Consider the following 57,671-nt stretch of genomic DNA (forward strand, 5'->3'; position numbering starts at 1 on the left):
CGCATCGTGCGCCGCGGATTTGCGATTGACCGACAGCAGGATGGACCGCGGATCGGTCGAGAGCGAAGTCACCGCCGTCACCGTCATGCCGTAATCGCTACCGGCGTGGTGTGTGGTGACGATGTGAACCGCGCTCGCCAAGCGGGCCATCGCTTCGAGGAAACTCTCCAGGGGCTGAGGCCCGGTGCGGTTCTCCGGGAGCGAGAAGCGCTTTTCGGGAGGCGCGTCGACAATCGCCGAGGGCCGGATGTGGAGTTCGCTCATGCAGGCGCCCCGTGAAAGGGTGGGAACGCAGGAGGGCGCCCGGCAGGTGCCGGTCGCCCTCCTGCGCCGTCGGTCAGGCGGCCAGCGCCGCGCTCGAATGGTAGTTCATCATCGCATCGTAGTTCGTGCGATAGAACATGTCCTTGATCTCTTCGTCGACGCCTTCGAGCGTGCTTTCGAATTTGCCGACCGGATCCTTCGTCCCTTCCGGGTGGGGGTAGTCGCTCGAGAACATGAAGAGCTCTGCGCCGCCATCGCGGATCATTTCGCCGACGTCCTCACCCGGGAACGGGGTGAACTTGACGGCGCGGCGAATGAACTCGGACGGAAGCATCTCGAGCTCCTGGACGTAGGGGTCCGTCCGCTTGAAGGACTTGTGCGCGTAGTCGAGGCGGCGAAGGAAGTCGGGGACCCAGCCTGCGCCGGATTCGATGACGCCGCCGCGCAAGCCCGGATGCCGCTGGAAGACACCGTCATAGATCATGGCCGTAAGAAACTCCTGAGGCGCGAAGCAAAGCGAGGTGAAATCGGCAAAACGCAGATTCTCGCCGCCGCCGTGGAGGTCGGGTGCGCGCTCACGGCCGTTGTTGTGGTATCCCTTGGGCTGCGTCTTGGTGCCGGTTCCGATGTGGACCATGAACGGGATCTTGCGATCCTCGAGCATTTTCCAGAACGGCGCGTGATCGGGATGGCCCGGGGACATGTCTCCGCAGGGCATCGGCGCAACACCTACCGCACCCGCGCCTGCGCCGATTGCACGCTCGGCTTCGGCAAATGCCATGGCAGGATTGTCGAGCGGGATGTAGGCCACGTTGACCAGCCGTTTGTCGCCATCGCAGAAGGCCTGCTGCGCCTTGTTGGCAGCCCGAACGATGGCGTATTTCTCTTCCTCGCTGTCGGCCTTGCCCATCGCGGCGAGACACGCCGTCGTAAAGACGAGCTGGCTGGTAAAACCATACTTGTCGAGCATGCGGGTCCGCTCGCTTGCGTCGAACGCACCGAACGCCATCCACCCCTTGTCACCCGCGATCGGATCTTCGGCCGCGGCTGCATCTGCTTCGGGATCGCCCGCGCGCGCCTTCGCCTTTTCGATCATGCCGACGACGCGGCCCGACTTATCGGCCTTGTAGAGGGTGCCGTACTTCTCCCGCAGTTCGTGGCTATCGAGAAACTCGTAGATCCAGTCGTCGGTTTCCATGGTGTGGCTGTCGGCGTCGTTGATGACGCGCCCATAGGCGTAGTTCATAGATCATCTCCCAATTTGAAACGCAGGCCCTTCAGAAAATCTGCCTCGCCGCGAACCTGGAGGGCGGTCATCCCAGTTGCGGCTGAAAAATGGAGCGGGCAGTCGCGGGACGGATGGGGTCCGCATTCGCCGCCCGCTCCAGTCGTCAATCACCAAGGCGGACTCGGAGAGTGAGGCCCGCCTGGCGCTCGCGGTAACGAGAGAGGTATTGGGCATAGCCGCCCGAAGTGTCGGCCGAGTTCGGCGTGATCAACGTGGCGTAATGCTTGTCGGTGATATTGCGGACGAAGCCGCGCAGCTCGAACATGCCATCGGCGAAAGAGAGCGCTGCCGAGGCGTTCCAGATCCCGTAGGCGGGCTGGATCGTCATGGGATCGCCCGTCGCCGAGAACTGCTCGTCGTCCTGCCAGGAGTAATCGGTGGCGAGCAGCAGGTCCATGTCGTCGGTCAGCGGCGTCTCGAAGTTCGCAGCGACGTTGAACTTGAACTTGGGCGAGTTGGCCAGCTGGTTGCCATGGACGTCGATTACGGGGCGCCCATTGACGAGGCGGCAGCCGTTGCTGAGCGTCGGCACGGTATAGGCGTAAGGGCATGAGAGGCCGTCCAGATCACGGTACTCCCCGTCGACGTACGCAGCGTTCGCCGACAGGTTCAGGCCCTGAACCGGCCGGACCGCGAGCTGCGCCTCGGCGCCTTTGGTCACGAGGCCGCCGGCGTTCGTGGTCCGGAAATCGGGCGGATTGGTGCTGGTGTCGTAGATCTGGGTCTGGAAGTCCTTGAACTTCTCGTAAAACACTGCCGCGTTGAAAGTCGCCGCTCCGCCGAGGAAGCGTGACTTCACGCCCAGATCGTAAGCCATGACAGTCTCGGGGCGGATCAGTGGGCTGACGTCCGGCTGGACGACGCCCGTCGAAGCTAGTCCGGGCCCTTTGTAGCCGCGGGCTACGTTGGCGTAGACCATGACATCCGGGGCAACGTCATATTCGCCCGTGATCTTCCACGAGAAGTTGGTCGACTCGCCGCGTTCCACCGTATCCCCTGCGACACTGCCGATAATCGCGGAGGAGCCGGGAAGGGCGCCGGGCAGATCGTAGGCGACACGGCGGGCGCGCAACTCGTCGTGGGTCAGACGCCCGCCCACCCGCACGCGGAGAGCGTCTGTTGCGTTCCAGGTGACCGAGCCGAATCCCGCGTAGCTCTTGCTGACGAAGTCGGTTTCGATGACGCCGACGACCAGCGGCGCCGGCGCCGGACCGAGCAGGCGCCCGCCGGCGCGGAAGAGAACATCGTTCTTGCCGCGGAAGTAATACAGACCGGCGAGCCATTCGATCGTCTGCCCCGGATCGGACGCAAGCCGCAATTCTTGGCTGAACTGCCGGTAACGATAGTCGCCCCCGTTGTAGTCGAAGCGGTCGAGCGGCGTCTGATCGCCATCGAAGTCGAGGATGTGGTGATTGTCGCGCACACCCGTGATCGAGGTCAGCGACATGCCGCCGAGATCGATGTCGACTTGCCCCGTAAAACCCTTGTAACGGCGGAGCGGCGCGCCGGGGTACGTGCCGGTTGGCATGCCAAAGACCACCGAGAGGTTGTCCGGCCCGGGTTCGATTCCGTACTGGCCCAAGTAGTTCGCGAGATTGGCGTTCTCGCCGAGCGTCAGCGCAGTCGAGAAGCAGCAGACCGATGTGTCCTTCGCGTAGTCGCCGGTCACCAGAATGCTTACGGCGTCGCTCGGCTCGAACAGGACCTTGCCGCGAAAGCCGTAGTTGCGTGTACCGTTGTAGTCTTCGCCCAGATACGGGTTGTGGATGAAGCCCTCGGTGCGGTTACGGAAGCCGACGAGGCGCACGGCCAACTGCTCGCCCATCGGCAAGTTGACGATCCCGCTGTTGCGAAACTCTCCGTCCGTTCCGACGGTGGCGGACATCTCGGCGGCGAACTGGCCGAGGCGCGGCGCGTTGGTGACAATGTTGACCAGCCCCGCCGACGCGTTCTTGCCGAACAGGAGACCCTGCGGCCCCTCCAGTACTTCCACGCGGTCGATGTCGATGAGAGATGCGGCTGATTGCGGCTGGCCGAGCACGACACCATCGACGACGGTCGAGACGCTTTGCTCGACGGTCGAGGAAAACGATGACGTCCCGATTCCGCGAACGGCAAAGGCGGACGACATCGGCATGGGGTTGTCGCGGAACGTCAGGGTAGGCGCAATCCGCGTGAGATCGCGCGAATCGACGATCTGCAAGGTTTCGAGAGCCTCACCACTAGCGACGGTTATTGACTCGGAAACGTCCTGGACGTCCTCGACCCGCTTGCGTGCGGTGACAAGGATGACGTCCCCCGACGCCGCCGTGCTGCGGGCTGAGTGCTCCTCTGCTTCCTGAGCAGCAAGCGGCGTCGCGCCGAGCATGCCCGCGGCCGCCACGGTCGCAAGCGCGCCTGCGTGCCCGAAAGCCTTCTTGTCCATCTCTCTCTCCCATTGCGAGCTCCTCGAGAAGCCCTTGAGAGCAACCTGTCATGTTATTTGAGTGTGTGTCAATACGTAAACAGGTGATGTATTATAGCATAGCGTACGTCATCGTCCCAATATGGAGTGCAGGTCAGTAAATCCGTCTTTCCAAGATTCAGCAGTCCTCTCCCACGCGCTTTGCCGTCCGAGGGAGCGCTCTCTTGGGGCAAAAGCGCCTACGCGTGAGGCGCTAGGGCGGGGCGTAGGATTGTTCGGATCTGCGTCTCGAAAGCGCGGCATCGATCCGAAAAGGCGAATCCTACGCACGATCCGCATTCTTGACGAGAACTCAAATAACAGGGGGTGTATATGATTCAGACGACAGCGAGAACCCCGATCTGGATCGTGGCATCGGAGAGAACCGCAACGATGACGCGAGGCGCAGGATCGCCCCATTGTGCGCCCGGCGCGGCTCACCTTTCCATTCCCGCTGCTCCACCCTATGGTCCGGTCCATGAGTGAACGCGTGCGCGAAGTGGACCTGCAGCCCCGCATGCGCGCACAGGATCGCGTTGCAATGATGGTGCTGGAGGCGGATCGCCAGATCAATTTGCGGCGATCGGCGCGAATTGCTCCCGCCGATATTGCGGCTGACCTGGGGACAAGCCGGTCGCTGTTCTATTCCTACTTTCCTGATCTCAATGCGTTGCTCATCGCTGTGCTCGACCGTCATGCGGACCTGCTGCTGAAGGCTGGGCTCGATCGAGCCGCAGATCGGCAGGACATGCTGGCGGCCGCGACCGATAGCGCCGGCGTCTATCTCGATCACATCGTCACCTACGGTTCGGCGATCGAGCTCTGTTTTCGCGAGCGGTGGCTCGTTCGCCACCTGCATGGCCGGATGAAAACGCTGGCCAATGGCGTCCTTCGGAAGCTGGCGCGCAAGATCCAGGGTGAGCTACGCTACGGTCCGCGCGAGGCGCTTGGGATTGTCCAGATCCTCCAGGCGATGCCCGAGGAGGGCGCGCGGCTTGTTCGCAGCGGCGATATCTCGCTGGAAATGGCGCATGATCTTTGCCGCCGGCATATCACGGTCTCGCTAGAGGAACTGCGACCCCAGCCGAGCGCCCGTACCTAGGCGGCGCGCTGGGCGTTGCTGCGGACGCAGCCCATCACCATCGGCAGGCACAAGCGGATGCCGGCCTCGATCGACAAGTCGCGATTGGCGATGAGCCTGCCCGTGCGCAGGCAAAGCGCAGTGACCAGTCGGTTGCTCCCGAGCGCCTCTTCCTTGCTCATCCCGTAAGTCATCGACATCGAGTTGATAATGGGATCGGTCAGCATCGCGCGCGTCGCCGCCCGTTCGCGTCGCAGGATCTCGCGCACGTCCGTCTCGAGCAGGATCGACTGGAGCAGAGAGCCCCGCCGTCCGGCTTCGTTCAGGTAGTTTACGGTGGACAAGACGATCTGTGTGATCCGGTCCTGTCCACGCAGTACGACCCCCTGCCTTGAGCGTTCGAACTCGCGAATTTCGCGCCGCGCCAGTTCTGCCAGCACATCGACCCGGCGCGGGAAGCAGTTGTGCGCCTGCGCCTGGGAGATCCCGGCCTCGCGGGCCAGGCGGTTGAGGCTGACTTCGTCAACGCCCTCCTGCTCGACAATGCGCGCTGCGATTTCGAGTAGCTGCGCTTGACGCTCCCTTATTGGCAGGCGGGTGCGTTTCATCTTGGGAGACACGGTCTTCGCCTTGCCGGTTGCGGGCTCATATGGAGGGAGGGGAGGACGAAGAGCAGTCCGCTCCTTCGCTGAGAGCCGCCAATAGCTGCGCTTTGGTCGCGGCACATCGAGCCGATCGCACATCTTCGCCAAGCCGCCCGGCGTGAGCCCAAAGGTATGGGAAATCTCCGTGAGCGGGGAGGACCACACCGCTTCGTACAATTCCGCCCGGTCCAGCATGGGCGCCTTGCGGCTCACCCGAGCCTCCAACCACAACTTGCCCAGCTCCGCAGCGGGGGAGTATCGAACTGGAGCACCTCGATCATGTGGAGACAGTGCCAACACCAGGAGAGGTGCGCAATAGCAACCGATCCGAACAGATTGCGCCGGGCGTGGGCCAGCATTGATCTATCTCGATCGGGACCAAGCTCGAATGGGACCGGTGCTCGCGCCCCGGCGTTCGCAGCGGTCGACGATACCTCCGCCCCGGATGTGGTCGATCCGTTTCGTGCGCCATTGCCGCAGCGCGAGGCGCCCGGCAGCCATTGATCCGACCGCCGAAAGTTCATACTGGTAACCGGTGTCATAATATGCCACACCAAGCGCAAATGACCGTTCCTGAGGTGCGGCAGAACTGGGAGAGGTGAGGATCGTGGACGCAGGTGCGTACAAGTCTTTTGGCCGGGAAGCGGTGCATTGAAGGTCAGCCGGCGTGCCTTCGTCGGCGGTGCGTTCGCCATGGGGCTGGCCGGATGTGGCGGGGGCGGTCGGTCGACCCTGTTCGGGACGGACACGCATCCTGCCGACTACCCGACCGTTCAGGCCTTTCGGTACTTCGGCGATCTCGTGGAGCGGCGGAGCGGGGGCAGACTGCGGGTGAAGATATTCCCCAGCGGTCAGCTCGGGGCTGAGCGCGATACGCTGGAGATCACGAGCTTCGGCGGCCTCGATTTCAACCGCGTCAATCTCGCGCCGCTCAATTCGATCGAGCCGCTGACCACGATCTTCTCGCTGCCGTTCCTGTTCGATAGCGAGGCCCATCTGCGCCGGGTTCTCGACGGGGAGCCGGGCGAGCGCGTACTCCGCTCGCTCGCGCCGCACGACATGATCGGCCTGTGTTTCTACGATTCCGGCGCGCGGTCCTTCTACAATACGCGCGGCCCGATCGAACGGCCTGCCGACATGCACGGCATGAAGATCAGGGTTCAGAATTCCGACCTCTACGTGGCGATGATCCAGGGTCTCGGCGCCGCCGCGACACCGATGGACCTAAGCGAAGTCTATCAGGGGCTCGTCCAGGGCGTGATCGATGGAGCGGAGAACAACTGGCCCTCCTACGAGAGCGGGCGTCATTACGAAGTCGCGCCTTACTACAGCCTCACGCGCCACGTCATGGCTCCAGAGGTGCTGCTGATGTCGAAGGTGAGCTGGGACAATCTGAATTCCGCAGACCGGGAGATCGTGATGGAGAGCGCGCGCGAATCGGTGCCCTACATGCGCCGCCTGTGGGATGCGCGCGTGGCAGCGGCGCAAGAGGCGCTGGTCGCCGACGGAGTCCGGGTGAACGAAGTCGACCCCAGGCCTTTCCGGCGACGAATGCATCCGGTCTGGGAGAGCTTCGTCACGACCGACGTGCAGAACGATATCATGCGCGCGGTGCTGGCGATGGGGGACGGCAATGCTTGATACCTTGAAACGCGTGAATCGAGCGGCGAGTGCTTGCCTGCTCCATGCCGGCGCGGCGGGACTCGTCGTCATGACGGCCGTCATCGGCTGGCAGGTGTTCGGCCGCTTCGTCCTGAACGACAGTCCGTCATGGGCGGAGCAGGCCGCGCTGGTTCTCATGATCTGGTACGTGTTCTTCGCCGCCGCGGCGGGCGTTCGCGAGGGGTTTCACATCCGCATCGTCGCCGTGCAGTCGGCGCTGCCGCCTTCCGTGCGCCGCGTGGTGCGCCTGGTCGCGCACGTGGTTGTCGGGCTGAGCGGCGTCGCACTTCTTGTGTGGGGAGGGGAACTGGTCGCGCGCACCTGGAGCCATGTCATCCCGACTCTCGGCCTGCCGCGCGGCGTTGCCTATCTGCCGCTGCCGCTGTCGGGCGTGCTGATGGCACTCTTCGCGACCGAGCTGATCCTGGAGGACAGCGCAGGCGAGGAAAGCGCGGACATGGAGATGGAGAGCGGTCAGTGGAGCTAGCGGTTCTCTTCCTCACTCTGCTGGTCCTGCTGCTGCTTGGCGTGCCGGTGGCGTTCGCCCTCCTGGGTGCGACAATCGCCGCCTTTCTCGCGATCGACCTCCCGCTGGTGGTCGTGTTCCAGCGAATGGCCGCGGGCATCAGCGTGTTCAGCCTGATGGCCATCCCGTTCTTCATCTTCGCCGGGGATCTGATGTACCGGGCGGGGATAGCAACCCGCCTGGTGCAGGTGGCCGAAGCCACTTTCGGCCGCACACGGGGCGGTCTGGGGCAGGTGAACGTCGGCGCATCCATGCTGTTCGGCGCCGTATCCGGCTCCGCCATTGCCTGCGCATCGGCCATGGGGTCCACCCTGGTCCCGCTGATGAAGGAAAAGGGGTACGATACCGACTACGCGGTGAACGTGACCGCGACCGGAGCAATCGTCGGACTGCTCATTCCGCCTTCCCACAACATGATCATCTACGCGGCGGCTTCGGGTACCGGCGTGTCGATCGGTGACCTGTTCCTGGCCGGCATCGTGCCCGGGGTCCTCACCGGGCTCCTGCTGATGATCGTCACTTATGTGGTGGCACGGCGGAAAGGCTATCCCCGCGGCATCTTCCCGGGCTGGCGACCTTTCCTGCGCGCGGCGCTCTATGCAGTGCCTGGGCTCCTCACGGCGATCATCATCATGGGAGGGATCCTGAGCGGCATCTTCACTGCAACGGAAAGCTCGGCGATTGCAGTCATCTACACGGTCCTGGTCGGCGCTCTCGTCTACCGGACGCTGGGGCCGAAGGAGTTCCTGGGAGCCGCGGTCCAGTCGGTGAAGACTACCGCCATGGTGCTCCTGATCATCGCCTCGGCCACGGGCTTCGGCTTTGCGCTCGCGATCCTCGAGGTCCCGGCCGAACTCGCGAACCTGATCGGGTTCATGACCGACAATCCGATCCTGATCCTCCTCCTCATCAATATCATCCTGCTCCTGCTTGGCACGTTCATGGACATGGCCCCGCTGATCGTGATCACGACGCCCATCTTTCTGCCCATCCTGATGCCGCTGGGGATCGATCCGGTGCATTTCGGGATCATCCTGATGCTCAACCTCGGCATCGGGCTCGTGACCCCGCCCGTGGGCTCGGTGCTGTTCGTCAGCTCGGCGATCGGCAAGATCCCGATCGAGCGGACGGTGAAGACGATCTGGCCGTTCTACGGCGCGCTTGTCGTTGCGCTGATGCTGATCACCTACATCCCCGAACTCTCCATGGCGCTGCCGAACTATTTCGACTGAGGAGAAAGCGATGTCTCGCGTCGGTTCGACCCTGCTTCTGTCCCTCCTCGCCGCCGCCTGCGCCGGCGAACCGGAATCGCCCTCCGATGCCACCGCGGTGAACACGTCGGGCAAGCGCGACGTACCGGTGGCCGAAGTGCCCGCCGAGGTTCTCGCGGCGGCGCGCGCGGAGCAGGGAGACTTCACGATTGACGAGGCCGAGATCGAGACACGCGACGGGCGCTCGTATTACGACGTCGGTGGTACGCTGGCCGACGGGACGGAGATCGAATTCGACGTCATGCAGGAAGAAGACGGGCAGTGGCGAGTGGTCGAGACCCAGCGCGACATTGCGCTTTCGGAAACGCCGCTGCCGGTGCGCGAGACCTTGACCGGGCACGATGGGGCCTTCTCACCGACCCGCATCATCGAGAGCGTGCAGGCCGACGGACTGGTCATCTACGAGCTCTACGGGCCCGACGGAAATGATCCGCAGGGGCGCAAGCTGGAGATCAGGTGGGATGGCGAGAGCGCCGACCTGCTGGCCCGCGAATGGGAGCACTAGGGTCCAGGCCCTAGCCGCCGTTCGGCGGTTTTGCGCCCGGGCAGCGGGTGCGCATTACTCCGGCTCGGCTTCGACCAGCCGGCATTCCACCGAGTAGCCGTTGAACTGCGCCTCGACCGTCTGGCCGGGCCGCGCGTCGTGGACACCCGTCACGGCGCCGGTGGAAATCCACTGCCCCGGGGCGAGTTCGATCCCGCGCTGCGCCAGGAGCTCGAACAGGAAGCGCGCCGAGCCCATCGCGCCATCCGGGAACGACGCCGCCCGCCCGCTCCCGACTTCCACACCGTCGATGAGCGTCCGGACGTCCCATTCCTCGAACCCGCTTTCACGCCAGTCCGGTATGGCATTCCCGATGACCAGACCGTTGTTGTTGCCGAAGTCGGAGATGACCGCCATCGGCCCGATGTCGTTGATCGCGCCCAGCGGCGAGCTGGCAATCTCGAGGCCGACGTGCACTGCATCGATCAGATCGGCCGCTTCCGCCAGCGTGAAAGCCTTCTTGCCGGACGGCGGCGCCGCTCCGACCCGCAGCAGAAACTCCGCCTCGCCCGCGGCGAAACCCTTGGCGAAGATCGGCATGTCCTCGCCGTTCTCGCGGCTCAGGAATATCGGGCCGGTGAGGCGATCCGCCTGAAAGCGAACGCTCAAGGGGGGCATGATCCGGCCCACCTTCCAGCCGATGATGGGGCGCTGCCACTCGGCGATGGCCCGGTCCTGGACCGCATAGGCCGCCGCGAGCGTGTCCGGAAGCATGCCGGGGTAATCGCTCAGCCCGTCCGCTGTTCGTCGCGCCGCCAGGAAGCGGCTGGCGATGGCCGCAGCATCTTCATTCACCAAAGTCACGTCAAACCCCTGAAGAACTTCATCCATTCAATATTGGAAACCGGTGTCATAAGCAACAGCGCTTCGCATTTTTCCTTGTTCGACGACGTACCCGGTGGGCCTGAAGGACGAGCGCTCAGAGCGTCACGCCACGCTTCCAGATCGCGATCTCCCGAGTGTCGTTCCTTTCGGACGCTGTCGGTTCGCCCGAAGCGTGCGCCAGGATCCGGTCGAGCAGCAATGCAGCGACCGCGCCCGGGCCCTCGGCCAGGACCGGCCCGGCATCGAAATCGATCCAGCGCGACTTGCGGGCCGCCAGTTCGGAGTTGGAGGCGATCTTGAGTGTCGGGGCCGGGAAGCCCAGCGGTGTGCCGCGCCCAGTCGTGAACAGGATCACCGTCGCACCCGCCGCCGCGAGCGCGGTCGAGGAAACCGCATCGTTGCCGGGCGCCTCGAGCAAGGTCAGGCCGGTGTGCCGCACCCGCTCGCCATAGCGAATGACATCGGCGAGTGGCGACTGGCCCGCCTTCTGAACCGCGCCGAGCGACTTCTCCTCCAGGGTCGTAATGCCTCCCGCGAGGTTTCCGGGAGACGGATTCTCCGAGACCGGCTGCCCGCTCTCCAGGAAGTAGCGCTTGAACTCGTTCACGAGCGCCACGGTGCGGTTGAACACGCCGGCGTCGCGGGCGCGGGCCATCAGCAGGTGCTCGGCGCCGAAAATCTCCGGAATCTCCGTCAGAACCGCTGACCCGCCCGCCCCCACGACCGCATCTGCCATGCGCCCGACCAGCGGGTTCGCGGTAAGGCCGCTGAACCCGTCCGATCCCCCGCACTTGAGGCCGAGGACGAGCTCCCCCAGAGACGCCGGCCGCCGCTCCGCGATCGAAGCAAGGCTGACGAGTTCGTCCACGAGCGCGAGCCCCTTCTCGATCTCGTCATCCACGCCTTGGGCCCGGAGCGTGCGCACGCGGCTCCGCAAGGCGTCCGGGATCTCCGCGACGAGGTCGTCCAGCTGGTTCGATTCGCAACCGAGCCCCAGCAACAGCACGCCGCCCGCGTTGGGATGGCAGGCGAGGGCGGCCAGGAGGGTCCTCGTGCTGTCGAGGTCGCTGCCGAGTTGCGAGCAGCCGTGCGGATGGGGGAAGGCATGAATGCCGTCGACCGCCTGTCCGTGGCGTGCTGCGGCGAGGCTGGCGATCCGCTCCGCCGTGCGGCCGACGCAACCGACGGTCGGCAGGATCCAGATCTCGTTGCGCGTGCCCACGCGACCGTCGGCCCGGTGATAGCCGAGGAACTCCGCATCGACCTGCGGCAGTGGTTCCGTCGGCGCGGGCTCGTACGAATAGCCCTCCAGGCCCTTCAGCCGGGTCTCGACGTTGTGGGTGTGGACGTGTGCGCCGGGGGCGATCTCCGCCGTCGCCCTCCCGATCGGCCAACCGAACTTGAACACGTCCGCACCCGCTCCGATGGGCGCGAGGGCGATCTTGTGCCCATGCGGCACAGGCCCGGCCGCAACCACTCTTCGCTCGCCCACGCGCAGCGCCTCGCCGGCGGCGACCGCGCGCAGCGCTACCGCGACGTTGTCGCGCGGGTGAAGGTGCAGGAGCGCCGGCATGTCTGCAGAAAGGGCGAAGGAAGCTTGCATCGTTGGAAACCGGTGTCAGTCTAGGCTTGCCTTCACGCCCTCGCAAGGGGCATGCCCTTGGCGGCGATGTGAGGAGTGGCTATGCGGACCGGAAAGAGAGGGCAGGGCGTTGGCGGAACAGGATAGATCATCGTCGTCCGCAAAACGCGCGGCGAAGCCGACCATCAACGACGTCGCGCGGCTGGCCGGCGTGTCGAAGAAGACGGTAAGCCGTGTCATCAACCGCTCCGCACTTCTCAACAGCGAGACGCGCGAACGCGTGGAGCGGGTGATCGACGAGTTGGGTTATGTGCCCAATCCGCAGGCGCGGGCGCTGGCGCTGCGCCGCAATTTCCTCATTGGCCTGATCCACGACAATCCCAACGCCCAGACCGTTCTGAACGTCCAGCAGGGCATCCTGGAGGCGTTGCAGGGGACCGAATTCGAACTGGTCGTGCGGCCGGTCGACCGCCGCTCCCCGCTCATGCTCGAAGATGTCCGCGCCTTCCTCAGCCGCCAGCGGTTGTTCGGCGTGATGCTGCTGCCGCCGATATCCGAGAACGACGTGCTCGCCGCCCTGTGCGACGAACTGGGCTGCCGTTACGTGCGCATGGGTTCGGCGGAGCTCGACGATCCGGATCATCTGGTTGCGTCGAACGATCGCGAGGCGGTTCGCGAGGCCACCACCTACCTCGTCGATCAGGGACACCGGCTGATCGGCCTCATCGAAGGCCCGCGCGGCTTCCGCTCGGCGTCCGAGCGCCGCGCAGGCTTCGAGCAGGCGATCGAGGCGGCGGGCATCGAATTGCCCAGGAACTTCATCGCCGAAGGAAACTACACGTTCGAATCGGGCATCCAGGCGGCCAACCGGCTGTTGGATCTTGCGCCGGCGCCGACCGCGATCTTCGCCTCCAACGACGAGATGGCTGCCGGGGTCGTGCACGCTGCCAACCAGCGCGGCCTGTCCGTGCCGGAAAACCTCTCGGTCATCGGTTTCGACGACACCGCCATAGCCGCGCACATCTGGCCGCCGCTTACGACCGTGCGCTGGCCCATCATTCCAATGGCGCGCTCGGCGGCGTTGAAGCTGGTCGGCAACCCCGCCGAGCGCAAGGGAGCAAGCGAACCGTCGCTGTTCCTCTCCAGCCTCGTACGACGAGCGTCGGTCGCCCCGCCGCGAGGCTGATACGCACCGTTCGGAAATTGCGCGGGGGCACCTTGCATCACCTCCTGACACCGGTTACCAACGGAACGAAGGCGGCGCTGATCGCCGCACGAGAAGGACAGGAATGACGCGGCCCCTCGATCTCGATCCCGATCGCCTCCTCCCGCCCGAACCGGGGGTGCGCGCAGTCGCGCGGGCGCTCTATGACGAGGTGCGGGGGCTGCCCATCGTCAGTCCCCATGGCCACACCGATCCCGCCTGGTTCGCGACCGACGCGGCCTGGACGAATCCGACCGAACTGCTGCTGGCGCCCGACCACTATCTGTATCGGATGCTCTACAGCCAGGGCGTATCCCTGGAGGCGCTGGGCGTTTCGAACAAGGCGGGCCCTTCGGCCGCGGATTCGCGCGAGGCCTGGCGGGCCTTCGCTTCCTGGTACCACCTCTTCCGCGGCACCCCGTCGCGCCTGTGGCTCGATCATGTGTTTGCGGACGTGTTCGGCATCGACGTGCGGCTCGAAGCGGCCACCGCCGATCACTACTACGACCGGATAATGGAGGCGCTTTCGACGCCGGCTTTCCGGCCGCGCGCCCTGTTCGACCGGTTCGGCATCGAGTGGCTGGCGACGACCGAGGGGCCGCACGACGATCTCGATCATCATGCCGCGATTCGCACTTCGGGCTGGAATGGGCAGGTGATCACGACCTACCGGCCGGACGCGGTCATCGACCCCGAGCATGAGGACTTCGTGCAAGCCCTCGCTCGCTTCGGTGACCTGACCGGCGAGAACGTCCATAGCTGGTCCGGCTATCTCGCCGCGCATCGCAAGCGGCGTGCCGATTTCCGGGCCGCCGGCGCAACGGCGACCGACCACGGCCATCCAACAGCGTCGACCGCCGACTTGCCTCGGGCGGAGAAGGAGGCGCTGTTTGCCCGCGTCGTCGGCGGCAGCTGGAGCACCGAAGATGCCGAGCTGTTCCGCGCGCAGATGCTGACCGAAATGGCCGAGATGAGCGTCGAGGACGGCATGGTCATGCAGATCCATCCCGGCGCGTTCCGCAATCATAACCGCTGGCTGCACGGGGCCTACGGCCGCGACAAGGGAGCGGATATTCCGTCGCGCACCGACTATGTCCGCGCGCTCAAGCCTTTGCTCGACCGGTTCGGCAACGAACGGCGCCTGTCGATCATCCTCTTCACGCTCGACGAGAGCAGTTACGCGCGCGAACTTGCCCCATTGGCCGGCCATTACCCGTGCCTCAAGCTCGGGCCGGCCTGGTGGTTCCACGACAGCCCGGAAGGGATGCGCCGCTTCCGCGAGATGACCACCGAGACGGCCGGCTTCTACAACACCGTCGGTTTCAACGACGATACCCGCGCATTCCTGTCGATTCCCGCGCGTCACGACGTCGCCCGTAGGGTCGACTGCGCCTTCCTCGCCCGCCTCGTCACCGAGCACCGGATCGAGGATTGGGAAGCGGCGGAACTCGCCCGTGAACTCAGCTACGACCTTGCCAAGCGCGCCTACCGGCTCGACGAGCCGCGCGCGCAAGCCGCCTGAACAGGAGAAGGATATGTTTGAAAGAACCTACTACGCCACGCACCCGGATATGATGGAGTGCGTCTCCAACGAGGAGCTGCGCGAGCGCTATCTGATCCAGAACCTGTTTACCGAGGGTGAGTGCGTGCTCAACTACACGCATGCGGACCGCTTCGTGATCGGCGGCGTGCTGGTGGGTTCGGGCACCGTGAAGCTGCCTGACCAAACGGAGCCGCCGTCCGCCGCCGGGCACCCGTTCCTCGAGCGGCGCGAGCTCGCGGTCGTCAACGTCGGCAAAGTCGAAGGCACCGTGACCGTGGACGGCGAGAGCTTCACCCTCGGCAACAAGGATTGCCTCTATGTCACCATGGGCGCGAAGGACGTGACGTTCTCCGGCCAGGGCGCGAAGTTCTATCTCGCCTCCTGCCCGGCGCACAAGGCGTTCCAGACCCGCAAGCTCTCGATCGCGGAGGCCAATGCACTGGACCGCGGGAGCCTCGAGGAATCGAACGAGCGGACCATCTACCAGCTCGTGATCCCGGGCGTGTGCGAAAGCGCGCAGCTCGTCATGGGGCTGACGGTGCTGAAGCCGGGCAGCGTGTGGAACACGATGCCGCCGCACATCCACGAGCGGCGTTCGGAGATCTACTTCTACTTTGAGCTCGACGATGTCGAAACCGACCGCGTCATGCACTTCATGGGCGAGGGCGAGGCGACCCGGCACATCGTGATGCAGAACGACGAAGCGGTGATCTCCCCGCCCTGGTCGATCCACATGGGCGCGGGCACGAAGGCCTACGCCTTCATCTGGGCCATGGCTGGTGAGAACCAGGACTACACCGACATGAACGTCCTCGACATCTGCCAGCTCCAGTGACCGCCATGTTCGACCTCAGCGGAAAAACCGCAGTAGTGACCGGCGCCAACACCGGCATCGGCCAGGGCATCGCCATAGCCCTGGCCGGGGCCGGGGCCGACGTGGCGCTGGTCGGCCGATCGAGCGCCGACGAGACGGCCGAGAAGATCCGCGCGCTGGGGCGCAGGGCCGCCCTGATCCGCGCCGATCTCTCGACCATCGAACCGGTGCAGGAGGTGGTGGACCGCACCCTGGCCGAACTCGGCGGACTCGACATCCTCGTCAACAACGCCGGCATTATCCGGCGCGCCGACGCGGTCGAGTTCACCGAGGAGGACTGGGACGCGGTCGTCGACACCAACCTCAAGTCGGTGTTCTTCCTCTGTCAGGCCGCCGGTCGGCACATGATCGGGCAGGGCAGGGGCAAGATCATCAACATCGCATCGATGCTCAGCTTCCAGGGCGGCATCCGGGTGCCGAGCTATACCGCCTCGAAGAGCGGCGTCGCGGGGCTCACGAAGCTGCTCGCCAACGAGTGGGCGGGCAAGGGCGTCAATGTGAACGCCATCGCGCCCGGCTATATCGCGACCAACAACACCGCGGCCCTGCAGGCGGACGAGGCCCGCAACCGGCAGATCCTCGAGCGCATCCCTTCGGGGCGCTGGGGCGATCCGTCCGATCTCGGCGGCGCGGCTGTGTTCCTCGCTTCCTCGGCGTCCGACTACGTGCAGGGCCACGTGCTCGCCGTCGACGGCGGCTGGCTGGCGCGCTGAGAGCGATGGGCCGCTTCGTCGCCTTCGGTGAGATCATGCTGCGCCTCTCGCCACCTGGGCGGGAGCTGCTGCTCCAGACGCCGAAGTTCGACGTCTGGACGGCAGGCGCGGAAGCCAACGTGGCAACCGCGCTCGCCTGCCTCGGCCACGACAGCGCGATGGTAAGCGCGGTGCCCCCGACCCCGCTCGGCGACGCGCCGGTGCGCGCGCTTCGCGGCTTCGGCGTCGACACCCGCGGCATCCAGCGCCGCGAGGGGCGCATGGGCCTCTACTTCGTGACGACGGGGGCCGGCCTGCGCGCGACGGACGTCATCTACGACCGCGCGGGCTCCGCCTTCGCTGAGACCCCGCCGGACGCCTGGGACTGGGATCGGCTGCTCGCGGGCGCCGACCGCCTGCACCTGTCGGGCATCACACCCGCGCTGGGGCAGAAAGGCACCGAGGCGGCCCTGAGCGCGGCCGAGGCTGCCCAGGCGCGGGGCGTGCCGATCTCGTTCGACGGCAATTACCGCGCGCGGCTGTGGGAGGCATGGGACAGCGATCCCAAGGCCACGCTGACCCGGCTGATCTCGAAGGCCGACATCCTGTTCGGCAATCACCGCGACATTTCGCTCCTGCTCAGCGAGAAGTTCGACGGCGACGGCCCCGACAGGCGGCGCGAGGCGGCAGAAGCAGCCTTCGAGGCCTTCCCGCAGCTCCAGCTCATCGCATCGACCGCGCGGCATCTCGACAATGTCGATCACCATCGCCTTTCGGCGCGCATCGACGCGCGGGACGGCGCGGCGCAGACCGACGAAGTGAGCGTGGCGGGAATCGTTGACCGGATCGGGGCGGGCGATGCCTTCACGGCGGGCGTGCTCCATGCCTTGCGCACGGGGCAGGACATCGCCGGCGCCGCCCGCACGGGTCTCGCGCTTACCTGCCTGAAACACAGCCTGCCGGGCGACGCGAGCGTGTTCGGCCAGAAGGATATCGACGCGTTCCTGGCGGGAGGGTTCGACGTCCGCCGATAACGCTGGGCCGACAATCGGGAGCCGCAAAAGCGGCCATTCGGGAGGGAAATGGATGCACCAGAAGGTGGCAGAAAAGAGCGGCTCCATCACCTTCGCGGTGCTGACCGCGACACTGGGCGGCCTGCTGTTCGGATATGACACGGCGGTCATTTCGGGCGCGGTCGAGGCGATCGAGGTCAACTTCATCGAGCCACGCGGCCTTCCGCCGAATGCCGGCGACAGTCTGGCCGGCTTCACCGTCGCGAGCGCGCTGATCGGCACGGTCATCGGCGCTGCCCTGGCAGGCATGCTGGCGACGCGGTTGGGCCGCCGCCGGTCGCTGATCCTCGCGGCCATATTGTTCTTCCTCTCGGCGGTGGGATCTGCATGGCCGGAGATCGGCTTCGGCGCGCCCGGATCGATGGGGCCGGACGCGCTCACCCTGTTCAACGTCTACCGCATCCTCGGCGGAATCGGAGTCGGGCTCGCCTCGATGATCTCGCCCATGTACATTGCCGAGATCGCGCCATCGGAACGGCGCGGGCATCTCGTCACCTGGCAGCAGCTCGCGATCATCGGCGGCATGCTGGTCGTCTATTTCGTCAACTGGGGCATTGCCCGCCAGGGCGACGAGCAATGGGTGCTGACGACGGGGTGGCGGCTGATGTTCGCGTCGGAATGCATTCCTGCCGTGCTGTTCTTCGGCATGCTCTTCTTCATTCCCGAAAGCCCGCGCTGGCTGGTCCAGAAGGGAGATGAGGAAGGCGCGGTGACAGTGCTCCATTTGCTCGGACTCCGCCGCCCCGGCCTTCTCGAGGAGATCCGCCAGTCGCTGGTGGTGCCGCGCCGGCCGCTGTTCTCCTACGGCGCGGCCCTGATCGCGGTCGGCTTGCTGCTGTCGATTTTCCAGCAGTTCGTCGGGATCAACGTGGTGCTCTACTACGCTCCGTTCATTTTCAAGAGCATGGGCGCGTCGACCGATACCGCCCTCTTGCAGACGGTCGCCGTCGGCGCGGTCAATCTCGGCTTCACGGTGATCGCCATGCTCACGGTCGACCGCTGGGGGCGCAAGCCGCTGATGATCACGGGCGCGGTGGTCATGGCGCTTTCGATGGGGACGCTCGGGACGCTGTTCTACGTCGACAGCCTTGGGCTCGGCGCGCTTCTCGCCATGCTCGTCTACATCGCCGGCTTTGCGCTGAGCTGGGGCCCGGTGGTCTGGGTGCTGCTGGCCGAGATCTTCCCGAACCCGGTGAAGGGGCAGGCGATGGCGCTCGCCGTTACCGCGCAGTGGATCTCCAACTTCCTCGTCTCGTGGTCGTTCAAGGTCCTCGACGGTGATCCCACGCTGGTGGCGATGTTCAACCACGGCTTCGCCTACTGGCTTTACGGCACGATGTCGGTGCTCGCCGCGATCTTCGTCTGGAAGATGCTGCCCGAGACCAAGGGCCGGACGCTCGAGGAGATGGGCGTGCTGTGGAAGGCGGAAGAGCGCCCCTGATGTACCTCGGGATCGACATTGGCACTTCGGCCGTGAAGGCCGTTCTCCTCGATGAGGAAGGGCGGCTACGCGGCGAAGGATCGGCGCCCATGTCGGTCTCCCGGCCCGGACCGCTGATGTCCGAGCAGGACCCGGACGACTGGTGGCGGGCGACCGAGGCCGCGGTCCTGTCGTTGCCGGCCGCGGACCGGCGCGCGGTCCGCGCAGTCGGTCTCGCGGGCCAGATGCACGGCGCCACTCTGCTTGATGACGCAGACCGGCCGCTCCGCCCCGCCATCCTGTGGAACGATGGCCGCTCCGGCGCCGAGTGCCGTTTGCTGGAGGAGGCGGAGCCCGGCACGCGCCGCATCACGGGCAATGCCGCCATGGCCGGCTTCACCGCGCCGAAGCTCCTCTGGGTGCGCGAGCACGAGCCCGACCTGTTCCAGCGGACCCGCACCGTGCTGCTGCCCAAGGATTACGTCCGCCTGCAGATGACCGGCGAGAAGGCCACCGACGTGTCGGATGCCAGCGGAACGCTGTGGCTCGATGTCGAGGCGCGGACATGGTCGCCGGCCATGCTCGCCGCCACCGGTCTCGGCGTGGACGCGATGCCCCGCCTGCACGAGGGGCCCGAGGCGACCGGCACGCTGCGGCGGACCGTCGCCGCCCGCTGGGGAATGGACGAAGTGCCCGTCGCGGCCGGCGGGGGCGACAATGCCGCCGCCGCGGTCGGACTCGGCGTCGTCGATCCCGGCGATTGCTTCCTATCGCTCGGCACCTCGGGCGTGTGCTTCGTCGCGACCGACCGGCTTCACGCTGCGCCCGACAATGGCCTGCACGCCTTCTGCCATGCCCTGCCCGGGCGCTGGCACCAGATGTCGGTCATGCTCAGCGCCGCCGCATGCCTGGACTGGGCGGCGGCGCTGCTCGGTCTGGACGACGTGCCGGCACTGCTCGCGGCCGCGGAACAGGCGCGCACGGATCGTTCGCTGCCGATCTTCCTGCCCTATCTCAGCGGCGAGCGGACGCCGCACGCCGATCCGCACGCGCAGGGCGTCTTCTTCGGCATGACCGCGACCACCGGCGCTCCGGAGCTTGCTCTTTCCGTGCTCGAAGGCGTCGCCATGGGGCTGCGCGACGGCCTGGACACGATCGCCGCGGCCGGTTCGTCGCCGGAGACGATCACCATGGCGGGCGGCGGCTCGCGGTCCTCGTTCTGGGGCGCGATCATTGCCGCCGCGCTCGATCGGCCGCTCGTGTTCAGGGAAGCGGGCGCGGTCGGACCGGCCTTCGGCGCCGCGCGCCTCGCCCGGCTCTGCGTGGAAGGGCATGCGGACGCCGTGATCCAGCCTCCCGCTGTCACCGGCATCGAAGAGCCCGACGCGGGCCGCGCCGCCCATTTCGCCGAACGCCAGCAGCGCTTCCGCGCGCTCTACCTCGCTCTTCAACCCCATTTTCGAGGCCGCCCATGACCGACCGGATTTTCGCAGACATCGCCCCGATCGCCTACGAAGGCGCGGACAGCGACAATATGCTCGCCTTCCGTCACTACGACCCGGACCGGCTGGTGCTCGGCAAGACGATGGCCGAGCACCTTAGGCTGGCGGTCTGCTACTGGCACAGCTTCGCCTGGCCCGGCGCCGACATTTTCGGGGCGGGCACGTTCGATCGGCCGTGGATGCCCGGCGAGATCTGCACCCCGGAGCGCGCTACGCTGAAGCTGGAGAACGCGTTCGACTTCTTCGAGCGTCTGGGCGCGCCGTTCTTCTGCTTCCATGATGTCGACGCCATGGCGACCGCCGCGACACCGGAAGAGCATCACCGCAACCTGTCCGAAATCGTCGAGCAGATGGTGCGCCGAATGGAAACGGGCGGGATGAAGCTGCTGTGGGGCACGGCCAATCTCTTCTCGCACCCGCGCTATGCGGCGGGCGGGGCGACCAGCCCCGATCCCGAGATCTTCGCCTGGGCAGCCTTCCAGGTGCGCGAGATGCTGGAGGCGACGCATCGCCTGGGCGGCGCGAACTACGTGCTCTGGGGCGGCCGGGAGGGCTATGACACGATCCTCAACACCGATCTCCGGCAGGAGATGGATCAACTCGGCCGCTTCCTGAACCTCGTGGTCGAGCACAAGCACAAAATCGGCTTTTCCGGCACGATCCTGATCGAGCCCAAGCCGCACGAGCCGACCAAGCATCAGTACGACCGCGACACGGCGACGGTGTACGGCTTCCTCGAACGCTACGGGCTCGTCGACGAGGTCCGGGTCAATATCGAGGCCAATCACGCGACGCTCGCCGGCAACAGCTTCGAACACGAGATCGCCACCGCGATGGCGCTCGGCATTTTCGGGTCGATCGACATCAATCGCGGCGATCCGCAGAACGGCTGGGATACCGACCAGTTTCCCAACGACGTGCCGGGGCTCACGCTGGCCCTGCTCGAGATCCTGAAAGGCGGCGGCTTCACCACCGGCGGCTTCAACTTCGACGCGAAAGTGCGCCGGCAGTCGATCGACCCGATCGACCTGTTCCACGGCCATATCGGCGGCATCGACGTGCTCGCGCGGGCACTGCTCAACGCGGCGGCGATCATCGAGGATGGGCGGCTCGGGCAGTTCGTCGAGGACCGCTATGCCGGCTGGCGGGGCGAGTTCGGGCGAAAGGCGCTGAACGAGCTGAGCCTCGAGGACCTCGCCGACCATGCGCTGCAGTCGAACGGCGACAGGCGACCTCCCTCCGGCCGGCAGGAATACCTCGAAAACCTGGTGAACAGGTTCGCATGATGGACAAGCTCGACCGCCGCCGTTTCCTGGGCAACTCGGCCCTGGCCGCCGCCGCGCTTTCGCTGCCGGCCGCTGCCTATGCCGCGCCGGGGCGGAGCAGCGTCGTCTCCACGACCAAGGGCCGCGTGCGCGGCACGGTGGAGGACGGGCTCCACGTGTTTCGCGGCCTGCGTTACGGACAGGACACGCGGCCGCACCGTTTCCAGGCGCCGCGCGCGCCGGAGCCGTGGAGCGGCATCGCCGATGCGACCGCCTTCGCGCCGTCCTGCCCGCAGCGGAGCGACCGCTACGCCTCGACCAGCGAGGATTGTCTGTTCCTCAACGTCTGGACGCCCGGGCCCGACCCGCGCGCGAAGCGGCCGGTGATGGTCTACATCCACGGCGGGGCCTATTCGTCGGGCAGCGTGGTCGATCCGCTGAACTATGGCCACCATCTCGCCTCGCGCGGGGACGTGGTGGTCGTCACGCTGAACCATCGCCTCAACGCCTTCGGGTATCTCTATCTCTCGCGGCTCGATCCGCGCTTCCCTGACAGCGGCAATGCCGGCCAGCTCGACCAGATTCTCGCACTACAGTGGATACGCGCCAATATCGCTAACTTCGGCGGCGATCCGGGGCGGGTCATGGTGTTCGGCCAGTCGGGTGGCGGCGCCAAGATCGCGACGATGATGGGCATGCCTGCGGCCAAGGGTCTGTTCCACAGCGCCGCGACGATGAGCGGGCAGCAGGTCACCGCCTCCGGCCCGCTGAACGCGACAGCGCGCACCCGCGCCTTCCTCGCCGACCTCGGCGTTCCGGAGAGGGACCTCGGCCGCCTGCTCGCCATGCCGACTGAGGCATTGGTCGAGGGGCTCGATGCGACCGATCCCGTCCTCGGCGGCGGCGTCTACTTCGGCCCGGTGCTCGACATGAAATGGCTGACCCGGCACCCGTTCTGGCCGGACGCCAATCCGCAATCGAACCACATCCCAATGATCCTCGGCAACACGCTCGACGAGACGCGCGCCTTCGTCGATCCGGACGGGCCGAAGGTCGCCGGCCTCGACTGGTCGAACATCGCCGAGCGCATGGCGCCCGAGCTGCGGATCGACATTCATCCCGAATGGGTCGTGGCGCAGTTCCGCGAACGCTATCCCGCATACACGCCCGAGCAGGTCTTCTACGCCGCCACGACGGCCGGGCGGAGCTGGCGCGGGCAGGTGATCGAGGCGGATGAGCGCGCACGAGCCGGCGCGCCCACCTGGGTCTATCGCGTGGACTATCAGTCGCCGGTCGAGCCGCGTCGTGGCGCACCGCACACGATCGACATCCCGCTCGTCTTCGGCACGCTCGACGCGGAAGGATCGATCACCGGCACCGGTCCGGACGCGCGGGCGTTGAGCGGCAAGATGATGGATTCCTTCGTCGCTCTCGCGCGCGATGGCAATCCGAACCATGGCGGCATACCGGAATGGCCGGTCCATACCTTGCCGGACCGCGAGACGATGCTGTTCGGCACAGAGGTCCGCGTGGCCAACGATCCGCGCCGGTGGGAGCGCGAGCTCTTCGGCCGGGTGCCCTATATCCAGCCGGGGACCTAGTCGGCCGCTCGCGCGGGCAGCGGGTAGGAAATGATCAGCTCCAGCGGCTCGGGTCCGACTTGCCGAATGCCGACTTCGGCATCGGCGTAGAGGTAGGCCGCCATTCCCGGACCAAGGCGCCGTGTCTTTCCGTCGCTCTCGAGCTCGCCTTCGCCCGAGAGCACGTAGTAGACTTCGTCGTGGTTGATCGGGTGGACGCCGATCGCGGCACCCGGATGGAGCACGCGCTTGCGGAACTCCATCGTCCGCCGCGGTGCGGCGTCGCTGATCCTGTAGGCGGTGCTCATACCGATCGCGCCGTGCGGCGGCGGCTCCTGGCGGACGACCTCCTGCTCGTCGATCACCACGCCTCGCGCGGCCGGCTGCGGCAGGCCGGCCGCCCAACGCAGGCCGGCGGCGAGATGCGCGAGGAACAGCGGCTCGGAATAGCTTTCGGGCGTGTGCCCCATCGCGGTGTAGAAGACGCGCCCGCCCTCGAAACGGTGCGCCCAGGCGACCGGCTTGGGATTGACCGCCGCTTCGCCGATCGACGCGGGATCGAACGTGGCGAGGAGGGTGACCGTCGGATCGAAGTCGTCGAACAGGTAATACTCGTCGGTGCGCCGGAAGCTCTCGGGCAGCACGAGGGCGGCCGGGTGATCGGCATCGGTGCGGTGGAGGTCGGCTGTCGGCGTCCCTTCCGGATGGCGGGCGAACTGCGCGCCGATCATCCGCCGATACCAGGGCCAGTGCGCGTGCGAATCGGCTGCCGCGTGGATGCCGACCACCCCGCCGCCGCCGCGAACGAATGCCTGCAACCCGGCGCGGCGCGGGCCGACGAGCCATTCGGACGCAGGATTCTTCCGGTCGGTGGTGGTGTTGAGCAAGATGATCGCGGCGAAGCCGTCCAGTCCGTCGCTCTCGAAAACCGCTGGGTCGTCCGAGGCGACCAGCGTGAACCCGTCCCGCTCGGCGAGACCGCGGATCGCGATAATGCCGGGCTCGATCGAGGCGTGACGATAGCTGGTGGTGTGGCTGAACAGCAGGACCTTCGGCGCGGCCCAGGCTGCCGCGGGACTGAAAGCAAGGGTGAGGATCAGCGCGAGCGCACCGACGATTCGCATCGTTACAGCCGCCATCATTCCGCCTCCTGCTGCCGCATCAGCCGGTCGCGCGTGCTCGTCGGCTGCTGCACGAAATCGTCCCTCTGGCCCGGATAGCGCCCGGATTTCGGCTCCATCGTATCGAGGTTCCACTCTTCCGCGACGAAGGGCGCCCGGGTGGGTTCGACCATCGGATAGCCGCCGACTTCCTCCTCGCTGTCGATAATCTCGCCGCGGCCTTCGGCGACATCGAATATCACGCGGATGTCGTGCGCATCGCGGTCCCACGGGCGGGCGCCGGCATATCGCAGGACATGCGTCTCCACCTGATTCACCGGGAGTACCTCGAGCCCTTCGGGCCAGACGGTCGGCTCATCGGTTTCGACGATCTTCGCGGGGCTGGTGGTGTAGCGGCCGAACATCGGCAGCGGCTCGCCCAATCGGCCGACGGCGACATTGTCGCGCCCATAGTAGCGCAGGTCGCCGACGCCGCCGATCGACAGGAAGGTGATGTCATCGCGGGTGGAGAAGCCCCCGCGCAGAACATTGCCGACAGCCGAGAGTTCGCCGGCCTGGTGCGGATGGTCGCCCCATTCGAGATCCATCAGGTTGTAATGGATCGCCTGTGCGCCCGGATTGAAGATGAAGTTGTTCACCACCGCCGCCTGAGCACCGCCCTTCAGCATCGGGTTGCGCTCGTAATTGTGGGCATAGAGGTTGCGGTAGATGAGGATGCCGGTCGCGTTGTCGTGGATAAGCGAGCCCTTGCTATGCTCTCCCTTCGGATGGCTGGCATGGGCGAGGCCTTCTGCGAGAATGTTGTACGAGAAGGTGATGTTCCGTGAGGTTCCCGTGCGCCATTCCTCCACCGTATCGCCGGTGAAGCGCGGGCCGGAGGCGGACAGGTTTTCGTCGACGGACCAGGTGATCGAGCAGTGATCCACGATTACGTTGCGCGCGGCGACGGTGGAGATGCCGTCGGCTTCCCAGTCGCTCCGCGCCGGCTGCCCCGAAACGCCGGAACGCACGCGGATATGGCGGACGATCACGTCGTGCGTGCGAATATCGAGTCCGCCGCGGATGATGGTGATTCCGGGCGACGGTGCCGTCTGGCCGGCTATCGTCAGATAGGGCTCGTCGATGCTTATCGTGCTCAGGCCGAGATCGATGACGCCGCCGACTTCGAAGACCACGATTCGCCGGCCGGATGTCTCCAGCGCCGCCTTGAGCGAACCTGGACCCTCGGCATCGAGATTGGTGACGCGTACGATGATGCCGCCGCGTCCTCCTTGCGTTTCGGCCGCCCAGCCTGCCGCGCCGGGGAATGCCTCTGCCCGTAGCGGAGAAGCCACAATCAGCAGCAGAAGGGCCAAAACAACGCGCATCATTATCTCTCTCCCCATCACCGGTCTTGACAGCGTCTCGCGCCGGGCGCAGTCTTATGACACCGGTTACTTAAGTCATGCAACCGGAATGATGACTGGGCGGACAAGCGCAGCATCGGTGGGAGAGAGTGGGGCCCTTCGTTGCCTGAACTCCGAACGTTGTTCTCCCGCCGGACTGTCGCCTCGCTTAGACACCGGTGTCATTTGAGTTTTCGCCGCGAAGGCGTGAGAACAAGGGAGAGAGGAATGCGCAAGGATCAGGACATCGCACCGCGGAAGCTCAGGCTCACGCGGCTCATGGGGGCGAGTTCGCTTTTCGTCCTGGCAGCCGCGGCCCTGCCTACGGTGGCCGCGGGACAGGAGACGGACACCTCGCCCAGCCCGGCGCAAGGCGGAGCGGATGAGGCGGTCGCTCAGGAGGCGATCGGAGAAGAGGACAACGTGATCGTCGTCAGTGGCTTTCGCGCATCCCTCGACGCGGCACTCGACATGAAGCGCGAATCGATTTCGGCGATCGATGTCATCGTTGCAGAAGACATCGCCAAGTTCCCCGACCAGAACCTCGCCGAATCGCTCCAGCGCATTCCCGGCGTCGCGATCGAGCGCGATGCGGGCGAAGGGCGCGCGATCACCGTCCGCGGCCTCGGCGCCCAGTTCACGCGCGTCCGCGTCAACGGCATGGAAACCATCGCGACCTCGACCGACGGGGCGTCAGCCAACCGCGATCGCGCGTTCGACTTCAACGTGTTCGCTTCGGAGCTTTTCAACTCGATCGTCGTCCACAAGACCGCATCGGCCTCGCTCGATGAAGGGTCGCTCGGTGCGGTGGTGGACCTCAACACCGGCAACCCGATCGGCTATGGCGCCGGTCTGACACTGACTGCGTCGGCACAGGCGCGGTACAACGACCTCAACGACGATGTCGGCCCGCGCCTTGCCGGACTGGTCGGCTGGACGAACGATGCCGAGACCTTCGGCATCTCCGCTTCGGTCGCCTACTCGCAATACAAGACATCGGAGCTCGGCAACAACTCGGTGCGCTGGGCACAGGCTCCGTTCCGCTCGGTCAACGGCGTTGCATGCGACCTCGACGATCCGACCGGCGAGTGCGCGGAGGTGGCCGATGCTTTCCACCCGCGCATCCCGCGCTACGGTCTCGTCGGCCACGATCGCGAACGGCTGGGCGCGACCGGATCGATCCAGTTCCAGCCGACCGATCGCACCAACATCTCGATCGATGGCCTCTATTCGAAGTTCACGGAAGATCGGGACGAGTTCTGGGGTGAGGTGCTGCTGCGCAGCGAAGAAGACACGATAGACATCTCCAACTACGTGATCGACGGCGACAACAACATCATCTCGGCCGAACTCGACAACGCCTACGTCCGCACCGAACGCTATCATCGCGAGAGCTCGACCGAGTTCTATCAGATCTCGGCCAATCTCGATCACGAGTTCAGCGACGTGTTCAGGGGCACTTTGCGGGGCGGCTTCTCGCGCTCCGATGCGGACATTCCGGTCGAGACCTCGCTGATGTTCGATGATCGATCGGACGGCTACACTTACGACTATTCCGACATGGAATCGCCGCTTTTGTCGTTCGGACCCGGAATCGACAATCCGGCGGCCTTCGAACTTGCTGAATTCCGCGATCGGCCTTCCTCGGTGACCAACAAGTTCCGCACCTTCGCTCTCGATCTCGAATGGGACGTGGCCGATGGGTTCCAGATGGCGGGCGGCGGCTTCTACCGGCGGTTCGATTTCGACACCGTGGGGTTCCGGCGCGACGGAGTGTATTGTCAGGCGTTCGACTGTGCGCCGGGTGCTTCGGGTGCGCCGGTAACCGACGATCTCGCCGATATCTTCGAGCTGGGCGACGCGGGTCAACCGGAAGGCAACACCAACCGGTGGGTCGTGCCGAACCTCGACGCCGCGACCGATTTTATCGATCTCTATAACCGCGAAGCCGTGCTGGATCAGGGAGGGCAGCGTTCGGTTACCGAGGAAGTGACCGGCGGCTGGCTGCAGGCGAATTACGAGACATCCCTGTTCGGCATGCGTGTCACCGGCAACGCGGGCATGCGCTACGCCAAGACCGACCAGACGTCCGAAGGGTTCCTGAGCGGCACTTACAGGACCATAGAGCGGACGTACGACGATTGGCTGCCGGCCATGAATGTCAACATCTTCCCGGCCGATAACCTGATCCTGCGTGGTGCCATTGCCAAGGTCATGACCCGGCCGAGCCTGGGCTCGCTGACACCTGGCGGGTCGGTCGATCAATTCAACTTCCGCATCTCGAGCGGCAATCCCTACATCGATCCCTATCGCGCGACCAACTACGACGTGGCGCTCGAGTGGTACTTCGCCCCCGGCGCGCTTGCGTCGGTGGCGCTCTTCGCCAAGGATATCGAGAGCTTCCCGCTCGGCACCTCAACCGAGGGTACATGGGCGGACAGCGGCTTGCCGACCTCCCTGCTGACTCCTGGCACGCCGGTCTACGATGCGATCGTCAACGGCACCGACCCTGACCGGGAGTTCGAGTTCAGGACCACGGGGAACGGGCCCGGGGCAAGCCTGAAGGGTGTCGAGTTCGGCCTCAACCTGCCCTTCTCGGCGTTTTCGACCGTGGGTCTGCTGCGCCATTTCGGCGTGCTCGGCAACGTGACGCTGATCGAAAGCGACGTCGATTACACGGTCGGGGGAGAGGTCTACACCCGGCCGCTCACGGGCTTGTCGAAGAAATCGGCGAACGGGACCGTCTACTACGACGACGGCAAGCTCTCGATCCGCGTTTCGGGCGCCTATCGCGGCGGCTATATCACCGGCACGAGCGGCAACAGCAACATCTTCGAAGGGTTCGGCAGTTCGTTCAATCTGGACGCGGCCATTCGCTATCAGCTGACCGACCAGATCGAATTGTCGCTCGACGGCACCAACCTGACGGACGACTATCGCTATCGCTGGACCGACGACTTTGCGCGCCGGAACTACGAAAACAATCACTTCGGTCGCGTGATCATGGCAGGCGTGCGCTTCAAGCTGTGATGCGCCTGACGCGGTAACTCCCCCCTGGGCCGGCTCGCGCGATTGCCGCGGCCGGCCATTTCTTTCTTGCAAGGAGACATCTCCAGCATGTTCGATCGAAGGACCGGCCTGAAAGCGGTCGCAGCCGCCGGCCTCCTCCAGCTTCTCCCGGCGCGGGCGCTTGCGCAGGGTTCGCGCTCCACTTCATCGCTCGATCCTTACGCGGACATGGTGTGGGGGCGGGGCTTCGAGGGGCAGCGCAAGGCGGACCTCGGCGACGGGCATTTCCTCAATCCGGTATTCGCCGGCGACCATCCGGACCCGACCATTCTGCGGGATGGCGAGGACTACTACCTCACCTTCTCCAGCTTCGACGCCTATCCGGGTCTCGTCATCTGGCACAGCCGCGATCTGGTGAACTGGCAGCCGGTAACGGCCGCGCTCACCAAGCCGATCGGCTCCGTCTGGGCGCCCGAGCTGGTCAAGCACGACGGCCGCTACTTCCTCTACATTCCGGCGCGGTTCCCCGATTACAAGTCGATCTACGTCATCCACGCGGAGCGGATCGAAGGGCCGTGGTCCGACCCGATCGACCTGAGACTCCCCGACCATATCGATCCGGGCCATGCCGTGGGCGAGGACGGCAGCCGCTGGCTGTTCCTTTCCGGCGGCGACCGCGTGCGCCTTGCGCCCGACGGCCTTTCGGTCGTGGGCGAGGTAGAGCATGTCTACGACCCCTGGCGCTATCCCGAGGAGTGGGTGGTCGAGACTTTCGCGCCCGAGGGTCCCAAGATCACCAAGCGCGGCGACTACTACTACATGACCACCGCCGTTGGCGGCACGGCGGGCCCGCCGACCGGCCACATGGTCATCATGGCGCGCTCGCGCTCGATCAACGGGCCCTGGGAGCATGCCTCCAACAACCCCCAGATCCGCACAAAGAGCGCGCGCGAGAAATGGTGGTCGCGCGGCCATGCGACGCTGTTCGAAGGACCGGGCGGCCAGTGGTGGATGATCTACCACGGCTACGAGAACGGCTACTGGACACTGGGCCGGCAGGCCTTGCTGGAGCCGGTCGAATGGACCGAGGATGGCTGGATAGAGCCGCTGGGCGGCGATCTGTCGGAACCGATCGAGAAGCCGCTCGACCTCGCCGACCAGCAGCACGGGATGCCGCTGAGCGACGATTTCACGGCGGACAAGTTCGGCGTCCAGTGGAGCTTCTACGATCCCGCGCCGGACGAGGTGCAGCGCCTCCGCCGGGCGAACGGCGTGCTCCACATGCGCGGCAAGGGAAGCACGCCGAGCGATTGCTCGCCCCTCTCGTTCGTCAACGGCGACCAGCGCTATCGCATCGAGGCGGATGTCGAGGTCGATGCAGGTGCGGAAGCGGGCCTTCTCCTGTTCTACAATCGGCGACTCTATGCCGGGCTCGGTTTCGGACAGAAGGGGCTGATGATGCACCGCTACGGCCTGCAGCGCCCTCGCGGCGCCATTCCGGGGCAGCGCGACAAGGGTGCTGCGCCGGTGAACAGGATGCGCATTCGCCTGACAAACGACCGCAATATCCTCACGATCCATACCAGCCAGGATGGCGGCCGGAGCTGGCAGAAATTCGACGTGCAGATGGAAGTCTCGGGCTATCACCACAACGTCGCCTACGACTTCCTCAGCCTCCGTCCGGCGCTCTACGTCGCCGGCAGCGGCGAAGGGCGCTTCTCCAATTTCACGTATGAGGCCCTGGCATGAAGTTCGATCGCAGAACGGCCTTGATGGGGGGCGTGGCGCTGGGCCTCGCATCGCGCGCGGCTGCCCAGACCGCGGCGCCGGCGACGCCCGCTTCCCCCCACCTGACGTTTCCCGACCCGGCGGAAACGATCGATCTGTGGCCGGCGGGCGCTCCGGGGGCGCCCGAGACGCTGCCGGTCGAGACGGTGAAGGAGCGGAGCACCGATCCGGCGTTCAACGACCGCTATGTCTTCGGCATCTCCCGGCCGCGTCTCGCCGTCTTCCGACCCGAGCGCCCGAACGGCGCCGCCGTCATGATCTCCCCTGGCGGCGGTTACAGCTGGGTGGTGATCGACAAGGAAGGCTACGAGATGGCGCGCTGGCTGAACGGGCGCGGCATTACGGTCTTCGTGCTGTTCTACAGGCTGCCGCATGAAGGCTGGGCCGCGGGGCCGGACGTGGCCTTGTCGGACGCGCAGCGCGCGATGCGCCTGATCCGGCATCGCGCCGATGCTTACGGCCTTGATCCGAAGCGGATCGCGGCCATGGGCTTTTCCGCCGGGGGCCACTTGTGCGCCGATCTGATGACCCGCTTCGACGCCAGGGTCTACGATCCGGTGGACGCTGCCGACCGCCTCTCGGCCCGTCCCGATGCCGCAGCGCCGATCTATCCGGTCATCTCCATGACCGCCCCCACGGCTCATGCCGGATCGCGCAAGAATCTGATCGGTGAAGCGGCTTCTCCGGCGCTCGAGCGGGCGCATACGCCCAGCTTCAACGTCCCGGCCGATGCGCCACCCGCTTTCCTTCTCCACGCAGAGGATGACGGCTCGGTGGCGGTCGAGAACACGCTGATGCTCCGTGCCGCGCTGCGCGAGCGGGGCATCGCCACCGAGACTCATCTCTACGCCGATGGCGGGCACGGCTTCGGTCTCCGGCTTGCGAAAGGAAAGACCGTCGAGGGCTGGGAGCATCTCTTCCACCGCTGGGGTCAGGGACAGGGACTGTGGGCATGATTCTTCGCCTGTTCTGCGCGATCGCGCTGATCCTGGTCACGGCGCCTCAAGCCCGGGCTCAGAGCCAGGAAGAGATCGAACAGACCATGAAGCGCGCTACACGCTTCATGGTCGAGGAGGTCTCGACCAACGGCGGCTACGTCTGGTCCTACCTGCCCGACATGTCCCGCCGCTGGGGCGAGATTGAGGCGAAGCCGAGCATGATCTGGGTGCAGCCGCCGGGCACCGCCACGATGGGCCATCTGTTCCTCGACGCCTATCACGCCACGGGCGACGAATATTATTATCAGGCGGCCGAGAAGGCCGCGGCGGCGCTCATCCGGGGCCAGCATCGCAGCGGCGGCTGGAACTACTTCATCGATTTCGCCGGGCCTGCCTCGACCCGTCACTGGTACGAAACGATCGGCAAGAACGCGTGGCGGATGGAGGAATTCCAGCACTACGCCGACAACGCGACGTTCGACGATGCCGGCACCTCGGAAGCGATGCAGTTCCTCCTGCGCCTCTACGTCGAGAAGCTGGACCCGAAATATCGCCCGGCACTGGACAAGGCGATCAAGTTCGTTCTGGAGAGCCAGTATCCGGTCGGCGGCTGGCCTCAACGCTGGCCCTACGACCCCGAGTACCCGGAGTATGCGCGCTATATAACCTTCAACGACGACGTTGCGGCCGAGAACATCAAGTTCCTGACCATGGTCTACCAGACGCTGGGCGATACTCGCGTCGTCGATCCGATCATCCGTGCGATGAACGCCTTCGTGGTGACTCAGCTCGGGCCCCCGCAGCCGGGGTGGGGTCTTCAGTATACGCTCGACCTCAAGCCAGCGGGCGCACGGACCTACGAGCCCAATGCGCTGCACACGGGCACGACGGCAGCGAACGTACGGCAGCTCATGGACTTCTACCGCATGACTGGCGAGACCAAGTTCCTCGCCCGCATCCCGGAGGCGCTGGACTGGCTTGAGTCGGTGCGCCTGCCGGAGGGGCAGGGAAGCGGCGATCGCCATTTCCCGACGTTCATCGAAATCGGCACCAACCGGCCGATCTATGTTCACCGCCGCGGCTCGAACGTCGTGAACGGTGAATATTACTGGGATTACAATCCCGAAGCGCCGCTGGGTCACTATTCCGCCTACCGCGCCATCGACGTTGCGGCGCTGCGGCGCGAGTACGAGGCACTGAAGGCCCTGCCGCCCGAAGAGGCTGTCCGCAGCTCGCCGCTCCATGCGACGGAGAGGACGCCGCTTCCGCGCTATTTCGTGGTGGATCTCGAGACCGGTTCCGATCTCAATGCCCGGGACGCCGCCGAGCCCGCAACGCTCGTACGCACGCTGAACGACGACGGCTGGTGGCCGACGCCGCTCTACGCAACCAGCAATCCCTATCGCGGCGACGGCCCGGCCGAGGCCGTGCCGGGTGATTACCGCTCGACCCATGTGGGGGACGCGAGCGATACTTCGCCCTATACGGCCGAAACGCCGGTGACCGGCATCTCGACCTCGGCTTACATCGCCAACATGAGCCGTCTCATCGCGGCGCTGATTGCCGAGCAATGATGCGGTCGAGCCCATTCCCCTCGCCCACGGAGGCTCTCCGGAACGAGCTCCTGCGGCGGTGACCGTGCGGTTGTCTCCGGCCACTCTCGGGCAGCTACCGCCGGACATCGAACGGCCTTCGTATGAACGGTCGACGGTCCGAAAGGGCGTGGTCCATCTCGGCATCGGCGCGTTCCATCGCGCCCACCAGGCGGTCGTCTTCGACGACCTGATCGGGCGGGGCGATCCGCGGTGGGGCGTTCGCGCGGCATCGCTCCGTTCGCCGGCGACGCGAGATGCGATGGCGCCCCAGGACGGGCTCTACAGCCTCGTCGTGCGCGATGGGGCCGAGGAGCGGACGCGGATCATAGGTTGCGTCACCGACGTCCTCGTGGCGCCGGAGAAGCCGGCCGCGCTCGTGGAAGCGCTCGCAGCGCCCGAGACTCACATCGTGACGCTGACGGTGACGGAAAAGGGCTACAAGCTCGATCCTGCGACCGGTTCGCTGATCGAGGCGGATCCTGACGTGACGTCCGACCTCGCCCGTCTCGATCGCCCCAGGACCGCACCGGGATTTCTCGTCGCTGCGCTTGCGCTGCGGCGGACACGAGGGCTTGCGCCATTCACCGCGATATCGTGCGACAACCTTCCCGAGAACGGGCGCCGGCTCGAAGCGGCAGTGCTGGCCATGGCGGAGCGTTGCGATCCTGCGCTGCACGACTGGATCGCGGACAAGGGCGCCTTTCCCCAAACTATGGTCGACCGCATCGTGCCGGCGACGGACGAGGCGGATGTCGAGCGGTTGGCGCGCCGGATCGGCGCCATGGACCGGGCGATGGTCAAGACCGAACCCTTCACGCAATGGGTCATAGAAGGTCGCTTCGCCGGTGAGCGGCCCGATTTCGGCGCGGCAGGGGTGCAGGTGACGGCCGATGTCGCACCCTGGGAGACGGCGAAGCTCCGGCTGCTCAATGGCGCTCATTCCGGCATAGCCTATCTGGGGGCGCAAGCGGGGATCGAGTTCGTCGACCAGTTCGTCTCGGACGATATCGGCGTGGCTCTCGTCGAGGCACTGTGGGACGAGGCGCAGGCGACGTTGGCGCCGCCGGACGAGCTCGACCTGGCCGTCTATCGTCGGGCATTGCTGGCGCGTTTCGCCAATCGTGCGCTGGGGCACCGAACCCGCCAGATCGCCATGGACGGTTCGCAGAAGCTGCCGCAGCGGCTGGTCGCACCGCTCCTCGCGCGGCAGGAGATGGGGCTGGCCTCGCCCATGATCGGCCTCGCGATCGCGGCCTGGATGCGTTGGCAGGCGGGACGCGACGATGCCGGCGAGCGCCACGTGGTCGACGATCCGCTTGCGGATCGCACCGCCGCCGCCTGGGCCGCTGCCGCCGATCCCGCGGACGCTGCGCATCGTCTGCTCGCCATCGATGCGATCTTCCCGCCGGCGCTTGCCGGGAGCCCGGCGGCGCAGCAGATCGCACGCTGGTTGGGCGAGCTGGTTCGCAAGGGCGCTGCCGCGACGCTCGCCGCGGCCGTCGGGGATCAGGGCCGGTAGCGTATCAGGCCAAGTCCGTCCGGATCGATCGGGGGGCTCTTGCCGTCGATAATGGCGGAGATCAGGCGGCCGGACCCGCACGCCATCGTCCAGCCGAGCGTGCCGTGGCCGGCATTGAGGAACAGGTTCGACAGCGGCGTCGCGCCGACGATCGGGGTGCTGTCGGGCGTCATCGGGCGCAATCCGCTCCAGAAGTTGGATGGCGCATCGTTCGCCGCGGCGCCCGGGAAGAGATCGCTTAGCGAATGCCGCAGGGTCGCCTCACGCCGGGCATGCAGCGTGGGGTCGAAGCCCGCCAGCTCGGCCATTCCGCCGACCCGGATGCGTTCGCCCAGGCGGGTGATCGCGATCTTGTAGCTTTCGTCGAGCAGTGTCGACACCGGCGCCCGCGCGGCATCGGCCACCGGCAGTGTGATCGAATATCCCTTCACCGGATAGATCGGCACGCGGAGCCCCAGTGGGTGCAGCAAGGCGGGCGAATAGCTGGCGAGCGCGACGAGGTATGCGTCGCCCCGCACGACGCCCCGGTCGGTCCGGATGCCGGTGACACGGTCTCCGTCGCGCTCCAGCGCATCGATGCGTGTCCCGAAACGCAGGTCCACACCCTTGCCGGGCAGCCGCTCGGCAAGCAGGCGGGTGAACACGTGGCAATCGCCTGTCTCGTCCCCCGGCAGACGCAGGCCTCCCATGAAGCGGTCACGCGAGGCGCTAAGGCCCGGTTCGGCGCGGATGCAGCCGTCGCGGTCGAGCAGCTCGTAGGCGACGCCGTACTGCTCCAGCACGGCGATGTCGCTCGCGCTCGCATCGAGCTGCTTCTGCGTGCGGAAGAGCTGGAGCGTGCCGAGCGAGCGCTGATCGTATTCCAGGCCGAGCTTGCCGCGCAGCGCGATCAGCTCGTCTCGGCTGAACTCGGCCAGGCGAACCATGCGGCTCTTGTTGAGCGCGTATCGCGAGGCGGTGCAATTGCGCAGCATCGCCAGAATCCAGCGCATCATGGCCATGTCGAGCCGCGGGCGCAGGATCAGCGGGGCATGCTTCATCAGCAGCCAGCGCAGCGCCTTAACCGGAATGCCGGGTGCCGCCCAGGGGGAGGCGTAGCCGGGCGAGATCTCGCCTGCATTGGCGAAGCTGGTTTCCAGCGCCGGCCCCTGCTGACGGTCGATCAGCACGACCTCGTGCCCCGCCTCGGCCAGGTAATAGGCCGACGTCACGCCGACCACGCCGGCGCCCAGAACGATCACTCTCATGGATAGCTCCCCGGCACCCGCACCTGCGCGGCGCCGCTTTCGTGATAGATGCGCGCATGCCGCGCACCCAATTGCGTCAGGATCTCGTAGGCGATCGTCCCTGCATCGCGCGCAACTTGATCGAGCGATTGCGAAGGGCCGATCAGCTCGACGAAGTCCCCCTCGCGCAATGCTTCCTCAGGCAGCGCGCTGATGTCGACGGTGGTGCTGTCCATCGATACGCGCCCGGCGACGGGAAGCCGTGCCCCGCCGCGCCATGCGGCGCCGACGCCGCCGAGACAGCGGGGCCAGCCGTCCGCATAACCGATGGCGATCGTCGCGAGCCGCTGCCGCGTCGTCGCCACGTGTTCGAGACCGTAGCCGACCCCGGTACCCGCCTCGATCGTGCGAATCTGGAGCACGCGCGCGTCGAGGCGGACGACAGGTCGCAGCCCCTCGGCAAGAGGACCTGGATCGACTCCGAACAAGGCAACACCGGGGCGCGCGACATCCCCGTGAAACTCACCGCCGAGGAATGTGCCGCCGCTGTTCGCGATCGAGCCGGGTACACCCGGGAAATGCGCGTGGAGCATACGGAACCGCGCAAGCTGCTCTACGTTGGCGGGGCGCGCCGGTTCGTCGGCGCAGGCGAGGTGGGTCATGAGCAGGCGAAGATCGACGTCGCGGGCGAATGCCGGATCATTCGCCAGAGCGATCGCGGCAGCGGAGGGCAGGCCGAGGCGTGACATGCCGCTGTCGACTTGCAGCGCTGCCGGAAGCGAACGGCCATGCGAGCGGGCCAGCGTGCGCCAGTGTTCGACCTGCGTCGCGGAATTCAGAACCGGTACGAAGCCGCGCTCGGCGCATAGCGCCTCGGTTCCCGGATCGATGCCGTTGAGGATGAAAATCTCTACATCCCCGCCGATGACTTGCTCCAGTGGGCCGGCCTCGCAAAGCTGGGCGACGAAGAAGGTGCGGCAGCCCTCTCGGTAAAGGGCCGGGCCGACCATCGTCGCGCCGAGACCATAGGCGTTCGCCTTGACGACGGCACCACAGCGCGCCGGTGCGACACGCCGCGAAATGGTGCGGTAATTCGCGCGAATGGCATCGAGATCGATACCGAGCCGGCTCGAGAATGCGTCGATGGCGATGTGTGATTGCATTCCCCGCTCCTTCGGCGGGAATACTGCACATCCTGCTCAACGTTTCGCCAATCTGGTGTATGAAACGCCAATGGATACGCTATGAGTGGCACAATCTGCAAAGCATTGGAATATTCTGCATGAAAGCTCTGGATGACGCCGATCGGCGGATCCTCAACCGCCTTCGTCTCGACGCGCGGATCACCAACAGCGCGCTTGCCGCGGAGGTCGGCCTGTCGCCATCCGCCTGCTTGCGGCGCGTGAAATTGCTGGAGGCGTCGGGCGTGATCCGGGGCTATACCGCGATCGTCTCCAGCGCCGGGCCGGACGAAGGGACCGTCGCTATCGTGCAGATCGCGCTCGAACGGCAGACCGAGGAATATCTCGCCCGTTTCGAGGCCGCTTTGCGCCGCTATCCCGAGATTCAGGAGTGGTATCTGATGACCGGCAGCGGCGACTACATCCTGCGCGTGCAGATCGCCGGGATCGACGACTATGGCGAGTTTCACCGGGACGTGTTGTCGCGGCTCCCCGGCGTTTCACGGATCACGTCGAGCTTCGCCATGCGCAGCCATCGCCGCCGGTAGCACGGCGGTCAGCCATGGAACGGGAGCGCGGGGCCGGCCGTTGGGCTCTTGCCGAAAAGGAGACCATCATGCCGGAGATCGGACGCAGGCGTTGGGCCATTGCCGAAGGTTACATCCCCAGCGAGAGCAGTTTCGATGACCCCGCGCTCGTCTCGCACGAGACTGCCTGTATCCTGAACGCCGGCGACCGGGAAGCGAGGGTCGAGATCACGCTCTATTTCGCCGACCGCGATTCCGCAGGGCCCTACCGGGTCAGGGTACCTCCCCGGCGAACGCTGCACCTGCGGTTCAACGACCTCGAGGATCCCGAGCCGGTCCCGCGCGACACCGACTACGCCTCGGTCATCGAAGCTGATGTACCGATCGTAGTGCAGCATTCGCGGCTGGATTCGCGGAAGAGCGAAGTCGCCTTGCTGACGACCATGGCCTATTCCGAGAGCTGACGTCTCACCCGGCGGTCAGCCGAGAATGGCCACACTGCGCAGGATCAGGCGGACAAGCTCCGTCTGCCGGCTCACACCGACCTTGGCGAAGATCCGCTTGGAATAGGAGCGCACGGTGCTTTCGGTCAGTCCCAGCTCCTCGGCCGCTTCGGTCAGCGAGAACCCTTGCGTAAGCAGGGCGGCGAGGCCCGCTTCGGAGGGCGAGAGATCGAACAGGGCGGCGATCAGCTGCTCGAACGTGGCGCCGGGCGCCGGGTCGGTCGCATAGACGATCGCCCCAGGGCTAGCGTCGATCGGCGCCGCACGCTCGCGCTCGATGGCGCGCACGAGAATGCCCAGGCCCTCGTTGGCCGGATCGGCACAGCGGAAGGCGCGGACGAGACCGGCGCCCGAGTTCTCGATCCGGCTCAGCAGCGCCTCCTTCACGATCCGCTCGAACTTGCGCGAATCGGTTCGTCCACCGACCGCGAGATGCCGGTCGACCAGTCGGAAGGTTTCTCCGCGGTCAACCTTCGCCTCGGCCGCCTTGTTCATCCGCAACACCCGGCCGCGGCCATCGAGAATGAAGGTCGCGATGGTGAGGCGGTCGAGGGTGGAGGTGAGCACGCCGATCTGGCTTTCGTCGCGCTGGATGCGCGAGAACAGCTCCAGCGCGATCTGCACGTGCGGCCGCAGCGCGGCCATCAGCGCCTTGTGCCGGGCTGTGAAGCGGAAGCTTTCGAAATGCGCGACCAGCCCGAGGTTGCACTCGATCCCGCCGGGCTCCGCGACATACATGCCGAGCGCCTGCGCGATGCCATAAGGCTTCATGATCTCCAGGTAGAACTCGTCGCGCTCCAGTCCTTCGCGGGGCGCGACTTCCTCGAGCAGGAGGATCTCGCCGGTGCGCTTCAGCGCGTTGCTCATCGGGTCGAGATCACCCAGTGCCGCCTGGCGCGAGTGGATCGTGCGCGCCACTTCGGGATCGACCGCCGGCGGCTCCGCCCACAGCGTGACCGAGGCGAGCCCCTTGCGGCTGAGCTGGAGCGAGATCGCCGCGTTGTCGCACCCAGCCGTTTTCGCCAGCGCACGCAGGAAGGCGCGCCAGGGTTCGAGCTCGATCGGGCCGCGATAGAGCGTCGCCAGCAGCTCGGGGTCGAGTGCCATTGTCTCGGTCTTCGCCCGCGCCGTCATCCGCCGCCATCCTGTGCGAGCGCGAGAAACGCCGGAATCTCGCCCCCGCCGTGCAGCTCGATCGCCGCGCCGGAGACGTAGGCGGCGTCGGGCGAGGCGAGCCAGGCCACGCAGGCGGCCACGTCGTGCCCGCGCGCCATGCGCTTCATCGGCAGCGTGGCGCCGAGCCGCGCGACGCCTTCCGCACCGCCGTAGTGTTCCACCTGATCGGCATTCTCCACCAGGCCGATCACGATCGCATTGACCCGAACGTCCGGCCCCCATTCCATCGCCAGGCCCTGCGTCGCGCTGATCAAGCCCGCTTTTGCCGCACCGTACGCAACGGTACCCGGTGCCGCGCGCAGGCCGGAGATGCTGGCGATATTGACCACCGAACCGCCCGCATCGCGCAAGGCGCCGTAGGCCGCGCGCGCGAGGATGAGCGGCGCGGTCAGATTGAGGGCGATCACTTTCTCGAGCAGTTCGGGCGAGGAGTCGGCGACCGCCGCCGCAGGTGTTCCCCCGGCATTGTTGACCAGCAGGTCGAGACGTCCGCAACGCTCGATGGCCGTGGCCACCAGCGCCTCGACAGCGGCGGGATCGCGCACGTCGGTCGGCAGGAACAGCGCCTCTCTCCCGCCAGCGGCTACCGGCTCAGCGGGCGCCCGGCGCGCGCAGACGGCGACCTGCCATCCGTCGGTGAGCAGCCGTTCGGCAATCGCGCGTCCGATGCCGCGCGTTCCCCCGCTGATCAATGCGACGCGTTCGCTCATGTCCGTACCGTGTCCTCTCTCGTCTCGTCTGGAGCCTATCCCCGGACACCGCAAGTCGCCGTCACCAAATGGGGGTATCGGCCGATCGCCCCCAGCCGCATCTCTCGGATCGGGAAGAGAGGATCGAACGACCGGCCATGCCGACGATTGACAAGACGATGGACGCCGCTGCGGTGGTTTCACGGTTGCGAAGCGGCATGACCCTGGGCATCGGCGGCTGGGGGCCGCGCCGCAAGCCGATGGCACTGGTGCGCGAGATCCTGCGTTCGGACCTCACGGATCTGACGCTGGTCTCTTACGGCGGCCCCGACGTCGGCATGCTGTGCGCGGCGGGCAAAGTGAAGAAGCTCGTCTTCGCCTTCGTTTCGCTCGACGAGATTCCGCTTGAGCCCTGGTTCCGCAAGAGCCGCGAGGCCGGCGTGATCGAGGTGCTCGAGCTCGACGAGGGCATGTTTCAGTGGGGCCTCAAGGCCGCGGCGTTCTCCGTGCCGTTCCTGCCGACGAGGGTCGGACTCGGAACCGATCTGCTCGAACTGGGCGGTCTGAAGACGGTCACCTCACCCTACGACGACGGCGAGGTCCTGGTCGCCATACCCGCGCTAAAGCTAGACGCCGCCCTGATCCACGTTCACCGGGCGGACCGGCGGGGCAATGTCCAGGCGCTCGGGCCGGACACGTACTACGACGAATGGTTCGCCAAGGCCGCGGCCGAATGCTTCGTCTCCTGCGAGGAACTGGTCGATGCGATGGAGGCTTCCTACCCGCAGGACGTCAGGGCCAACCTGTTCGAACGGTGCTTCGTGACCGGCGTCGCCAAGACGCCCGGCGGGGCACATCCGACGACCATGCCGCCCGCCTATGGTTGGGACATGGGGTGGCTGAAGAAATACGCCGCCGCGGCCAAGGATCCGGGGGGCTGGAACGCAGTCGCCGAATGGGCGGTGGGCGCGAGCGAGGCCGATTATCTCGCCTCGGTCGGCGGGCAAGAGGGAGTAGCGGCGCTTCCGCTGCCGGTGTTCTGATGAGCATTACGCTGGCAGAACTGTGCATCGTCGCCTGTGCGGAAGCGTTTCGCACGAGCCGCGAGATCATCGCCACCGGCATCGGACCGATCCCCCGCATCGGCGCGGGTCTGGCCAAGCTGACCCACTCGCCGGGCCTGATGATGACCGACGGCGAGGCGTTCCTGGTCGAGCAGCCGGTTCCGCTCGGCGCGACGGGTGACGAACGCCCCACGCCGGCCGGATACCTGCCTTTCTCGCGCTTCTTCGACAGCGCGGTGTGGAGCGGGCGGCGGCACGCGATGGTGACCCCGACTCAGATCGACCGGTTCGGGCAGACCAACCTTTCGGCGCTGGGCGGTACGCATACGCGGCCCAAGGTGCAGATGCTGGGCGCGCGGGGCTTCCCCGGCAACGGCATCTATCACCCGAACTCGATGTTCATTCCGGCGCACTCGCCGCGCGTGTTCGTCGGCGGCGAAGTCGATCGCGTCTCCAGCCCCGGGTACAATCCGGCGCGGCGCGTGCCGGGCGGGAACTACGGCGGCATCGACCTGCGGCGGATCGTCACCGACTTGTGCGTCATGGACTTCGGCGGCCCCGATCATGCGATCCGCGTCGTCTCGCTGCACCCCGGGGTGATCTTTGCGCAGGTGCAGGACGCGACCGGATTCGAACTGATCGACGCCGTCGAAGGCGAAACGCCGCTGCCGGGCGAGGAGCAGCTGGCGCTGATCGAACGGCTCGATCCGCGCGGCTTTCGCGCCCGGGTTCTCAAGGACAATCCTCCGGCAGAAAGGGGCGCATCATGACCGAGCCCGGCAACGACGGCCTCGAGCCGCCGACCCCCAGCGAGCACGTCTACGAGACCGACGAGCCGGTCCTCTACGAGGCTGCCGGCGGAATCGCGCGCGTGACGCTGAACCGGCCGCGCTATCACAACGTCCAGAACAGCCAGATGACTTACGCGCTGGATGACGCCTTCCGCCGCGCGGTAGACGACGATGCGGTCAAGGTGATCGTGCTTAAGTCCGACGCCAAGCACTTCAGCGCGGGGCACGACATCGGCTCGCCCGGGCGGGACTTCCATGCGAGCGTCGATCGGCGGCTCATGTGGTACGATCACGCCAACAAGGCCGGCGCCGAGAAAGCCTATATCCGCGAGCAGGAACAATACCTCGGCATGTGCAAGCGCTGGCGGGACATTCCCAAGCCGACGATCGCGCAGGTCCATGGCGGCTGCATCGCCGGCGGTCTGATGCTGGCCTGGGTCTGCGACCTGATCGTCGCCTCGGACGACGCGTTCTTCCAGGATCCGGTGCTGCAGATGGGCTTCCCGGGCCTCGAATATTTCGCCCATTGCCACGAGCTCAACGTGCGGATCGCCAAGGAATTCCTGTTCCTCGGCGAACGGATGAGCGCGCAGCGCGCCTACGAGATGGGCATGGTCAACCGCGTCGTGGCGCGGGCCGATCTGGAGGCCGAAGTGGCGCGCATCGCTAGCCGGATCGCGGAGCAGCCGCGGCTGGCGCTCCAGCTCGCCAAGCAGGCCTGCAACCACATGGAGACGCTTGCGGGCAAGAACGCCGGGATCGATGCGGCCTTCGGCTACCACCACTTCGCCCACGCCAACAACACGCTGGTCAAGGGCGACTACATCGCCGGGTTCGACGGCAAGAAAATGGCCGAGAAGAACAAGCGGCAGACGGGCGAGGACTGACGTTTGGCCGACCCGCTCGCCACTCCGCTGACCGTGCTGCTCGGGTGCCGCCTGCCGGTGGTGCAGACCGCGATGGGCTGGATCGCGACGCCGAGGCTCGTGGCGGCGAGCAGCAATGCGGGGGCGTTCGGGTTTCTCGCGGGCGCGGTGATGACGCCGGCCGAGCTGGCCGAGGCGATCGCGGAGACCGCACGGCTCACGCCGCACCGGTTCGGGGTCAACTTCCACAGCTTTCAGCCCGGCGCGCGCGAGATCGTCGAGGTGATCCTCGCCAACAGCGAGCGCGTCGGCGCGGTGAGTTTCGGGCGCGGGCCCGACGCCGGCATGATCGCGCGCTTCAGCGAGGCCGCGATCGTCTGCATGCCGACCGTGGGCGCGGTGAAGCACGCCGAGAAGATGGTCGCGCTGGGCTGCCGGGCGATCACCGTCCAAGGTGGTGAGGGCGGGGGGCACACCGGCTCGGTCGCGACCACCGTGCTGCTGCCGCAGGTGCTCGATGCGGTGAACGTACCGGTCGCGGCAGCCGGTGGGTTCGCCGACGGGCGCGGTCTGGCAGCGGCGCTTGCCTGGGGGGCGAGCGGCATCGCCATGGGCTCGCGTTTCATGATGACCGCCGACAGCCCGGTGCCCGATGCGGTCAAATCCGCCTATACGCGCGCGGGGACCGCCGACATCCTCGTCACCGACCGGATCGACGGCATTCCGCAGCGGATGATCCGCAATGCCATGCTCGACCGCATCGAGAGCGGTGGCACGCTCGGCAAGTGGAGCCGTGGTCTCACCGCCGCCGTCGCGATGAAGCGCGCGACGGGCGCGAGCTGGGGCGAACTGCTCGCCAGCGCCCGCGCGATGCGGAGCGAAGGCGGAAAGTCTCTGCCCGAGGCCATGCTCGCCGCCGCCGCGCCTGTCCTGCTGCAGAAGGCGGTCGTGGAGGGCGATGCAATCAATGGACTGATGGCGTCCGGCCAGGTCTCCGGCCGCCTCGGCGATCTGCCGACCTGCGCCGAGCTTCTCGCCCGGATCGAAACCGAAGCGCGCCAGCGGATCGCGGCGTTCACCGGCCGTCCGGCCGCAATCAAGGGAGCTGCGTGATGCCGATTGGCTGGTCCGTGGAAGATCGCATTGCCGAAATCGTGTTCGACGTGCCGCCGGTCAATGCGTTCGATTCCGCGACCTGGCTCAAGCTGCCGGGCATTATCGGTTCCCTGGCCGCGCGGCAGGACGTGCACTGCATCCTGATCCGCGCCGAGGGGCGGGGCTTCTGCGGGGGCGTCGACATCAAGGAGATGCAGGCGCATCCCGAGCGCATCACCGAGCTGAACCGAGGCAACTATCTCACCTTCAAGGTGATCCGCTCGGCCGAAGTCCCGGTGGTGAGCGCGGTGCACAGCTTCGTGATCGGCGGCGGGATAGGCATTTGCGGCGCCTCGGACACGGTCATCGCGGCCGAGGACGCCTATTTCTCACTGCCCGAGATCGACCGGGGCGCGATGGGCGGGGCGAGCCACCTGTCGCGAATGTTGCCGCTGCACAAGGTGCGCGCGGCGTTCTTCACCGGCGGCAAGATCCGGGCCGAGGAGGCTTGGCGGCTCGGCGCGATCGAGAAAGTCGTCCCGCGAGAGGCGCTTAGAGCCGAGGCGCGCGCCTTCTGCGCCACGATCGCGTCGAAGAGCCGCAAGGCGCTGACCATCGCCAAGGAAGCGTTGAACGGGCTGGAAGAGCGCGACGTCGATCGCGGCTACCGCTGGGAACAGGGCTTCACGCTCGAGATGTACATGCACGAGGACAGCCAGAAGTCGCGCGACGCGTTCGTCGAGACCGGCGGGGCGGCGAAGTTCTGATGGATCTCGCCTACACCACCAGGCAGCAGGCTTTCCGGCAGGAGGTGCGCGAGTGGCTTGCGGCGCATGTTCCGGCCGAGCGGCTGGTCACGCTTGAGCGGCAGGACGGCTTCGATCAGCACGTCGCGTGGGAGCGCGAGCTGGCGAGCGGCAACTGGGGCATGGTGACCTGGCCGAGCGAATATGGCGGGCGCGGGCTCGATCTGATCGAGTGGCTCATCTTCGAGGAAGAATACTGGGCCGCCGGCGCGCCGCTGCGGGCGAACCAGAACGGCATTTTCCTGCTGGGCCCGACGATCATGGAGTTCGGTTCGGACGAGCAGAAGGCGCGCTTCCTGCCGCCGATGGCGAAAGGCGAGGTGATCTGGGCGCAGGCCTGGTCCGAACCCGGCGCGGGCAGCGATATGGCCGCGATCAAGGCGACCGCGCGGCGTGAGGGCGATCACTATGTGATCAACGGGCAGAAGACCTGGTCGAGCCGGGCGAGCTTTGCCGACTGGGGCTTCGGCCTGTTCCGCACCGAGGAAGGCAGCCAGCGGCACAAGGGCCTCTCGTTCCTGCTGTTCGACCTGAACGCGCCCGGGATCACCCGCCGCCCGATCCGCCAGCTTCACGGCGATCCGGGCTTCGCCGAACTGTTCTTCGACGAGGTCCGCGTGCCCGTGGAGAACCGCATCGCGGGCGAAGGCGAGGGCTGGAAGGTGGCGATGGCGACTGCCGGCTTCGAACGCGGCCTGATGCTGCGCTCGCCCGGCCGCTTCCAGGCGACCGCCGCGCGGCTGATGGCCCTGCTGCGGGAGACGGCGGACCGCGCCTCCCCAGGGCTGCGCGAAGAGGTCGTGCGGCTGTGGATGGGCGCGCAGGCCTATGCCTACAACACCTACCAGGTCGCGGCGCGGATCATGGCCGGCGGCTCGATCGGCGCCGAGGCGAGCCTGAACAAGATCTTCTGGTCCGAACTCGACCGCGCGATGCACCGCGCGGCGATGCACCTGCTGGGGCCCGCCGCCGAATTGCAGACCCTGCCCGATGGCCGCGCGAACGAGTGGCTCGAGGGCTACATCTTCTCGCTCTCCGGCCCGATCTACGCCGGTTCGAACGAGATCCAGCGCAACATCACCGCCGAGCGCCTGCTCGGCCTGCCACGCGTGGGAGCGGGCTGATGGATTTCAGACTTCCACCGGAAAGCGTCGAACTGGCCGAGGCGGTGCGCGAGTACCTTGGCGGCACGCATGGGCCGGACGTGCTGCGGCAGCTCGATGCCGGCGGCAACCGCGATCTGCGGATATGGCAGGGACTCGTCGAGATGGGCCTGACCGGACTGCTCGTGCCCGAGAGCGAGGGCGGGCTGGGCATGACGCTGCTCGATGGCGCGCTGATCGCCCGCGAATGCGGCCGCGCCTGCTTGGCCGAGCCGCTGGTCGACACAGCGCTGGTCGCGGTTCCGTGGCTGATCGCGCGCGGCGAGACCGGCCATCTCGCCGCGATCGCGGCGGGCGAGAAGCTCGTCGCCCTGCCGCACGCGGTGAACCCGTGGGTTGCGGACGGGGAGGGGGAGGAGCTTGCGAGCGTCGATCCCCTGCGCAACCTCGTGGCCGCGCCCGAGGGCGCCGGCGACGATCCCCTGCTGCTCGATCTCGGTGCGCTGATGAGCGCGGCGCAGCTTGTCGGCCTGGCCGAGGCCATGCTCGACCAGGCGGTCGCCTATGCCAAGGTGCGCGAACAGTTCGGTCATCCGATCGGCGGGTTCCAGGCGATCAAGCATAAGCTGGCCGATGTCGCCGTCGTGCTCGAGTTCGTGCGCCCGGTCCTCTGGCGTGCGGCGCAGGCGATGGACGACGGGCTGCCGAGCGCGCCGCTGCACGTCAGCCACGCCAAATACGCCGCGACCGATGCCGCCTATCTCGCCGCGGAAAGCGCGATCCAGGTCCACGGCGCGATGGGCTATACCTACGAAGTCGATCTCCACTTCTGGATGAAGCGCGCATGGGCGCTCTCCGGCGCCTGGGGCGACCGCAATTTCCACTATCACCGGATCGAGGACGCCGCGCTCGGCGGCGCGCACCCCCTCGGCCCGCAGCACACGTTCGCCTGAGGAGCCGATGGCCGAAGCCTATATCATCGACGCGGTCCGTACCCCGATCGGGCGCAAGAAGGGTTCGCTCGCCCAGGTGCATCCGGCCGATCTCGCCGCGCACCCGCTGCGCGTGCTGATCGAGCGGACAGGCATCGACGCGAACGCGGTCGACGACTGCGTGTGGGGCTGCTGCGACACGATCGGTCCACAGGCGGGCGACATCGGGCGCACGGCATGGCTTGTCGCCGGCCTGCCGCAGCACGTGCCCGGCACGACGGTCGATCGCCAGTGTGGCTCCAGCCAGCAGGCGGTGCATTTCGCTGCGCAGGGCGTCATGAGCGGCACGCAGGATCTCGTCGTCGCGGGTGGCAGCCAGGCGATGAACGCGATCCCGATCTCCGCCGCGATGTTCGCCGGCCAGCCGTACGGCTTCGACAATCCGTTCAACACCGCGCGCGGGTGGGTCGAGCGCTATGGCGGCGGCGTTCTCAACCAGATCAACTCGGCCGAGATGATCGCCGAGAAGTGGAACATCTCGCGCGAGGCGATGGAGCGGTTCGCGCTCGCCAGCCACGAGCGTGCGCAGGCGGCGTGGGACAACGGCTGGTTCGATGCGGAAGTGGCGCCGCTGGCGGGGCTCGAACGCGACGAGACGATCCGCCCGAACACGACGCTCGAAGGGCTCGCCGCGCTCAATCCGGTGCAGGAAGGCGGGCGCGTCACCGCGGGGGTCGCGAGCCAGAACTGCGACGGCGCGGCCGCGCTGCTGATCGCGTCCGAGCAGGCGGTGAAGGACCACGGCCTCACGCCGCGCGCGCGCATCCACCACATCTCGGTGCGGGCGGACGATCCGGTGTGGATGCTCACCGCGCCGATCCCGGCGACCAGGCATGCGCTGGAGAAGGCGGGCATGACGGTCGCGGACATCGACCTGTTCGAATGCAACGAGGCCTTCGCCAGCATCCCGATGGCCTGGATGCAGGAACTCGGCATTCCGCACGAGAAGATCAACGTCCAGGGCGGAGCGATCGCGCTCGGCCATCCGCTGGGCGGCACGGGCGCGCGGCTGATGACCACGCTGCTCGGCGCGCTGGAGCGCACCGGCGGCCGCTACGGTCTGCAGACCATGTGCGAGGGCGGCGGCCAGGCCAACGTGACGATTATCGAGAGGCTTTGACGAATGGGGATCTGCGAAGGCAGGACTGTGATCATTACCGGCGCGGCGCGCGGGCTGGGCCGCGCCTATGCGCTGGCCTTCGCCGCCGAGGGCGCCAACGTCGTCGTCAACGACATCGGCGCCTCGCTGGGCGGCGAAGGGCGCGACACGTCGGCCGCCGACGCCGTGGTCGAGGAAATCCGTGTGGCCGGCGGGAAAGCCGTCGCCAATTACGACGATGTGACCGATTGGGATGCCGCCAGGCGGATCGTCGAGGCTGCGGTGAGCGAATTCGGCGACCTCCACGTGGTGGTCAACAACGCCGGGATCGTGCGCGACCGGATGTTCGTCTCCGCCACGCTCGACGAATGGGACGCGACGATGCACGTGCATCTGCGCGGGCACTTTTGCGTCAGCCGACATGCCGTCGACTACTGGAGAGCCAAGGCGAAGGTGGGCGAAGCGCCTGACGCGCGGATCATCAACACGACCAGCGGCGCGGGGCTGCAAGGCTCCATCGCGCAGGCCGCCTACTCGACGGCCAAGGGCGGGATCGCCACGCTCACGCTGGTCCAGGCGGCCGAGCTCGGCCGCTACGGCATTACCGCCAATGCGCTCGCCCCGGCCGCGCGCACCCGCATGACCGAGCAGGCCTTCGCGGAGAAGATGGCGACCGAGGGCGATGCCTTCGACACCATGGACCCCGCCAATGTGGCGCCTGCGGTCGTCTGGCTCGGCAGCGCGCATAGCGCCAAGGTGACCGGCTGCGTGTTCGAGCTCGAGGGCGGCAAGATCATGCTCGAAGACGGCTGGCGCGAAGGGCCGTTCGTCGACAAAGGCGCGCGGTGGGCGCCGGGCGAGGTGGGCGAAGCAGTGGACCGACTGCTCGCCGAACGCGTGCCGCCCCGCAAGGTCTGGGGCACCTGAGATGGCATTCGCGCTCGACGAGCAGCAGCAGATGATCGCCGAGACGGCGGCGGCGTTCTTCGCAGAGAACGCAGGGGGCGAGCGCACGCGGGCCGCGATGGCCAGCGGCATCGATCGCGACCTCTGGCGCGCCTATTGCCGCGAACTCGGCTTCGGCGGCCTGACCGTGCCCGAGGATCTCGGCGGCGCCGGGCTCGGCCATGTGGAACTGGCGGTCGTTGCCGAGCAGGCGGGCCGCACGCTGGCGGCGATCCCGCTGCTGGGGCACGCGATGGCGACGGCCGCCCTGCTCGCGAGCGACGATCGGGCGGCGATCGATGCGCACCTTCCCGCGATGATGGCGGGGGACCGGAGCGTCGCGGCGGGCGAGCGAGGGGGTGAAGGTTTGCTCGTGCCGCACGCGGCGCAGTGCGATCTGCTGCTCCTGCTTGGCGAAGGCGGTGCGCACCTGATCGATGCGAGCGCGGCGACGGTCGAGCCGCTGAAGTCGCTCGACGAGACCCGGCCCCTCGCGCGGGTTCACGCGTCCGCCGGCGATCCGCTCCCCGGCGGAGCGGCGCCGTGCGAGGCGGCCCGCGCGGCCGGCGTCCTGTGCCTCGCGGCCGAAGCGCTCGGCGGCGCGCAGGAGGCGCTCGATCGCACCGTCGCCTTTGCCAAGGAGCGCGAGCAGTTCGGCCGTCCAGTGGGCTCGTTCCAGGCCTACAAGCATCGCCTTGCGAACCGCACGGTCGAGATCGAGCAGGCGCGCTCCGCCGTATGGTGGGCGGCCTGCGCGTTGGACGAAGGGCACGAGACCCGCGCGCTTGCGCTCCATGCCGCCAAGAGCTTCTGCGCGGATACTTATCTGCGGGTCGCGGGCGACATGATCCAGCTCCACGGCGGCATCGGCTTCACCTGGGAGCACGACGCGCACCTGTTCTTCAAGCGCGCGCGCGCCATCGCGAACATGCTCGGCGACGGGCCGCATCACCGCGAGCGCGTCGCGCGGATCATGCTGGACGACGCGGCATGAAGCTGGGGTTCTCCGACATGGAAGAGGCGTTCCGCCGCGAATGCGCGAGCTGGCTCGACGAGCAGATGGCCGGCGAGTTCGCCGACATCCGCGGGATCGCCAATCTCGTCGACAAACCCGAGCGCCGCAAGGCGTGGGAGCGGCGGCTGGCCGAGCATCGCTATTCGTGCATCGGCTGGCCGATCGCGTGGGGCGGCCGCGACGCGACGCTCAACGAGCAGGTGATTTTCGCTGAGGAATATGCGCGCGCCGGGGCGCCTAACCGGCTCAACCACATGGGAGTCGAGCTGCTCGGGCCGACGCTGCTCGCGCTCGGCAGTTCGGAGCAGAAGGCGCGGTTCCTGCCGGCGATCGCCGAGGGCACGGCGATCTGGTGCCAGGGCTATTCCGAACCCGGCGCCGGCTCCGACCTTGCCGCCATCCGCACCCGTGCGCGGCGCGACGGTGACGAATGGGTGATCGAGGGGCAGAAGATCTGGACCAGCCTCGCCCAATTCGCCGACATGATTTTCGTGCTCGCACGGACCGAAGACGGAACCCGCGGCCGCGAGGGGCTGAGCTTCCTGCTCGTCGATCTCGATCAGCCCGGTATCGAAATCCGCCCGATCCGCCAGATCAACGGCGAGGCTGAATTCAACGAGGTGTTCTTCGACGGCGCGCGCTGCCCGGTCGAGAATATGGTCGGCGCCGAGGGGGAGGGGTGGACGGTTTCGACCACGCTGCTCTCGTTCGAACGGGGCATCTCGACCCTCGGCCAGCAGATGCAGTTCCGCAACGAGCTCGACGCGGTGATCGCCGCGGCCAAGCACAACGGCAAGGCGGCGGACCCGGTGTTCCGGCAGAGGCTCGCCGAGGCCGAGATCGGCCTGCGGCTGATGCGCTACGGCGCGCTTCGCATGCTGGCCGGCGGCAAGGGCGGCGCGCTCGCGGGCGCGGCGCTGACGTACAAGATCCAGTGGGCGAGCTGGCGCCGGGCGCTGGGCGAGCTGGCGATGGACGTGCTCGGGCAGGAAGGCGAGGTCGCGCCCGCTGATGCCGAGGGCTGGCCGCTGCTCGCCAATCTCTATCTCTATTCGCGCGCCGACACGATCTACGGCGGCACCAATCAGATCCAGCGCAACCTGATCGCCGAGCGCGGGCTCGGCCTGCCGCGCGAGCCGAGAGGAAACGCATGAGCCTGACGCCGACCTATCCGCCCGGGCGCGATCTGCTTGCCGGCAAGACCGTGCTCGTCACGGCCGCCGCTGGCACGGGCATCGGCTATGCGGTGGCGAAGCGCGCGGTCGAGGAAGGCGCGCGGGTGATGATCAGCGACTGGCACGAGCGGCGCCTCGGCGAAGCGGCGGGGCGGATTGCCGATGAGACGGGAAGCGAGCCGCCGGCGACGTTCGTGTGCGACGTGACCGATCAGGCGCAAGTCGACGCGCTGCGCGATGCTGCGGGAGCCGAGCTCGGCGCGGTCGACGTGCTGATCAACAATGCCGGGCTCGGCGGGGAGACCGTCGTCATCGACATGACGGATGACGAGTGGCACCGCGTACTCGACGTCACGCTCAATTCCGTCTTCCGCATGACGCGCGCATTCCTCCCCGGAATGTACGCGCGCAAGGGAGGGGCGATCGTCAACAACGCCTCGGTCCTCGGCTGGCGGGCGCAGAAGGGGCAGGCGCATTACGCGGCGGCAAAGGCCGGGGTCATGGCCTTCACCCGCTGCTCCGCACTCGAGGCGGCCGAGCACGGCGTGCGGATCAACGCCGTCGCGCCCTCGATCGCGATGCACGCCTTCCTCGCCAAAGTGACGAGCGAGGAATTGCTCGCCGAACTGTCTGCGCGCGAAGCCTTCGGGCGCCCGGCCGAGGTGTGGGAAGTCGCCAACGTCATGCTGTTCCTCGCCTCCGACCTCGCCAGCTACATGACCGGCGAGGTCGTCCCGGTGTCGAGCCAGCGCGCATGAGCGGGCCGCGCGTATTCGACCGCCCTGCCGATCTGCTTGGCAACGAGGGCGTTTCGCTCGGCCCGACCGCATGGCTCGCGATCGAGCAGGACCGGGTGGACGGGTTCGCCGAGGTCACCGGCGACCACCAGTGGATCCACGTCGACGTCGAGCGCGCGAAAGGCGGGCCGTTCGGCGGCACGATCGCGCATGGCTATCTCACGCTGGCGCTCGTGAACCATTTCCTGCCCGAGCTGATCGAAGTGCGCGGCTTCGCCCATGCGGTGAACGTCGGGGCGGACCGGCTGCGCTTCCTCGCGCCGGTGCCGGTCGGCAGCCGCATCCGCGCGGCGGGCGAGATCGTGAAGGTCGAGGAGATCAAGGGCGCGGTCCAGCCGACCGTGCGCGTCACAGTGGAGATCGAGGGCGGAGACCGGCCCGCCTGCACGATCGACACGATCAGCCGCTACTATCCGGAAGAAGGGGGCGTCGGATGATCGATCCACTGCCTCCGACCGTGCCGCATCTCGTTGCCGCGGCCGCCCGGACCTGGGGCTCGCGCACTGCGCTCGTCGAAGGGGAGGTGCGCTGGTCCTTCGCAGACCTCGAGCGGGAATGCCGCGCCGCTGCCTCCGCCATGCTCGCAATCGGCGTGGGCGAGGGGGACCGGGTCGCGATCTGGGCGCCCAACGGCCGCAACTGGATCGTCGCCGCGGTTGGAGCCATGACGACCGGCGCGGCGATCGTGCCGCTCAACACCCGCCTCAAGGGCCGCGAGGCGGGGGAGATGCTGCGGCGTACCTCGGCCAAAGTGCTCGTCACTTACGGCGACTTCCTCGGCACCGACTATCCGGCGCTGCTGGCGGGCGAGGACCTTCCCGGGCTGGAGCGGACGGTGCTGCTCGATTCCGACTGGCAGGCGTTCGTCGCTGAGGGGAAAAGCGCGGAGGATCCGTCGATCGACGAGGCATTGGGCCGCCTGACCGCAGCACACGTCTCCGATATCATGTTCACCAGCGGCACGACGGGGGCGCCGAAGGGTGTGGTCTCGACCCACGACCGGATCGTGCCGATGTTCGCGGACTGGGGCCGGCAGATGGGGCTGACCAGCGACGACCGCTACCTCATCATCAATCCCTTCTTCCATAGCTTCGGCTTCAAGGCGGGCTGGGTTGCGGCGCTGATCGCCGGCGCACCGATCTATCCGCTGGCGACGTTCGACATCCCGCAAGTGATCGCGCTGATCGAGCGGGAGCGCATCTCGTTCCTCCCGGGGCCGCCGACGATCTACCAGGCGCTCCTCGCGGCGAAGGCGGAGGGGGATTTCGACACCTCCTCGCTGCGCGGCGCAGCGACCGGCGCGGCCAGCGTGCCGCCGGAGCTGGTCCGCCGCATGCGCAGCGAGCTCGGTCTGGTCGACACCGTCACCGCCTACGGCATGACCGAGTGCGCCACGATCACCTCGTGCCGCCGCGGCGACGATGCGGCGCTGATCGCCGAAAGCTGCGGCCGCCCGCTTCCAGGGCTCGAACTGCGCATCGTCGACGACGAGGGGAGCCCGGTCGCGCAGGGAGAAGCCGGCGAGGTCCAGGTGCGCGGCTACGGCGTCATGCTCGGCTATCTCGACGATCCACAGGCGACCGCCGAGGCGATCGCTCCGGACGGCTGGCTCTCCACCGGCGACATCGGCTGGCTCGGCCCGGAAGGGTATCTGCGGATCACCGACCGCAAGAAGGACATGTTCATCTCGGGCGGGTTCAACGTCTACCCGGCCGAAGTGGAGCGCCTGCTCGCCGAACATCCGGCGATCGCGCAGGCCGCGGTGATCGGCGTGCTCGACGAGCGCATGGGCGAGGTCGGCAAGGCCTTCGTCGTGCTTCGCCCTGGGCGGGCACTGGCCGAGAGCGAACTGGCCGAATGGGCGCGCGCGCGCATGGCGAACTACAAGGTGCCGCGCGCCTTCGCGTTCGTCGAGGGCCTGCCGCACAACGCTGCCGGCAAAGTGACGAAGGAGGCGCTGCGCGATGGCTAGCCTTCTTCCGCTCTCGCCGGTCCCGGCATTCGCCACCTTCAAGGACAGTGTGGCCACGCTGTCCGGCTTATCGATTGCGTGTGGCCGACTATCGTCATCGACAAAAGCTGTGCGCGAATGCGTGCACGACAAGGGAGAGGTTTTCATGAAACGCACGAAGACGGCGCTGATGCTCGCGGCATCGGCATTCGCATGCTTACCCGCGCTCGCGGCGGCCCAGGACACGGCGGCCGCGCCGGAGGAAGCGGAAACCGCCAGCGCGCCTGCAGCCGGCGGCGACGAGATCGTGGTCACCGCGCAGCGCCGCGAGGAGCGGCTGGTCGACGTTCCGATCTCGGTCAGCGCCGTCAACCAGGCCGCGCTCGACCGCGCCCAGGTCCGCACGGTCAGCGACATCGCCACGGTCGTGCCGAACATCCAGATCAACGAGACGATCGGCAACACCTACGGCCCGCTGATCACGATCCGCGGGCTGTCCCCCTCGGCAGACACCAGCCTCGCGCGCGACCAACCCGTGGGCCTCTACATCGACGGCGTGCCGATCGGGAAATCGACCGGCGCCGCATTCGATATCGTCGATCTGGAACGGGTCGAAGTCCTGCGTGGCCCGCAGGGAACGCTTTACGGCAAGAACACCATCGGCGGCGCGGTGAACCTCATCACCCAGAAGCCGAGCGGCGAGTTCGGCGGACAGGTGTCGGCCAGCTACGGAACCTACGACAATTTCGTGGGCAAGATGGTGGTCGACCTTCCCGAGGTCGCCGGTTTCAGCATCAAGCTGAGCGGCGTGACCAAGCAGTACGGCGGGTACTACCGTAACTCCGCCACGGGCGAGAATTTTGGCGAGCAGGATCTGTGGGCCGGGCGGGTCGACCTGCAGTGGCAGCCGGTTGACCGCTTCAGCGCGCTCTACAGCTACGACATCTCCAACAGCAAAGGCACGCCGAGCCAGCTTGCCCTGCTGGCGGTGACGGGCGCCGGGCCCGTTGCCTTCATCAATGGCCTCTTGGCGCCGTACGTGGTTAATGGGCGAACCCGCACGACCGGCTCCAACAGCGCCCTGCAGAGCGACTTCGAGACCACTGGCCACGCGCTCACGCTCCAGTGGGAGCCGGGTCTGGGCGATCTCACGCTGAAGTCGATCACGGCGCGGCGGACGGCGAGGACCCGCTCGATGAGCGACTTTGACGGCTCGCCGATCGACCTGCTGCGCTTCACGCTCAACAACGACTACGAGCAGTTCACGCAGGAAGTGCAGGCGCTCGGGACCGTCGGCGACTTCAAGTACACGCTCGGGTTCTTCTATCTCGACGACAACTACGACGTGTACAACCCGCGCTGGAACTTCCAGTTCGGCGGCAACGAGGTGTTCGACATTTCCGAGCGGGGCGGCGAGAGCAAGTCCTACGCCGGCTACGGGCAGCTTGCGTGGACGCCGTCGGCGCTCGACGGCCGCCTGACTCTGTCGGCCGGCGCGCGCTATAGCCACGAGGAGAAATCGGCTTACGAACTGCTGCTGGCGAACTCGGCCTACGCGGCCAATCCGGCGAGCCCGAGCTCGGGTGTCTTCGTGCGCGACGAAAACGGCAATCCGGTCACCCGCAGCGGCCAGCCTGCGGCAGGCGCACGGCCGGGGGCCGGAGGCATCGGCTACACCGACCTCATTCCGCTGACCAACAGCGGAACGTGGAAGAAGTTCACGCCTGAATTCAACATCCTGTACAAGATACAGCCGAGCTTCTCGGTCTATGCGCGCTATGCCACGGGCTTCAAGAGCGGCGGCATCAACGACACCGCGGCGACCAATGCGGCGTTCCTGACGCCGTACGATCCGGAGAACCTGACCTCGTACGAAGCCGGTCTCAAGTACGCCGGGTGGAACGGGGGCGTGCAGATCAACGCGGCGGTCTATCACTCGATCTACAAGGACTTCCAGGCCGGCGTGTTCGTGCCGACGCTGGTCACCACGAACATCATCAACGCAGGCGAGGCCCAGTTCACGGGCTTCGAGATCGACGGTGCGCTGCGCCCGGTCGACTCGCTGACGATCAACTTCGGCGGTGGCTATGTCGATGCGCGCTACACCGACTTCGTTCTGCCGGACGGGACCGACGTGACTGACGAATACGTGCTGTCGCGGGTGCCCGAGTGGAACTGGCAGCTCGGCGCGGTTCATCAGGCCGACGTCGGCTTCGCAACGCTGGAGACGAGCGCGAACTACTCGTGGCGCTCGTCGCAGTATGCCAGCATCGTCGCCGACCCCTTGTCGAAGATGCCTTCGTACGGGCTGCTGAATGCGCGGATCGCGCTGACCGACATCGAACTCGGCAACGGCTCGACGCTGGAAGTGGCGGCTTGGGGCAAGAACCTGACGGACAAGGAATATCTCGTCAGCGCCATCAACCTGTCGGTCCTGACCGTCGGACAGTTCGGCGAGCCGCTGTCGGCCGGCGTCGAAGCGCGCGTCAAGTTCTGATCCGGCAAAGGAGCTGACGTTGGAAGACGTGCCGTTCACACGTGGGCGGCACGTCTTCGCTTTTCTCGGCGTCGTCACTTTCCTGACGGCGATCGGCAATATCGGGCTGGTCTCCGTCATGCCGACGATCGGGCGGGCGGTGGGCATGCCCGACTATCTCGTCGCGAGCGTGTTCTCGCTGTCGGCGCTGACCTGGGCGGTCAGTTCGCCGTTCTGGACCCGCCATGTCGCAGACGCGGGGCCGAACCGCTACATCCGTGCGGGGCTGGTCGGCTTTCTGCTGTCGATGGCGGGCTGCGGCGGTGCGGTCGCGTTCGGGCTGGCCGGACTGATCACGCCGTTCGCATGCTTTCTTGGCTTCTTCGTCCTGCGCGCGGTGTTCGGCTTTCTCGGCTCCGCCTCGTCGATCGCGACCCAGTCGCTGATAGCGCATGCGACCGCGGGGGAGCAGCGCACGCGCGTGCTCACCGGGCTTGCGGGGGCGCTGAGCCTCGGCACGATCGTCGGGCCTGCGGTGGCGCCGTTTGCGATCGTCGAGCCCTTCGGGCTCACCGGGCCGATGGTGCTGTTCGCTGTGCTTGGGGCCCTGGCGCTCGCGGGGACCTACGTCTTCCTGCCGCGCGGAGCGGATGCCGCGGCCCCTTCGCAGGCGCGCACGGGTTCGGACAACTCGATCCTCGCTGTCTGGCGCGGACGCGGGAGCGGGCCTGCGCTCAGCTTCGGGCTGCTGCTTTGCAGCGCGCAGGCGATCAACCTCTATACGATCGGCTTCGTCATGCTCGACCGGGTGCAAGCGGGTCCGCTCGTGGCGCAAGACCGGATCGGCGTGACGATGACCTTAGGCGCGGCAATGGCGCTGGTGGCGCAATGGGGCCTGCCGCGGATCATGCGGCCGGTGCCGATGCGGATGATGCTGATCGGAACGGCATTGTCGCTCGTGGGCAACCTGATCGCGCTTCTCGATCCCGGCGAGCTGGCCGCTTCGGCCGGATTCGTCGTCGCCTGCTTCGGCTACGGTCAGGCGCGGCCGGGGTTCAGCGCCGCAGCATCGCTGGGCGGCACCGACGCGGAGCAAGTGGCGATCGCCTCGGCAACGTCGTTCATCGCCGGAGCTTCGATCATGCTCCCGCCAGTGGTCGCAGCGGCAGCCTACGAAAGCTGGGCGGGGGCGCCGTTCGCCCTTGCGATCGGCTTGCTGATGCTCGGCGTCGGTGCGCTGGCAGCAGGGCCTATTGTCTTTCGCGAGCGATAAACAGTTTGCTGCGGGGCGCTTTATCGCTGGCCGGGCGCGGCTTTATCCTCTGGCTCTGATTTCGAACGATGAATGCGCGCGCCTGCCAAAGCGCGGCACGGATTGTGGAGAAGGATCAATGGATCGCTATCTGGTAATTTCCTCCGACGGACATGTGGGCCTGCCGCCGGAACGCTATCGCGAGTACCTCGACAGCAAGTATCACGAGCTGTTCGACGAGACCGTGCAGAAGGAGATCAAGGCGCGCGAGGAGCACGAGAAGCGCTTCCTGATCGACGACTTC

General features: G+C 66.8%; 50 protein-coding genes (2 of these 50 only partly in view). 38 read left to right on the forward strand and 12 right to left on the reverse strand.

What is annotated here, in order from left to right; genetic code table 11:
* The 3 genes from ETX26_RS00910 to ETX26_RS00920 form a co-directional block, all read right to left on the reverse strand.
* Window positions 1-264 carry the 5' end (the start) of a flavin reductase family protein gene (locus tag ETX26_RS00910; RefSeq protein WP_129522843.1) on the reverse strand. 315 nt of this gene lie to the left of the window's left edge, so the window shows 264 of its 579 coding nt (coding positions 1-264); its start codon is at window positions 262-264; its stop codon lies beyond the left edge, outside the window.
* A gap of 73 nt (window positions 265-337) precedes the next feature.
* Window positions 338-1,510: an amidohydrolase family protein gene (locus tag ETX26_RS00915; protein WP_129522844.1), complete on the reverse strand. Its 1,173-nt coding sequence runs from the start codon at window positions 1,508-1,510 to the stop codon at window positions 338-340.
* Between the two features lie 145 nt (window positions 1,511-1,655).
* Window positions 1,656-3,977 carry a TonB-dependent receptor gene (locus ETX26_RS00920; protein ID WP_129522845.1) on the reverse strand — a complete coding sequence of 774 codons (2,322 nt, stop codon included), beginning with the start codon at window positions 3,975-3,977 and terminating at the stop codon, window positions 1,656-1,658.
* A gap of 496 nt (window positions 3,978-4,473) precedes the next feature.
* On the opposite strand from ETX26_RS00920, the gene ETX26_RS00925 reads away from it, so the two are divergent.
* A complete protein-coding gene (locus ETX26_RS00925) occupies window positions 4,474-5,097 on the forward strand; it encodes a TetR/AcrR family transcriptional regulator (RefSeq protein ID WP_129522846.1) in 624 nt (207 codons plus the stop codon).
* Here ETX26_RS00925 and ETX26_RS00930 read toward each other — a convergent pair.
* Window positions 5,094-5,933 carry a TetR/AcrR family transcriptional regulator gene (locus ETX26_RS00930; RefSeq protein ID WP_129522847.1) on the reverse strand — a complete coding sequence of 280 codons (840 nt, stop codon included), beginning with the start codon at window positions 5,931-5,933 and terminating at the stop codon, window positions 5,094-5,096. The two genes, ETX26_RS00925 and ETX26_RS00930, sit on opposite strands and share 4 nt — an antisense overlap.
* A gap of 438 nt (window positions 5,934-6,371) precedes the next feature.
* Between ETX26_RS00930 and ETX26_RS00935 the strand changes: the two genes are divergently transcribed.
* The 4 genes from ETX26_RS00935 to ETX26_RS00950 all read left to right on the forward strand — a co-directional run bounded on the left by ETX26_RS00935 (window position 6,372) and on the right by ETX26_RS00950 (window position 9,684).
* Entirely contained in the window at window positions 6,372-7,361 is a 990-nt protein-coding gene (locus ETX26_RS00935) for a TRAP transporter substrate-binding protein (protein ID WP_225425442.1), read from the forward strand.
* 70 nt (window positions 7,362-7,431) lie between these two features.
* Window positions 7,432-7,869, forward strand: coding sequence for a TRAP transporter small permease (locus tag ETX26_RS00940; protein ID WP_225425443.1), 438 nt, complete (start codon window positions 7,432-7,434; stop codon window positions 7,867-7,869).
* Window positions 7,860-9,140 carry a TRAP transporter large permease gene (locus ETX26_RS00945; RefSeq protein ID WP_129522849.1) on the forward strand — a complete coding sequence of 427 codons (1,281 nt, stop codon included), beginning with the start codon at window positions 7,860-7,862 and terminating at the stop codon, window positions 9,138-9,140. The genes ETX26_RS00940 and ETX26_RS00945 overlap by 10 nt, the downstream gene beginning before the upstream one ends.
* A gap of 10 nt (window positions 9,141-9,150) precedes the next feature.
* The gene (locus ETX26_RS00950; RefSeq protein WP_129522850.1) at window positions 9,151-9,684 is read left to right on the forward strand and encodes a PepSY domain-containing protein; all 534 of its coding nucleotides are present in this window, start codon (window positions 9,151-9,153) and stop codon (window positions 9,682-9,684) included.
* A 54-nt stretch (window positions 9,685-9,738) separates the two neighbouring features.
* On the opposite strand, the gene ETX26_RS00955 is transcribed toward ETX26_RS00950, so the two are convergent.
* Entirely contained in the window at window positions 9,739-10,521 is a 783-nt protein-coding gene (locus tag ETX26_RS00955; protein ID WP_404825278.1) for a 2-keto-4-pentenoate hydratase, read from the reverse strand.
* A gap of 121 nt (window positions 10,522-10,642) precedes the next feature.
* Window positions 10,643-12,151 carry a UxaA family hydrolase gene (locus ETX26_RS00960; RefSeq protein WP_225425444.1) on the reverse strand — a complete coding sequence of 503 codons (1,509 nt, stop codon included), beginning with the start codon at window positions 12,149-12,151 and terminating at the stop codon, window positions 10,643-10,645.
* 109 nt (window positions 12,152-12,260) lie between these two features.
* On the opposite strand from ETX26_RS00960, the gene ETX26_RS00965 reads away from it, so the two are divergent.
* The 9 genes from ETX26_RS00965 to ETX26_RS01005 all read left to right on the forward strand — a co-directional run bounded on the left by ETX26_RS00965 (window position 12,261) and on the right by ETX26_RS01005 (window position 23,304).
* Window positions 12,261-13,316: a LacI family DNA-binding transcriptional regulator gene (locus tag ETX26_RS00965; protein WP_225425445.1), complete on the forward strand. Its 1,056-nt coding sequence runs from the start codon at window positions 12,261-12,263 to the stop codon at window positions 13,314-13,316.
* Window positions 13,317-13,419: 103 nt separating this feature from the next.
* The gene (gene uxaC, locus ETX26_RS00970) at window positions 13,420-14,856 is read left to right on the forward strand and encodes a glucuronate isomerase (protein ID WP_129522854.1); all 1,437 of its coding nucleotides are present in this window, start codon (window positions 13,420-13,422) and stop codon (window positions 14,854-14,856) included.
* Window positions 14,857-14,869: 13 nt separating this feature from the next.
* A complete protein-coding gene (kduI, locus tag ETX26_RS00975; protein WP_129522855.1) occupies window positions 14,870-15,712 on the forward strand; it encodes a 5-dehydro-4-deoxy-D-glucuronate isomerase in 843 nt (280 codons plus the stop codon).
* Window positions 15,709-16,464 carry a 2-dehydro-3-deoxy-D-gluconate 5-dehydrogenase KduD gene (gene kduD / locus ETX26_RS00980; protein ID WP_129522856.1) on the forward strand — a complete coding sequence of 252 codons (756 nt, stop codon included), beginning with the start codon at window positions 15,709-15,711 and terminating at the stop codon, window positions 16,462-16,464. The genes kduI and kduD overlap by 4 nt, the downstream gene beginning before the upstream one ends.
* A gap of 5 nt (window positions 16,465-16,469) precedes the next feature.
* Window positions 16,470-17,477: a sugar kinase gene (locus ETX26_RS00985; protein WP_129522857.1), complete on the forward strand. Its 1,008-nt coding sequence runs from the start codon at window positions 16,470-16,472 to the stop codon at window positions 17,475-17,477.
* Between the two features lie 52 nt (window positions 17,478-17,529).
* Entirely contained in the window at window positions 17,530-18,957 is a 1,428-nt protein-coding gene (gene xylE / locus ETX26_RS00990) for a D-xylose transporter XylE (RefSeq protein ID WP_129522858.1), read from the forward strand.
* The gene (gene xylB / locus ETX26_RS00995; protein ID WP_129522859.1) at window positions 18,957-20,411 is read left to right on the forward strand and encodes a xylulokinase; all 1,455 of its coding nucleotides are present in this window, start codon (window positions 18,957-18,959) and stop codon (window positions 20,409-20,411) included. Before xylE ends, xylB begins: the two co-directional genes overlap by 1 nt.
* Window positions 20,408-21,724, forward strand: coding sequence for a xylose isomerase (gene xylA / locus ETX26_RS01000; protein ID WP_129522860.1), 1,317 nt, complete (start codon window positions 20,408-20,410; stop codon window positions 21,722-21,724). Before xylB ends, xylA begins: the two co-directional genes overlap by 4 nt.
* On the forward strand, window positions 21,724-23,304 hold the full coding sequence (locus tag ETX26_RS01005) for a carboxylesterase/lipase family protein (RefSeq protein WP_129524081.1): 1,581 nt from the start codon (window positions 21,724-21,726) through the stop codon (window positions 23,302-23,304). The genes xylA and ETX26_RS01005 overlap by 1 nt, the downstream gene beginning before the upstream one ends.
* On the opposite strand, the gene ETX26_RS14405 is transcribed toward ETX26_RS01005, so the two are convergent.
* On the reverse strand, window positions 23,301-24,425 hold the full coding sequence (locus tag ETX26_RS14405; RefSeq protein ID WP_404825248.1) for a ThuA domain-containing protein: 1,125 nt from the start codon (window positions 24,423-24,425) through the stop codon (window positions 23,301-23,303). The two genes, ETX26_RS01005 and ETX26_RS14405, sit on opposite strands and share 4 nt — an antisense overlap.
* Window positions 24,422-25,774, reverse strand: coding sequence for a pectate lyase family protein (locus ETX26_RS01015; RefSeq protein ID WP_404825249.1), 1,353 nt, complete (start codon window positions 25,772-25,774; stop codon window positions 24,422-24,424). The genes ETX26_RS14405 and ETX26_RS01015 overlap by 4 nt, the downstream gene beginning before the upstream one ends.
* A gap of 243 nt (window positions 25,775-26,017) precedes the next feature.
* Here ETX26_RS01015 and ETX26_RS01020 point away from each other — a divergent pair, with 243 nt between their 5' ends.
* The 5 genes from ETX26_RS01020 (at window position 26,018) to ETX26_RS01040 (ending at window position 34,638) form a co-directional block, all read left to right on the forward strand.
* A complete protein-coding gene (locus ETX26_RS01020) occupies window positions 26,018-28,819 on the forward strand; it encodes a TonB-dependent receptor (RefSeq protein WP_129522861.1) in 2,802 nt (933 codons plus the stop codon).
* Window positions 28,820-28,906: 87 nt separating this feature from the next.
* Window positions 28,907-30,547, forward strand: coding sequence for a family 43 glycosylhydrolase (locus tag ETX26_RS01025; protein WP_404825250.1), 1,641 nt, complete (start codon window positions 28,907-28,909; stop codon window positions 30,545-30,547).
* On the forward strand, window positions 30,544-31,542 hold the full coding sequence (locus ETX26_RS01030; RefSeq protein ID WP_129522862.1) for an alpha/beta hydrolase: 999 nt from the start codon (window positions 30,544-30,546) through the stop codon (window positions 31,540-31,542). The genes ETX26_RS01025 and ETX26_RS01030 overlap by 4 nt, the downstream gene beginning before the upstream one ends.
* Window positions 31,539-33,098, forward strand: a complete 1,560-nt coding sequence (locus tag ETX26_RS01035; RefSeq protein WP_129522863.1) for a pectate lyase — start codon at window positions 31,539-31,541, stop codon at window positions 33,096-33,098. Before ETX26_RS01030 ends, ETX26_RS01035 begins: the two co-directional genes overlap by 4 nt.
* Window positions 33,099-33,156: 58 nt before the next feature.
* The gene (locus tag ETX26_RS01040; protein ID WP_129522864.1) at window positions 33,157-34,638 is read left to right on the forward strand and encodes a mannitol dehydrogenase family protein; all 1,482 of its coding nucleotides are present in this window, start codon (window positions 33,157-33,159) and stop codon (window positions 34,636-34,638) included.
* On the opposite strand, the gene ETX26_RS01045 is transcribed toward ETX26_RS01040, so the two are convergent.
* Complete coding sequence (locus ETX26_RS01045) at window positions 34,626-35,885, reverse strand: D-amino acid dehydrogenase (RefSeq protein WP_129522865.1); 1,260 nt, start codon at window positions 35,883-35,885, stop codon at window positions 34,626-34,628. The genes ETX26_RS01040 and ETX26_RS01045 overlap by 13 nt on opposite strands.
* Complete coding sequence (gene alr / locus ETX26_RS01050; protein ID WP_129522866.1) at window positions 35,882-37,027, reverse strand: alanine racemase; 1,146 nt, start codon at window positions 37,025-37,027, stop codon at window positions 35,882-35,884. Before alr ends, ETX26_RS01045 begins: the two co-directional genes overlap by 4 nt.
* A gap of 119 nt (window positions 37,028-37,146) precedes the next feature.
* On the opposite strand from alr, the gene ETX26_RS01055 reads away from it, so the two are divergent.
* Complete coding sequence (locus ETX26_RS01055; RefSeq protein ID WP_129522867.1) at window positions 37,147-37,593, forward strand: Lrp/AsnC family transcriptional regulator; 447 nt, start codon at window positions 37,147-37,149, stop codon at window positions 37,591-37,593.
* Between the two features lie 68 nt (window positions 37,594-37,661).
* Window positions 37,662-38,036, forward strand: a complete 375-nt coding sequence (locus ETX26_RS01060; RefSeq protein ID WP_191984673.1) for a sensory rhodopsin transducer — start codon at window positions 37,662-37,664, stop codon at window positions 38,034-38,036.
* Window positions 38,037-38,051: 15 nt separating this feature from the next.
* Here the strand turns inward: ETX26_RS01060 and ETX26_RS01065 are convergent, their stop codons facing one another.
* Both ETX26_RS01065 and ETX26_RS01070 read right to left on the reverse strand, forming a co-directional pair.
* On the reverse strand, window positions 38,052-39,209 hold the full coding sequence (locus ETX26_RS01065) for a helix-turn-helix transcriptional regulator (protein WP_129522868.1): 1,158 nt from the start codon (window positions 39,207-39,209) through the stop codon (window positions 38,052-38,054).
* On the reverse strand, window positions 39,206-39,961 hold the full coding sequence (locus ETX26_RS01070; RefSeq protein ID WP_129522869.1) for an SDR family oxidoreductase: 756 nt from the start codon (window positions 39,959-39,961) through the stop codon (window positions 39,206-39,208). The genes ETX26_RS01065 and ETX26_RS01070 overlap by 4 nt, the downstream gene beginning before the upstream one ends.
* 137 nt (window positions 39,962-40,098) lie before the next feature.
* On the opposite strand from ETX26_RS01070, the gene ETX26_RS01075 reads away from it, so the two are divergent.
* The 17 genes from ETX26_RS01075 to ETX26_RS01155 all read left to right on the forward strand — a co-directional run.
* The gene (locus tag ETX26_RS01075) at window positions 40,099-40,983 is read left to right on the forward strand and encodes a CoA transferase subunit A (protein WP_129522870.1); all 885 of its coding nucleotides are present in this window, start codon (window positions 40,099-40,101) and stop codon (window positions 40,981-40,983) included.
* A complete protein-coding gene (locus ETX26_RS01080; RefSeq protein ID WP_129522871.1) occupies window positions 40,983-41,774 on the forward strand; it encodes a CoA-transferase subunit beta in 792 nt (263 codons plus the stop codon). Before ETX26_RS01075 ends, ETX26_RS01080 begins: the two co-directional genes overlap by 1 nt.
* Window positions 41,771-42,682 (forward strand): enoyl-CoA hydratase, encoded by a 912-nt coding sequence (locus ETX26_RS01085; RefSeq protein ID WP_129522872.1) that lies wholly within the window; start codon window positions 41,771-41,773, stop codon window positions 42,680-42,682. Before ETX26_RS01080 ends, ETX26_RS01085 begins: the two co-directional genes overlap by 4 nt.
* Before the next feature lie 3 nt (window positions 42,683-42,685).
* Complete coding sequence (locus tag ETX26_RS01090; RefSeq protein ID WP_129522873.1) at window positions 42,686-43,774, forward strand: NAD(P)H-dependent flavin oxidoreductase; 1,089 nt, start codon at window positions 42,686-42,688, stop codon at window positions 43,772-43,774.
* Window positions 43,774-44,523 carry an enoyl-CoA hydratase family protein gene (locus tag ETX26_RS01095; RefSeq protein WP_129522874.1) on the forward strand — a complete coding sequence of 250 codons (750 nt, stop codon included), beginning with the start codon at window positions 43,774-43,776 and terminating at the stop codon, window positions 44,521-44,523. The genes ETX26_RS01090 and ETX26_RS01095 overlap by 1 nt, the downstream gene beginning before the upstream one ends.
* Window positions 44,523-45,686: an acyl-CoA dehydrogenase family protein gene (locus ETX26_RS01100; RefSeq protein ID WP_129522875.1), complete on the forward strand. Its 1,164-nt coding sequence runs from the start codon at window positions 44,523-44,525 to the stop codon at window positions 45,684-45,686. The genes ETX26_RS01095 and ETX26_RS01100 overlap by 1 nt, the downstream gene beginning before the upstream one ends.
* Window positions 45,686-46,618, forward strand: a complete 933-nt coding sequence (locus tag ETX26_RS01105) for an acyl-CoA dehydrogenase family protein (protein ID WP_129522876.1) — start codon at window positions 45,686-45,688, stop codon at window positions 46,616-46,618. Before ETX26_RS01100 ends, ETX26_RS01105 begins: the two co-directional genes overlap by 1 nt.
* Window positions 46,619-46,625: 7 nt before the next feature.
* Window positions 46,626-47,777: an acetyl-CoA C-acetyltransferase gene (locus ETX26_RS01110; RefSeq protein ID WP_129522877.1), complete on the forward strand. Its 1,152-nt coding sequence runs from the start codon at window positions 46,626-46,628 to the stop codon at window positions 47,775-47,777.
* 3 nt (window positions 47,778-47,780) lie between these two features.
* Window positions 47,781-48,683, forward strand: coding sequence for an SDR family oxidoreductase (locus tag ETX26_RS01115; protein WP_129522878.1), 903 nt, complete (start codon window positions 47,781-47,783; stop codon window positions 48,681-48,683).
* Between the two features lies 1 nt (window position 48,684).
* Window positions 48,685-49,695, forward strand: coding sequence for an acyl-CoA dehydrogenase family protein (locus tag ETX26_RS01120; RefSeq protein WP_129522879.1), 1,011 nt, complete (start codon window positions 48,685-48,687; stop codon window positions 49,693-49,695).
* Window positions 49,692-50,870 carry an acyl-CoA dehydrogenase family protein gene (locus ETX26_RS01125; protein ID WP_129522880.1) on the forward strand — a complete coding sequence of 393 codons (1,179 nt, stop codon included), beginning with the start codon at window positions 49,692-49,694 and terminating at the stop codon, window positions 50,868-50,870. The genes ETX26_RS01120 and ETX26_RS01125 overlap by 4 nt, the downstream gene beginning before the upstream one ends.
* Window positions 50,867-51,649: an SDR family oxidoreductase gene (locus ETX26_RS01130; protein ID WP_129522881.1), complete on the forward strand. Its 783-nt coding sequence runs from the start codon at window positions 50,867-50,869 to the stop codon at window positions 51,647-51,649. Before ETX26_RS01125 ends, ETX26_RS01130 begins: the two co-directional genes overlap by 4 nt.
* Window positions 51,646-52,125 (forward strand): MaoC family dehydratase, encoded by a 480-nt coding sequence (locus ETX26_RS01135; RefSeq protein ID WP_129522882.1) that lies wholly within the window; start codon window positions 51,646-51,648, stop codon window positions 52,123-52,125. The genes ETX26_RS01130 and ETX26_RS01135 overlap by 4 nt, the downstream gene beginning before the upstream one ends.
* Entirely contained in the window at window positions 52,122-53,660 is a 1,539-nt protein-coding gene (locus ETX26_RS01140; RefSeq protein WP_129522883.1) for a FadD3 family acyl-CoA ligase, read from the forward strand. Before ETX26_RS01135 ends, ETX26_RS01140 begins: the two co-directional genes overlap by 4 nt.
* Before the next feature lie 145 nt (window positions 53,661-53,805).
* Complete coding sequence (locus tag ETX26_RS01145) at window positions 53,806-56,136, forward strand: TonB-dependent receptor (protein ID WP_225425446.1); 2,331 nt, start codon at window positions 53,806-53,808, stop codon at window positions 56,134-56,136.
* A gap of 28 nt (window positions 56,137-56,164) precedes the next feature.
* Entirely contained in the window at window positions 56,165-57,388 is a 1,224-nt protein-coding gene (locus ETX26_RS01150) for an MFS transporter (protein WP_225425569.1), read from the forward strand.
* Window positions 57,389-57,506: 118 nt separating this feature from the next.
* A protein-coding gene (locus ETX26_RS01155) for an amidohydrolase family protein (RefSeq protein WP_129522885.1) crosses the window boundary here: on the forward strand, window positions 57,507-57,671 show its 5' portion. It continues 1,029 nt past the right edge of the window; the window shows 165 of its 1,194 coding nt (coding positions 1-165); its start codon is at window positions 57,507-57,509; its stop codon lies off the right edge, out of view.

This window comes from Pelagerythrobacter rhizovicinus (genome assembly GCF_004135625.1).
Taxonomy (GTDB): Bacteria; Pseudomonadota; Alphaproteobacteria; order Sphingomonadales; family Sphingomonadaceae; genus Pelagerythrobacter; species Pelagerythrobacter rhizovicinus.

Excerpts from the sequence above, each read along its gene's own strand:
- ETX26_RS00950 (WP_129522850.1), top strand. The coding sequence starts at position 9,151 with ATGTCTCGCGTCGGTTCGACCCTGCTTCTGTCCCTCCTCGCCGCCGCC.
- ETX26_RS01120 (WP_129522879.1), top strand. The coding sequence starts at position 48,685 with ATGGCATTCGCGCTCGACGAGCAGCAGCAGATGATCGCCGAGACGGCG.
- ETX26_RS01140 (WP_129522883.1), top strand. The coding sequence starts at position 52,122 with ATGATCGATCCACTGCCTCCGACCGTGCCGCATCTCGTTGCCGCGGCC.
- ETX26_RS00985 (WP_129522857.1), top strand. The coding sequence starts at position 16,470 with ATGGGCCGCTTCGTCGCCTTCGGTGAGATCATGCTGCGCCTCTCGCCA.
- ETX26_RS01030 (WP_129522862.1), top strand. The coding sequence starts at position 30,544 with ATGAAGTTCGATCGCAGAACGGCCTTGATGGGGGGCGTGGCGCTGGGC.
- ETX26_RS01035 (WP_129522863.1), top strand. The coding sequence starts at position 31,539 with ATGATTCTTCGCCTGTTCTGCGCGATCGCGCTGATCCTGGTCACGGCG.
- kduI (WP_129522855.1), top strand. The coding sequence starts at position 14,870 with ATGTTTGAAAGAACCTACTACGCCACGCACCCGGATATGATGGAGTGC.
- ETX26_RS00940 (WP_225425443.1), top strand. The coding sequence starts at position 7,432 with ATGACGGCCGTCATCGGCTGGCAGGTGTTCGGCCGCTTCGTCCTGAAC.
- xylE (WP_129522858.1), top strand. The coding sequence starts at position 17,530 with ATGCACCAGAAGGTGGCAGAAAAGAGCGGCTCCATCACCTTCGCGGTG.
- ETX26_RS01020 (WP_129522861.1), top strand. The coding sequence starts at position 26,018 with ATGCGCAAGGATCAGGACATCGCACCGCGGAAGCTCAGGCTCACGCGG.
- ETX26_RS01085 (WP_129522872.1), top strand. The coding sequence starts at position 41,771 with ATGACCGAGCCCGGCAACGACGGCCTCGAGCCGCCGACCCCCAGCGAG.
- ETX26_RS01055 (WP_129522867.1), top strand. The coding sequence starts at position 37,147 with ATGAAAGCTCTGGATGACGCCGATCGGCGGATCCTCAACCGCCTTCGT.
- ETX26_RS01025 (WP_404825250.1), top strand. The coding sequence starts at position 28,907 with ATGTTCGATCGAAGGACCGGCCTGAAAGCGGTCGCAGCCGCCGGCCTC.
- ETX26_RS14405 (WP_404825248.1), bottom strand. The coding sequence starts at position 24,425 with ATGATGGCGGCTGTAACGATGCGAATCGTCGGTGCGCTCGCGCTGATC.
- ETX26_RS01110 (WP_129522877.1), top strand. The coding sequence starts at position 46,626 with ATGGCCGAAGCCTATATCATCGACGCGGTCCGTACCCCGATCGGGCGC.
- ETX26_RS00925 (WP_129522846.1), top strand. The coding sequence starts at position 4,474 with ATGAGTGAACGCGTGCGCGAAGTGGACCTGCAGCCCCGCATGCGCGCA.
- ETX26_RS01065 (WP_129522868.1), bottom strand. The coding sequence starts at position 39,209 with ATGACGGCGCGGGCGAAGACCGAGACAATGGCACTCGACCCCGAGCTG.
- uxaC (WP_129522854.1), top strand. The coding sequence starts at position 13,420 with ATGACGCGGCCCCTCGATCTCGATCCCGATCGCCTCCTCCCGCCCGAA.
- ETX26_RS01105 (WP_129522876.1), top strand. The coding sequence starts at position 45,686 with ATGGATTTCAGACTTCCACCGGAAAGCGTCGAACTGGCCGAGGCGGTG.
- ETX26_RS00960 (WP_225425444.1), bottom strand. The coding sequence starts at position 12,151 with ATGCAAGCTTCCTTCGCCCTTTCTGCAGACATGCCGGCGCTCCTGCAC.
- ETX26_RS01095 (WP_129522874.1), top strand. The coding sequence starts at position 43,774 with ATGCCGATTGGCTGGTCCGTGGAAGATCGCATTGCCGAAATCGTGTTC.
- ETX26_RS01135 (WP_129522882.1), top strand. The coding sequence starts at position 51,646 with ATGAGCGGGCCGCGCGTATTCGACCGCCCTGCCGATCTGCTTGGCAAC.
- ETX26_RS01045 (WP_129522865.1), bottom strand. The coding sequence starts at position 35,885 with ATGAGAGTGATCGTTCTGGGCGCCGGCGTGGTCGGCGTGACGTCGGCC.
- ETX26_RS01130 (WP_129522881.1), top strand. The coding sequence starts at position 50,867 with ATGAGCCTGACGCCGACCTATCCGCCCGGGCGCGATCTGCTTGCCGGC.
- ETX26_RS00920 (WP_129522845.1), bottom strand. The coding sequence starts at position 3,977 with ATGGACAAGAAGGCTTTCGGGCACGCAGGCGCGCTTGCGACCGTGGCG.
- ETX26_RS00915 (WP_129522844.1), bottom strand. The coding sequence starts at position 1,510 with ATGAACTACGCCTATGGGCGCGTCATCAACGACGCCGACAGCCACACC.
- ETX26_RS01075 (WP_129522870.1), top strand. The coding sequence starts at position 40,099 with ATGCCGACGATTGACAAGACGATGGACGCCGCTGCGGTGGTTTCACGG.
- ETX26_RS01125 (WP_129522880.1), top strand. The coding sequence starts at position 49,692 with ATGAAGCTGGGGTTCTCCGACATGGAAGAGGCGTTCCGCCGCGAATGC.
- ETX26_RS01015 (WP_404825249.1), bottom strand. The coding sequence starts at position 25,774 with ATGATGCGCGTTGTTTTGGCCCTTCTGCTGCTGATTGTGGCTTCTCCG.
- ETX26_RS01115 (WP_129522878.1), top strand. The coding sequence starts at position 47,781 with ATGGGGATCTGCGAAGGCAGGACTGTGATCATTACCGGCGCGGCGCGC.
- ETX26_RS01080 (WP_129522871.1), top strand. The coding sequence starts at position 40,983 with ATGAGCATTACGCTGGCAGAACTGTGCATCGTCGCCTGTGCGGAAGCG.
- ETX26_RS01070 (WP_129522869.1), bottom strand. The coding sequence starts at position 39,961 with ATGAGCGAACGCGTCGCATTGATCAGCGGGGGAACGCGCGGCATCGGA.
- ETX26_RS01060 (WP_191984673.1), top strand. The coding sequence starts at position 37,662 with ATGCCGGAGATCGGACGCAGGCGTTGGGCCATTGCCGAAGGTTACATC.
- alr (WP_129522866.1), bottom strand. The coding sequence starts at position 37,027 with ATGCAATCACACATCGCCATCGACGCATTCTCGAGCCGGCTCGGTATC.
- xylB (WP_129522859.1), top strand. The coding sequence starts at position 18,957 with ATGTACCTCGGGATCGACATTGGCACTTCGGCCGTGAAGGCCGTTCTC.
- ETX26_RS01145 (WP_225425446.1), top strand. The coding sequence starts at position 53,806 with ATGAAACGCACGAAGACGGCGCTGATGCTCGCGGCATCGGCATTCGCA.
- xylA (WP_129522860.1), top strand. The coding sequence starts at position 20,408 with ATGACCGACCGGATTTTCGCAGACATCGCCCCGATCGCCTACGAAGGC.
- ETX26_RS01005 (WP_129524081.1), top strand. The coding sequence starts at position 21,724 with ATGGACAAGCTCGACCGCCGCCGTTTCCTGGGCAACTCGGCCCTGGCC.
- ETX26_RS01100 (WP_129522875.1), top strand. The coding sequence starts at position 44,523 with ATGGATCTCGCCTACACCACCAGGCAGCAGGCTTTCCGGCAGGAGGTG.